Origin of the sequence: Paraburkholderia sp. GAS32 (assembly GCF_050434225.1) — a bacterium.
Lineage (GTDB): Bacteria > Pseudomonadota > Gammaproteobacteria > Burkholderiales > Burkholderiaceae > Paraburkholderia > Paraburkholderia madseniana.
Map to the genome: position 1 here is coordinate 1 of NZ_JBNPVS010000022.1, position 52,197 is coordinate 52,197.

The 52,197-nt window shown below is 58.0% G+C and carries 74 protein-coding genes (1 of these 74 only partly in view); 44 read left to right on the forward strand and 30 right to left on the reverse strand.

Annotated elements, in window-relative coordinates; genetic code table 11:
• Window positions 1-214: 214 nt before the first annotated feature.
• The 22 genes from P3T25_RS24545 to P3T25_RS24650 all read right to left on the reverse strand — a co-directional run bounded on the left by P3T25_RS24545 (window position 215) and on the right by P3T25_RS24650 (window position 22,494).
• Window positions 215-1,435: a hypothetical protein gene (locus P3T25_RS24545; RefSeq protein WP_429359143.1), complete on the reverse strand. Its 1,221-nt coding sequence runs from the start codon at window positions 1,433-1,435 to the stop codon at window positions 215-217.
• 108 nt (window positions 1,436-1,543) lie between these two features.
• The gene (locus tag P3T25_RS24550; RefSeq protein ID WP_429359144.1) at window positions 1,544-2,191 is read right to left on the reverse strand and encodes a type 4 pilus major pilin; all 648 of its coding nucleotides are present in this window, start codon (window positions 2,189-2,191) and stop codon (window positions 1,544-1,546) included.
• Window positions 2,192-2,325: 134 nt separating this feature from the next.
• Complete coding sequence (locus P3T25_RS24555; protein WP_429359145.1) at window positions 2,326-3,402, reverse strand: type II secretion system protein; 1,077 nt, start codon at window positions 3,400-3,402, stop codon at window positions 2,326-2,328.
• Between the two features lie 54 nt (window positions 3,403-3,456).
• A complete protein-coding gene (locus P3T25_RS24560; RefSeq protein WP_429359146.1) occupies window positions 3,457-5,268 on the reverse strand; it encodes an ATPase, T2SS/T4P/T4SS family in 1,812 nt (603 codons plus the stop codon).
• Complete coding sequence (locus P3T25_RS24565; protein WP_429359147.1) at window positions 5,238-5,978, reverse strand: hypothetical protein; 741 nt, start codon at window positions 5,976-5,978, stop codon at window positions 5,238-5,240. The genes P3T25_RS24560 and P3T25_RS24565 overlap by 31 nt, the downstream gene beginning before the upstream one ends.
• Window positions 5,965-6,957, reverse strand: a complete 993-nt coding sequence (locus P3T25_RS24570; RefSeq protein ID WP_429359148.1) for a hypothetical protein — start codon at window positions 6,955-6,957, stop codon at window positions 5,965-5,967. The genes P3T25_RS24565 and P3T25_RS24570 overlap by 14 nt, the downstream gene beginning before the upstream one ends.
• Before the next feature lie 322 nt (window positions 6,958-7,279).
• The gene (locus P3T25_RS24575; protein WP_429359149.1) at window positions 7,280-8,872 is read right to left on the reverse strand and encodes a type II secretory pathway protein; all 1,593 of its coding nucleotides are present in this window, start codon (window positions 8,870-8,872) and stop codon (window positions 7,280-7,282) included.
• A 4-nt stretch (window positions 8,873-8,876) separates the two neighbouring features.
• The gene (locus P3T25_RS24580; RefSeq protein ID WP_429359150.1) at window positions 8,877-9,329 is read right to left on the reverse strand and encodes a TcpQ domain-containing protein; all 453 of its coding nucleotides are present in this window, start codon (window positions 9,327-9,329) and stop codon (window positions 8,877-8,879) included.
• A 141-nt stretch (window positions 9,330-9,470) separates the two neighbouring features.
• Window positions 9,471-10,130: a prepilin peptidase gene (locus P3T25_RS24585; protein ID WP_429359151.1), complete on the reverse strand. Its 660-nt coding sequence runs from the start codon at window positions 10,128-10,130 to the stop codon at window positions 9,471-9,473.
• Window positions 10,131-10,241: 111 nt separating this feature from the next.
• Window positions 10,242-11,318 carry an ATPase, T2SS/T4P/T4SS family gene (locus tag P3T25_RS24590; RefSeq protein ID WP_429359152.1) on the reverse strand — a complete coding sequence of 359 codons (1,077 nt, stop codon included), beginning with the start codon at window positions 11,316-11,318 and terminating at the stop codon, window positions 10,242-10,244.
• Window positions 11,319-11,320: 2 nt separating this feature from the next.
• On the reverse strand, window positions 11,321-12,139 hold the full coding sequence (locus tag P3T25_RS24595; RefSeq protein ID WP_429359153.1) for a topoisomerase C-terminal repeat-containing protein: 819 nt from the start codon (window positions 12,137-12,139) through the stop codon (window positions 11,321-11,323).
• A gap of 65 nt (window positions 12,140-12,204) precedes the next feature.
• Window positions 12,205-13,461, reverse strand: a complete 1,257-nt coding sequence (virB10, locus tag P3T25_RS24600; protein WP_429359154.1) for a type IV secretion system protein VirB10 — start codon at window positions 13,459-13,461, stop codon at window positions 12,205-12,207.
• Window positions 13,458-14,366 carry a TrbG/VirB9 family P-type conjugative transfer protein gene (locus P3T25_RS24605; RefSeq protein WP_429359155.1) on the reverse strand — a complete coding sequence of 303 codons (909 nt, stop codon included), beginning with the start codon at window positions 14,364-14,366 and terminating at the stop codon, window positions 13,458-13,460. Before P3T25_RS24605 ends, virB10 begins: the two co-directional genes overlap by 4 nt.
• A 6-nt stretch (window positions 14,367-14,372) precedes the next feature.
• Window positions 14,373-15,083: a virB8 family protein gene (locus P3T25_RS24610; protein WP_429359156.1), complete on the reverse strand. Its 711-nt coding sequence runs from the start codon at window positions 15,081-15,083 to the stop codon at window positions 14,373-14,375.
• The gene (locus P3T25_RS24615; protein ID WP_429359157.1) at window positions 15,083-16,105 is read right to left on the reverse strand and encodes a hypothetical protein; all 1,023 of its coding nucleotides are present in this window, start codon (window positions 16,103-16,105) and stop codon (window positions 15,083-15,085) included. Before P3T25_RS24615 ends, P3T25_RS24610 begins: the two co-directional genes overlap by 1 nt.
• Before the next feature lie 179 nt (window positions 16,106-16,284).
• Entirely contained in the window at window positions 16,285-17,262 is a 978-nt protein-coding gene (locus tag P3T25_RS24620) for a type IV secretion system protein (protein ID WP_429359158.1), read from the reverse strand.
• 12 nt (window positions 17,263-17,274) lie between these two features.
• Window positions 17,275-17,997 (reverse strand): type IV secretion system protein, encoded by a 723-nt coding sequence (locus tag P3T25_RS24625; protein WP_429359159.1) that lies wholly within the window; start codon window positions 17,995-17,997, stop codon window positions 17,275-17,277.
• A 59-nt stretch (window positions 17,998-18,056) separates the two neighbouring features.
• Entirely contained in the window at window positions 18,057-20,699 is a 2,643-nt protein-coding gene (locus P3T25_RS24630) for a VirB4 family type IV secretion/conjugal transfer ATPase (protein WP_429359160.1), read from the reverse strand.
• Window positions 20,683-21,024: a type IV secretion system protein VirB3 gene (locus tag P3T25_RS24635; RefSeq protein ID WP_429359161.1), complete on the reverse strand. Its 342-nt coding sequence runs from the start codon at window positions 21,022-21,024 to the stop codon at window positions 20,683-20,685. The genes P3T25_RS24630 and P3T25_RS24635 overlap by 17 nt, the downstream gene beginning before the upstream one ends.
• 107 nt (window positions 21,025-21,131) lie before the next feature.
• On the reverse strand, window positions 21,132-21,431 hold the full coding sequence (locus P3T25_RS24640; RefSeq protein WP_429359162.1) for a TrbC/VirB2 family protein: 300 nt from the start codon (window positions 21,429-21,431) through the stop codon (window positions 21,132-21,134).
• Window positions 21,431-21,718 carry a hypothetical protein gene (locus P3T25_RS24645; RefSeq protein WP_429359163.1) on the reverse strand — a complete coding sequence of 96 codons (288 nt, stop codon included), beginning with the start codon at window positions 21,716-21,718 and terminating at the stop codon, window positions 21,431-21,433. The genes P3T25_RS24640 and P3T25_RS24645 overlap by 1 nt, the downstream gene beginning before the upstream one ends.
• Window positions 21,718-22,494 carry a lytic transglycosylase domain-containing protein gene (locus tag P3T25_RS24650; protein WP_429359164.1) on the reverse strand — a complete coding sequence of 259 codons (777 nt, stop codon included), beginning with the start codon at window positions 22,492-22,494 and terminating at the stop codon, window positions 21,718-21,720. Before P3T25_RS24650 ends, P3T25_RS24645 begins: the two co-directional genes overlap by 1 nt.
• A gap of 148 nt (window positions 22,495-22,642) precedes the next feature.
• Between P3T25_RS24650 and P3T25_RS24655 the strand changes: the two genes are divergently transcribed.
• Together P3T25_RS24655 and P3T25_RS24660 are read left to right on the forward strand one after the other, a co-directional pair.
• Window positions 22,643-22,834, forward strand: a complete 192-nt coding sequence (locus P3T25_RS24655; protein ID WP_429359393.1) for an H-NS family nucleoid-associated regulatory protein — start codon at window positions 22,643-22,645, stop codon at window positions 22,832-22,834.
• Between the two features lie 33 nt (window positions 22,835-22,867).
• Window positions 22,868-23,212 carry a TrbM/KikA/MpfK family conjugal transfer protein gene (locus tag P3T25_RS24660; protein WP_429359165.1) on the forward strand — a complete coding sequence of 115 codons (345 nt, stop codon included), beginning with the start codon at window positions 22,868-22,870 and terminating at the stop codon, window positions 23,210-23,212.
• 315 nt (window positions 23,213-23,527) lie between these two features.
• Here the strand turns inward: P3T25_RS24660 and P3T25_RS24665 are convergent, their stop codons facing one another.
• From P3T25_RS24665 to P3T25_RS24695, 7 genes are all read right to left on the reverse strand, one after another.
• Complete coding sequence (locus P3T25_RS24665; RefSeq protein ID WP_429359166.1) at window positions 23,528-23,761, reverse strand: hypothetical protein; 234 nt, start codon at window positions 23,759-23,761, stop codon at window positions 23,528-23,530.
• A complete protein-coding gene (locus P3T25_RS24670) occupies window positions 23,758-24,030 on the reverse strand; it encodes a hypothetical protein (protein ID WP_429359167.1) in 273 nt (90 codons plus the stop codon). The genes P3T25_RS24665 and P3T25_RS24670 overlap by 4 nt, the downstream gene beginning before the upstream one ends.
• Window positions 24,031-24,058: 28 nt before the next feature.
• Complete coding sequence (locus tag P3T25_RS24675; RefSeq protein WP_429359168.1) at window positions 24,059-24,280, reverse strand: hypothetical protein; 222 nt, start codon at window positions 24,278-24,280, stop codon at window positions 24,059-24,061.
• A 15-nt stretch (window positions 24,281-24,295) separates the two neighbouring features.
• On the reverse strand, window positions 24,296-24,451 hold the full coding sequence (locus P3T25_RS24680) for a hypothetical protein (protein ID WP_429359169.1): 156 nt from the start codon (window positions 24,449-24,451) through the stop codon (window positions 24,296-24,298).
• Between the two features lie 202 nt (window positions 24,452-24,653).
• Entirely contained in the window at window positions 24,654-25,025 is a 372-nt protein-coding gene (locus P3T25_RS24685) for a type II toxin-antitoxin system VapC family toxin (protein ID WP_429359170.1), read from the reverse strand.
• Entirely contained in the window at window positions 25,025-25,258 is a 234-nt protein-coding gene (locus P3T25_RS24690; RefSeq protein WP_429359171.1) for a type II toxin-antitoxin system Phd/YefM family antitoxin, read from the reverse strand. Before P3T25_RS24690 ends, P3T25_RS24685 begins: the two co-directional genes overlap by 1 nt.
• A gap of 131 nt (window positions 25,259-25,389) precedes the next feature.
• Window positions 25,390-26,640: a replication initiation protein gene (locus P3T25_RS24695; RefSeq protein WP_429359172.1), complete on the reverse strand. Its 1,251-nt coding sequence runs from the start codon at window positions 26,638-26,640 to the stop codon at window positions 25,390-25,392.
• Between the two features lie 1,455 nt (window positions 26,641-28,095).
• On the opposite strand from P3T25_RS24695, the gene P3T25_RS24700 reads away from it, so the two are divergent.
• The 33 genes from P3T25_RS24700 (at window position 28,096) to P3T25_RS24860 (ending at window position 46,773) form a co-directional block, all read left to right on the forward strand.
• Entirely contained in the window at window positions 28,096-28,698 is a 603-nt protein-coding gene (locus P3T25_RS24700; protein WP_429359173.1) for a hypothetical protein, read from the forward strand.
• A gap of 259 nt (window positions 28,699-28,957) precedes the next feature.
• Entirely contained in the window at window positions 28,958-29,242 is a 285-nt protein-coding gene (locus P3T25_RS24705) for a hypothetical protein (RefSeq protein WP_429359174.1), read from the forward strand.
• A gap of 9 nt (window positions 29,243-29,251) precedes the next feature.
• Window positions 29,252-29,377, forward strand: a complete 126-nt coding sequence (locus P3T25_RS24710) for a hypothetical protein (RefSeq protein ID WP_429359175.1) — start codon at window positions 29,252-29,254, stop codon at window positions 29,375-29,377.
• Between the two features lie 149 nt (window positions 29,378-29,526).
• A complete protein-coding gene (locus P3T25_RS24715; protein WP_429359176.1) occupies window positions 29,527-29,973 on the forward strand; it encodes a hypothetical protein in 447 nt (148 codons plus the stop codon).
• 71 nt (window positions 29,974-30,044) lie between these two features.
• Window positions 30,045-30,344 carry a hypothetical protein gene (locus P3T25_RS24720; RefSeq protein WP_429359177.1) on the forward strand — a complete coding sequence of 100 codons (300 nt, stop codon included), beginning with the start codon at window positions 30,045-30,047 and terminating at the stop codon, window positions 30,342-30,344.
• A 377-nt stretch (window positions 30,345-30,721) separates the two neighbouring features.
• Window positions 30,722-30,913 carry a hypothetical protein gene (locus tag P3T25_RS24725; protein WP_429359178.1) on the forward strand — a complete coding sequence of 64 codons (192 nt, stop codon included), beginning with the start codon at window positions 30,722-30,724 and terminating at the stop codon, window positions 30,911-30,913.
• Between the two features lie 89 nt (window positions 30,914-31,002).
• A complete protein-coding gene (locus tag P3T25_RS24730) occupies window positions 31,003-32,223 on the forward strand; it encodes a hypothetical protein (RefSeq protein WP_429359179.1) in 1,221 nt (406 codons plus the stop codon).
• Between the two features lie 63 nt (window positions 32,224-32,286).
• Complete coding sequence (locus P3T25_RS24735; RefSeq protein ID WP_429359180.1) at window positions 32,287-32,520, forward strand: hypothetical protein; 234 nt, start codon at window positions 32,287-32,289, stop codon at window positions 32,518-32,520.
• A gap of 127 nt (window positions 32,521-32,647) precedes the next feature.
• Window positions 32,648-32,878, forward strand: coding sequence for a hypothetical protein (locus P3T25_RS24740; protein ID WP_429359181.1), 231 nt, complete (start codon window positions 32,648-32,650; stop codon window positions 32,876-32,878).
• A 143-nt stretch (window positions 32,879-33,021) separates the two neighbouring features.
• Window positions 33,022-33,837: a 5'-3' exonuclease gene (locus tag P3T25_RS24745; protein ID WP_429359182.1), complete on the forward strand. Its 816-nt coding sequence runs from the start codon at window positions 33,022-33,024 to the stop codon at window positions 33,835-33,837.
• Window positions 33,838-33,955: 118 nt separating this feature from the next.
• A complete protein-coding gene (locus P3T25_RS24750) occupies window positions 33,956-34,198 on the forward strand; it encodes a hypothetical protein (protein ID WP_429359183.1) in 243 nt (80 codons plus the stop codon).
• A complete protein-coding gene (locus P3T25_RS24755; protein ID WP_429359184.1) occupies window positions 34,195-34,467 on the forward strand; it encodes a hypothetical protein in 273 nt (90 codons plus the stop codon). The genes P3T25_RS24750 and P3T25_RS24755 overlap by 4 nt, the downstream gene beginning before the upstream one ends.
• Window positions 34,468-34,471: 4 nt before the next feature.
• A complete protein-coding gene (locus P3T25_RS24760; protein ID WP_429359185.1) occupies window positions 34,472-34,717 on the forward strand; it encodes a hypothetical protein in 246 nt (81 codons plus the stop codon).
• A gap of 6 nt (window positions 34,718-34,723) precedes the next feature.
• Window positions 34,724-34,933 carry a hypothetical protein gene (locus tag P3T25_RS24765; protein ID WP_429359186.1) on the forward strand — a complete coding sequence of 70 codons (210 nt, stop codon included), beginning with the start codon at window positions 34,724-34,726 and terminating at the stop codon, window positions 34,931-34,933.
• Window positions 34,930-35,250, forward strand: a complete 321-nt coding sequence (locus P3T25_RS24770) for a hypothetical protein (protein ID WP_429359187.1) — start codon at window positions 34,930-34,932, stop codon at window positions 35,248-35,250. The genes P3T25_RS24765 and P3T25_RS24770 overlap by 4 nt, the downstream gene beginning before the upstream one ends.
• 301 nt (window positions 35,251-35,551) lie before the next feature.
• Complete coding sequence (locus tag P3T25_RS24775; RefSeq protein WP_429359188.1) at window positions 35,552-36,379, forward strand: hypothetical protein; 828 nt, start codon at window positions 35,552-35,554, stop codon at window positions 36,377-36,379.
• A gap of 76 nt (window positions 36,380-36,455) precedes the next feature.
• On the forward strand, window positions 36,456-37,073 hold the full coding sequence (locus P3T25_RS24780; RefSeq protein WP_429359189.1) for a hypothetical protein: 618 nt from the start codon (window positions 36,456-36,458) through the stop codon (window positions 37,071-37,073).
• 68 nt (window positions 37,074-37,141) lie between these two features.
• Window positions 37,142-37,465 carry an H-NS family nucleoid-associated regulatory protein gene (locus tag P3T25_RS24785; protein WP_429359190.1) on the forward strand — a complete coding sequence of 108 codons (324 nt, stop codon included), beginning with the start codon at window positions 37,142-37,144 and terminating at the stop codon, window positions 37,463-37,465.
• A 66-nt stretch (window positions 37,466-37,531) separates the two neighbouring features.
• On the forward strand, window positions 37,532-37,927 hold the full coding sequence (locus tag P3T25_RS24790) for a hypothetical protein (protein WP_429359191.1): 396 nt from the start codon (window positions 37,532-37,534) through the stop codon (window positions 37,925-37,927).
• Between the two features lie 507 nt (window positions 37,928-38,434).
• A complete protein-coding gene (locus tag P3T25_RS24795) occupies window positions 38,435-39,163 on the forward strand; it encodes a hypothetical protein (RefSeq protein ID WP_429359192.1) in 729 nt (242 codons plus the stop codon).
• 128 nt (window positions 39,164-39,291) lie between these two features.
• On the forward strand, window positions 39,292-39,564 hold the full coding sequence (locus P3T25_RS24800) for a hypothetical protein (RefSeq protein WP_429359193.1): 273 nt from the start codon (window positions 39,292-39,294) through the stop codon (window positions 39,562-39,564).
• A 177-nt stretch (window positions 39,565-39,741) separates the two neighbouring features.
• Window positions 39,742-41,166 (forward strand): SPFH domain-containing protein, encoded by a 1,425-nt coding sequence (locus P3T25_RS24805; RefSeq protein WP_429359194.1) that lies wholly within the window; start codon window positions 39,742-39,744, stop codon window positions 41,164-41,166.
• 466 nt (window positions 41,167-41,632) lie between these two features.
• Window positions 41,633-41,965 (forward strand): TrfB-related DNA-binding protein, encoded by a 333-nt coding sequence (locus P3T25_RS24810; protein ID WP_429359195.1) that lies wholly within the window; start codon window positions 41,633-41,635, stop codon window positions 41,963-41,965.
• Between the two features lie 10 nt (window positions 41,966-41,975).
• Window positions 41,976-42,323 carry a TrfB-related DNA-binding protein gene (locus P3T25_RS24815; RefSeq protein WP_429359196.1) on the forward strand — a complete coding sequence of 116 codons (348 nt, stop codon included), beginning with the start codon at window positions 41,976-41,978 and terminating at the stop codon, window positions 42,321-42,323.
• Between the two features lie 139 nt (window positions 42,324-42,462).
• Window positions 42,463-42,864, forward strand: a complete 402-nt coding sequence (locus P3T25_RS24820) for a hypothetical protein (protein ID WP_429359197.1) — start codon at window positions 42,463-42,465, stop codon at window positions 42,862-42,864.
• Between the two features lie 14 nt (window positions 42,865-42,878).
• Window positions 42,879-43,046, forward strand: coding sequence for a hypothetical protein (locus P3T25_RS24825; protein WP_429359198.1), 168 nt, complete (start codon window positions 42,879-42,881; stop codon window positions 43,044-43,046).
• Window positions 43,043-43,258 (forward strand): hypothetical protein, encoded by a 216-nt coding sequence (locus P3T25_RS24830; RefSeq protein WP_429359199.1) that lies wholly within the window; start codon window positions 43,043-43,045, stop codon window positions 43,256-43,258. Before P3T25_RS24825 ends, P3T25_RS24830 begins: the two co-directional genes overlap by 4 nt.
• Before the next feature lie 145 nt (window positions 43,259-43,403).
• A complete protein-coding gene (locus P3T25_RS24835) occupies window positions 43,404-44,153 on the forward strand; it encodes a hypothetical protein (protein ID WP_429359200.1) in 750 nt (249 codons plus the stop codon).
• Window positions 44,154-44,181: 28 nt separating this feature from the next.
• On the forward strand, window positions 44,182-44,556 hold the full coding sequence (locus P3T25_RS24840) for a hypothetical protein (protein ID WP_429359201.1): 375 nt from the start codon (window positions 44,182-44,184) through the stop codon (window positions 44,554-44,556).
• A gap of 17 nt (window positions 44,557-44,573) precedes the next feature.
• On the forward strand, window positions 44,574-44,888 hold the full coding sequence (locus P3T25_RS24845) for a hypothetical protein (RefSeq protein ID WP_429359202.1): 315 nt from the start codon (window positions 44,574-44,576) through the stop codon (window positions 44,886-44,888).
• Window positions 44,889-44,896: 8 nt separating this feature from the next.
• Complete coding sequence (locus tag P3T25_RS24850; RefSeq protein ID WP_429359203.1) at window positions 44,897-45,265, forward strand: hypothetical protein; 369 nt, start codon at window positions 44,897-44,899, stop codon at window positions 45,263-45,265.
• A gap of 450 nt (window positions 45,266-45,715) precedes the next feature.
• On the forward strand, window positions 45,716-46,408 hold the full coding sequence (locus tag P3T25_RS24855; protein ID WP_429359204.1) for an AAA family ATPase: 693 nt from the start codon (window positions 45,716-45,718) through the stop codon (window positions 46,406-46,408).
• Window positions 46,405-46,773, forward strand: a complete 369-nt coding sequence (locus P3T25_RS24860) for a hypothetical protein (protein WP_429359205.1) — start codon at window positions 46,405-46,407, stop codon at window positions 46,771-46,773. The genes P3T25_RS24855 and P3T25_RS24860 overlap by 4 nt, the downstream gene beginning before the upstream one ends.
• A 50-nt stretch (window positions 46,774-46,823) precedes the next feature.
• Here the strand turns inward: P3T25_RS24860 and P3T25_RS24865 are convergent, their stop codons facing one another.
• Window positions 46,824-47,108: a hypothetical protein gene (locus P3T25_RS24865; RefSeq protein WP_429359206.1), complete on the reverse strand. Its 285-nt coding sequence runs from the start codon at window positions 47,106-47,108 to the stop codon at window positions 46,824-46,826.
• A gap of 142 nt (window positions 47,109-47,250) precedes the next feature.
• Here P3T25_RS24865 and P3T25_RS24870 point away from each other — a divergent pair, with 142 nt between their 5' ends.
• From P3T25_RS24870 to P3T25_RS24910, 9 genes are all read left to right on the forward strand, one after another.
• Entirely contained in the window at window positions 47,251-47,673 is a 423-nt protein-coding gene (locus P3T25_RS24870; protein ID WP_429359207.1) for a hypothetical protein, read from the forward strand.
• Window positions 47,670-48,116, forward strand: coding sequence for a DUF6884 domain-containing protein (locus P3T25_RS24875; RefSeq protein ID WP_429359208.1), 447 nt, complete (start codon window positions 47,670-47,672; stop codon window positions 48,114-48,116). Before P3T25_RS24870 ends, P3T25_RS24875 begins: the two co-directional genes overlap by 4 nt.
• Before the next feature lie 21 nt (window positions 48,117-48,137).
• Window positions 48,138-48,821 carry an adenylosuccinate synthase gene (locus P3T25_RS24880; protein ID WP_429359209.1) on the forward strand — a complete coding sequence of 228 codons (684 nt, stop codon included), beginning with the start codon at window positions 48,138-48,140 and terminating at the stop codon, window positions 48,819-48,821.
• A gap of 76 nt (window positions 48,822-48,897) precedes the next feature.
• On the forward strand, window positions 48,898-50,076 hold the full coding sequence (locus tag P3T25_RS24885; protein ID WP_429359210.1) for a hypothetical protein: 1,179 nt from the start codon (window positions 48,898-48,900) through the stop codon (window positions 50,074-50,076).
• 25 nt (window positions 50,077-50,101) lie between these two features.
• Window positions 50,102-50,800, forward strand: a complete 699-nt coding sequence (locus tag P3T25_RS24890) for a hypothetical protein (RefSeq protein ID WP_429359211.1) — start codon at window positions 50,102-50,104, stop codon at window positions 50,798-50,800.
• Between the two features lie 148 nt (window positions 50,801-50,948).
• A complete protein-coding gene (locus P3T25_RS24895) occupies window positions 50,949-51,278 on the forward strand; it encodes a hypothetical protein (RefSeq protein ID WP_429359212.1) in 330 nt (109 codons plus the stop codon).
• A gap of 176 nt (window positions 51,279-51,454) precedes the next feature.
• Entirely contained in the window at window positions 51,455-51,673 is a 219-nt protein-coding gene (locus tag P3T25_RS24900; protein ID WP_429359213.1) for a hypothetical protein, read from the forward strand.
• A 1-nt stretch (window position 51,674) separates the two neighbouring features.
• Window positions 51,675-51,938 (forward strand): hypothetical protein, encoded by a 264-nt coding sequence (locus tag P3T25_RS24905; protein ID WP_429359214.1) that lies wholly within the window; start codon window positions 51,675-51,677, stop codon window positions 51,936-51,938.
• 15 nt (window positions 51,939-51,953) lie between these two features.
• Window positions 51,954-52,197: the start of a hypothetical protein gene (locus P3T25_RS24910; protein ID WP_429359215.1), read on the forward strand. It continues 419 nt past the right edge of the window; the window shows 244 of its 663 coding nt (coding positions 1-244); its start codon is at window positions 51,954-51,956; the stop codon falls past the right edge of the window.

The following is a 52,197-nucleotide window of genomic DNA, read 5'->3' on the forward strand; positions in this document are numbered from 1 at the left end:
TTGTGCAGCCGCGCCAGTCGTCCAACCAGGCGCAGTAGAACACGCTGGAGGCGACTGAGCAGCAGTCCTGATAACGGACCCACAAGACGAATCCTCAAAGTTATACGAGCAGTGTGTACGCTGTGCCTGTTCCTGTGCGCATGCGTGAGTCCCGAGGACGAGACCCACGCACAGAATTAAAAACTTCAAAAGTTCTTTCATCGTTGTACCCGTATTAGTAGGAGCAGTAGGTCTCAACTTCCCCTGTACCGATAGCCCCACCGTCCACATTTGATGTACCTGAACCTGAACCATTCGTGATTGAAATCGTCCACGGTCCCGCACCAGGGCCAGAGAAGTTCACCACCGCAGTCGTATCGACCCGGAACGTCTGCGGCACCAATCTCATTTGCGGCGATCCCCCGGCGAAGCATGACGGCGCAGGCACCACCGAACCATTTGCAACCTGATAGAAGTTGTAGGCTTGCGTGGGACCGCCAACAGGCATCCATATCGCGCCCTCGCCGTCATTCAGGTTCTGGCAAGAAAGCTGTTGCCCTCGCCCGTCGCTGTTCGAAGCCTGGGCACCCAACGGACTACAAGCCGCCCGAGGCGCACCGATGGCACCGGCTTGAATCGTGCGAGCGACCGTGAGAGTTCCGCCGACCGTGGTATTGCCCGTGGTGTTAAGCGTTGTCGCGGTTGCCGTGCCGAGACTCGATGTTCCCGAAACAGTCAAGGCCCCTGTGCTGATCGTGCCCGTTGCGTCGATGCTATTGACGTTATGCAGCGATACGCCGTTCACGTTCTGATCGCCGGTCCACGTCAGCGAGCCATCACGGCGGATATACAGCATTCCCGTATCACCTGAACCGCCGTTGTTCGTCGCCATGATCGTTCCGCCTTGCGAACCCAACGGGTTTGCAACCGACCACGCCCCGCCGATCCCGGTAATGTAGGCCGGTCCCGATTGCAGCCCGTTCGAAAGCGTTTTCGTCGCCGTATTCGAGTATCCGAATTGCGAATCGTGCGAGTTCGCTGCGGAAACGATTTGGGCAACGTCCGAAATGTTGGCTACGCCGTTCTTTGTGTAAACGGTTGAGGGATAAAACTGATATGCGATATGGCAATTGCCAGCCGAAGCCGTACAGGTCGCAGGAGTCACGGTCAGTGCAATCGTGTACGTGCCACCCCAAAACGGACTCGCCGCGTAGTTGTTCTTGAGGTTCAGCGCCGTCAGCGCCGGGGCCGGTACGGTAGCGCCGCCGTTCAAGCCCGCGAGCAGTGTGCCCTGTTGCTCCGTCAGATACGTTTGCAGGGCATTCACGATAGCCGCTTCGTTGTAGCCCTCTGCGGTAAGCATTTGAATATGCCGCTTCGCCACGTCCTCCCGAATCCCAATCAAGGTCAGGATTGCGGACACGGCGAGGACAACAATCATTTCAATGATTGACACGTTCTATTCCTCTTGATCGCGACTTGATGCCGCTTAGATAACGGAAAGGCCAACCCCTGCGACGAGGTTGGCCTTCCATGAACCCCGATCTAAACGGGCGACCAGGCGTTAGCTACGCGTGGTGTACAGCTTGACTGCCACAGTGGCGGTAGCGCCCGCAGCACAGGCCGCACCCGATGCGCTCGACTTGTACGGCACGGTCGGACTGAAAACCGTGGTCGCGCCAATATCGACTTGCTGGAACACCGAGGCCAGCTTGCCAGCGCCCATTGCGCACACTGCGACCGGAACCGTGTAGGTCAGGACAAACGCATCGTTCGCGTTCGTGACCTTGCCGACTGCGCCCGTTATCGTGCCGCCGAACATACCCGTGACCGCCGAAAAGTCAGAGGCCACGCGTGAACCCGCTGCATCGAACGCGTGATTCTGCGCGAGCGTGGTCAGCGTTTCGCCCGTGAAATCCGCGTCGGTTTCCGTTGCGGACTGGATGCCGGTGTGGAAGTGCGAAACTTCGGACGTGAAGCTCAACGACTGCACGAAGTTGCGGACATACGGAACAGCGACGTACACGGCCAGCGCCAGCAGAGCCGCGACGCCAAGGACCGCGCCCGCTTCGATTAGCGAGAGTTCGCCCTTTTGCTTTCGATTGCGGGAAGCAGCGAGCTTCGAACGGATCGAGGCGAACACCGGCTTCTTTGCCATCGCGGTATCGACGGCAGCTTCGAACGAATACGCTGCGTTTTTATCCTCTTTCATTACCAATTCCTCAAAAGATTCTTGTTGTGCGCCCTAGCGCGCGCCCGAAAAATCGGGAGGCCAAGAAATCATATCCAGCCGCCCGCAGCAATGCAAAAAACAGCTTAAAACTCTAATTTCGCAGATTATTGAACTCAGAACGAGCCGGAACCGATCATGTTTTGCAGTCCTACGAGACCAGTCATGAGGTACGAGCCGAGACCAACGACAACAAATATTATTGCGGCCAAAGCGAGCAGTACCAGATGCGTGCGCCGAGCATTGCGCCTGACTGCTTCGACCACGCTTTCCAGCGAATCCCGGCCCAACAACTTGATTGCCTGCACAAAATTATCCCGGCGTTCCGCGTCCGCGATCTTGTCCACAATGAGCGTCGAAAAGATGCCCGTTTCGAGGGCACGCATCGGTGCTTCGGGCCGTTGCTTCAAGTGACGCAACATGCGTGAAATGTGCCATTTGAGCCACGGGTCGGCGTTGACCTTGATCTTTTCCAGAGACGCCTGAATGGTCAGCCCCGAATCGAATAGACCGGACAGGGAAACAATCAACAGTGCCGCCCGCAGATCGCGTCGGTTACGCCACATAAGCGGCGCGTTGTCGAACTTGTTGCGCAGATCGCCGGTCCAGCGCTTCAATCCGTAGAAGTAACCGAGGACCATGAGAATGACCATCGCGGTATTGAACCACCAGTAATCGGCGCAATACGTGTCCAGCGCGTAAAGCCATTGCCCCGGCGTGCTCCACTCTTTCAGCGGGCGAATTTCCAGAACTTGCGGGTAGATCATGGCACCGAACATGAATGCCAGGCCGTACATATAGACTAGCAAGATAATCGGATATGCCAACTGCACCGCGGTTGTGACGGCCAAAACACGTTGAGCGCCCGCCGACATGGCGCACAGTTCGAAACCGCGCCTTGCCGCGTCCTCCTTGGTAGACGATTCAGCCAGTTCCAGCAGTGCGTATTCTTCGACCGGAATAAACGGCTTCATAGACACGGCCAGTCCGTCACCCTTGGTCAAGCGGTCACGAATCTCGCCGTACACCAGATGGACGATCTTGTACCTACCCTTGTTGCGTTTTTCCAGAACGGTCAGACGTTCGTTGAGCGTTTCTTTGTTGCGCAACCCTTTCGTCGCCACAATGTCTTTCATGGATTCGACATAGAAGGTCTCGCGCTCCTTTCTGAACCGCCATTTCGCGACTTTCAACCGCTCCTGATACGGGAGCAGCGAAATCAGTTTGTGAATCAGTTTGCCAAACATTTACGCCCCCGCAATCGGTTGCACGCGATACACGTCGAACCCCTTCATCGCATGGTGGATGAAAAGCGGGTCGATGATCCCCTGACTGGCCTTGTACAGCGCGTGTTCGTAGATGGTTTTGCCCGTCATATCGGGATTGTCGAAACCCGTTGTGCGCCCTGCGCGCCATACGCGTTCGGCACCACGCCAATCCTTGAGCAGAATACGATCAAGAAATTCCGGCTCAGGCCGGTAGATTTCCATAGCCAAAGTCTGCCCCTTCGTGCCGCCAGAAACCTTCCCCAAGCGCGTGAAAAGGCCCTTTTTACGGCATGTCGGGCAACCGTCTTCATCACGGCAATACATTGTTGACACGTCAAGACCGAACTTACTTTCCAGAATTTCCTGAATTTCGGGGTCCATTACCTCGCGCGCTACAATCTTGCAATCGGGGCACAGCAGCGGAATGAGCTTTTGATTTGCGACTGCCGCAATCACCTGGTCGGAACCAACTTCATCAATAGCCATTCTCAGGCGATCCCCGACCAGACGCATGTACACGCCCATCATCCCATTCGCGTGAGTCGTGGTCCGCACCGGATGCCCGGTCAGCGCCAGTTCAACGACAAGACCGGCGACCGCCGAATCAAGAATTTCCCCGATGGTCAGATCGTCCGTATCCGAACGCATTTTCACGCGGATCATTTCCGCGACCTTGCGCTTGAATTCATCTTCCGTTTCGTCGGCCTGGCGGGGGACCGACTGTTCGGAAAGCCACGGCATAGGAAACTCAGTCGGCATACTGATAGCGTGCTGCTTCATCATTTCGCGCCCCACCACCATGTAGGCCAATGCGCGCAGCAACGTGGACTTTGCCGAACCGGTTTCGCCCGAGAGAATCACTACACCGCCCGAGATATTCCCCAGGCTGTTGATGATTTTCAGTTGCGATTTTTCAAGCCCCATCGTTTCCGGCATTCGGAGCTTGGCTTTGTAATTCAGCACGTCACCATCGGCAATCCGCAGCACCAAATCGTAGCCGTCAACTTGCGGATCGGACTGCCAACGCAGATTGAGAGTTGCCCGCGCCAAGGTCAACTGGATATTGGCCGACTGCGCAACCGTGGTCTGGAAGGCGTTCGCGCTGTTGGTGTTCTTCAGCACGAGGTCTTGATACACCGCCGACAGCGACCGCGTAATAACTTCGCGCGGAACCCATTTATACGTGTACAGATCGCCGTCAACGCGGAAACGAATTTCCGCCTCCGCGCGCCAGTCGCGAACTTCGAAATGCACGTCAGACGCGCCGTAGTCGGTTGCCGCTTCGATCACGTCTCGAAAAAAACCGATAGCCTTCGAACTCTCGCTAACGCTACCCGAACGCTTGCGCTGCGCCCGTTCGTAGATACCGGCGATTGCTTCTTCGCCTGCGTCAGCGAACTCACGAATTCGGATGTGCTGGCGTTCCAGATCGCGGATATACGTTTGATAGAGCGGAGAGTTGTTGCGAAAGGCTTTCGTGGACACCACGATTGCCGTACCTGAGTGCATATCGACGGCGACAAACTCTTTCTTCGCTACACCGGAAATCTGCACCGTAGCGTCTTCGTCTGAATCGCTAAGAATCCGCTTGAAATCGGCCAGTGATTCAGCCGAGTCCAGGTGCGGAATCTGCACGTCAGACGTGTATTCGTCGTCGCCGCCCTGCACTTCGGTATGACCGTTCATCGCACGAATGATCGCGTTCTGCTTCGGGCTTTGATCGTTGCCTGCACCGTTGAACATTAGATTCCGCCCCTTGTTTAGTTTTGTGCGGAAACCGGCACGGTCCACGTGCGCTTGCCGTCCGTCAACGTCACATCGAGACCGTGAACGCTTTTGGCGGTAGCCCCGTTGAGCATCTTTTGCCCGAGTGCCGCCGAATAGACGCCGCCGTTATAGCTGTACATCACGCGAGTTTCCTGGCTCCCGCTATCAACCATCGTGGCGACAATCGCCACGTCACCGGCCATCGGGCGCGAAGAAGGCAGCGGGCGCATGGTTTCGGGGTTTGCACGCGGAGGCGCAATCGTCGCCGGAATCATCGTCGCCGGAATCTGATTCAGGATCGGAGCCGGGACCTGGGGGCCACTCCCGCCGCCGAGGGCCATATCTGCGCCGCCCGAGGAAGCCCGAATCGCGCTCAAAACCTTTTTGCGGGCAGCTTCGTTGATTTGCCCGAGAAGCAAATGCGATTGTTCAGCGGACAGTGGAACCGCAACGTTGCCCTGGACGCCGGAACCCGCCAGATCGGGCGCGGAGACCACCGCACCGGGACCGATGACCGTACCCGAGGACAACGGCGACGAAGCCGCCACAGGGGCCACTACAGGCATTTGCACGGCCCCTTTCGTGGCCGACAGATCGACGGCGGGGGCAACACCCACTTTTGCCGGGTGCGCCGACGACATGGGTTGATTCACGACAGGGGCCACAACGGCATGAGCCGACGACACCACGGCCAACATCGCAGTAGCGAACACAATTTTCTTATCGAACGACATAGTATTTTCCTTGTGCAACGAACTTGATTCCCACGGAACCAGCTTCGAGAGGGGCCATTTGATCCAGACTCACCGTGACCGATTCAAGCGTCATGTTCGACGGCAGATCGTCCAGCAATTCGGATTGCCAGCGGTAGCCGTCAATTTCCCACGTGCCCTGACGAATCACCGAAACGTGCGGTTGACCGGCAGGTTGAGGCGTGCTGAAAATCGGCGTGGATTTCCCGAGTTGAACCGCATAGCCGTACCCGGCCAGATCGGTTTCCTTCGTCGCCATCCGTTGAACCGGAGACATGAGCTTGTCGATGAACTGCTGTTCGGTCGGCCACTTCTCTTGTTCCTTCTGGTCAACGTCATCGACTTTCGGAGCCACCGGCCCCTGCGCCGTCAACGACTGACCATCGAGGGCGAGCGCAATCGGCTTCATCGAGGCCGGGGCCGCTTTAAGGAATTCATCGTAGGAGCCACCCATGCGCGTAAGCGCCAGCGTGCAGGAACCCGGAACCCGGCAATTCGTGTGATTGAATTGCCAGCCCGACATAACCGATTCCTGACTGTCGAACATGGTGAGAATTCGCGGAGCGGCCAGGCGAGCTTGCGGCATATTGCCCGCAAACGTCGTTTGAACCGCCGTCGCATATTGCTCTTGCCACGAAAGCGCCTGATGATCGTCGGCCACAACTTGCGTCGAAAACGCGCCGAATCCGATTTTCACGGCAAGACCGATAATCCCCAGCAAAGCCACGTACACCACGGCATTAGGAATGCCCTTGGGGACGCGTTTGAGCTTGCCGACCTTTGGCAACGCCGTCAGTTGAGCAGGATCGAATTCCTGGTCATCACCGCTCGCGTAGCCCTTTGACACCAGCACAGCAGGAACAAGCCCTTGCTTCGCCGCTTGCTCCATAATGTCTTGCTTACGCCGGAATACCTGTTCCGGCTGCAAAACTTCATCGACGTGAACCGCGCCGTTGACCACATAGATGAGATACACACGGTCCTGATCGGGTATCAACACCAGAGCCGCAGGACGCCGCTTAACGTCATCGAGAGACGCAACACGGGCCGCACCGGAGTACAACACAACGTCTTTCGTTTCGTCCGATTCCAGCGTGACAAAGCCAGCGTTCGTGTTATCACCGGCTTCCATTTCGACGTAGTGCGACGCCGAGAAGGATTCGGCGTAGCGCCCACGCCCATCCTTTTTCCCCTTGGTCGAGTACGCGCGCCAATCAAGCCCGAAGATCAGGCGTGCGCGCTTCTCGCCGGGGATTTCGTCAGTAATGTGCATGGACGCCCCTTTACATCGACGGCACGACAGTAGCGGTCAGCATCACCACCTTGAACGTGCGCGACTTGTTCCACGTACCGGTAATACCTGCGATGCCGCCGCTAGTGGTCGAATCCGCCGTATTTTCTTCCTGGCCGTACAGCACGATCGTTTGGCCGTCCGACAGGGCCACCGTTTCATCGTCGCGACTGTTGATCGTGTGCGTCAACTGAATCGACTGCGCGCTTGCGCCCGAACCCGCGCCCGCAGTGGTGAACGGCCCGTTGAGTTTCGAATTGTCGCGCCAGTACGACAAAATGATTTGGTTGTGATCGTTGACGGCGGGCAGGATATGCAGGAAATCGCCCGTGGTCAGCGTACCAGGCGTGAGGCCGATAGTTGAACCTCCCGAGAGCGCACCCGCCGAAGGCGAAGTGGAACGCAGGTAGTCATCCGACTGGAAATTCGCGACCGAGACCGGCAGGCCGTTCAACGTGATCTTCGTGACCGTAGTATCACTGATCGTCTTGCCGTACTGATTCAGCGCGTTAATAGCGGCGTTCGTACCCGAGAACGGCGCGTTGGCCGCGAGAACCGAGAGGCCAACGGAACCACCACCCGTGGCAAGCGAAGTCGGGGACGTGAAGCTAACTGCGTATTGCGCCAGCCCGTTTTGAATCTTGTTGAACACAACGTCCGCATTAACGCCCGCTTGCGAACCATTCTTCAACGCGATTTCAACGGTGCGAACACGCATCGCGACTTGACGGGTTGCAATACCGTTTTCGCGCTGGAGAACCGCCGCCATCCGGTCAGCCGCTTCGCGCGTATCGTAGATCATGACGAGGCGCGATTGCGGGTTCACCGTCACGTGGCCAATCGGGGACGTCAACTGATTTAGCGTTGCAGTGATCGACTTGATTTGATCGAAGTCGCCCTTGCGACCGCTTGTAGTCGTGGCCGAAAAATTGCCGTTCGTCGTGGTCGTACCGCCCGACGACCCCGCCGACTCATTACCGGTTGTCGTGGACGTGCCCTTGGTCGAGGTCGATTCAATCGAGACCGTGCCGGGGATTGCCGCGATTTGATACATGCGGGTCACGACGCGCGAAACCGTGATCTTGGCTCCGTCAAACTCCCACGAAAGGCCGAGGCTGTCCGTCATGTTGCGCAGGTAGTCCGCGCCGTTGCACGAAACGCAGCTTTGATCGTAGACAGGGATTTCGTAGGTCTTCGTACTCATACCCTTGCTGCCGCCGACTTGCGGCACCAGCGATTCACGCGGGATGAACACGTCCGGGGTCAACTGCACGGGATAGCCCAATTGCTGCGAAAGAACCGAAGCCATGAGCTTCAAATCAATATTCGCGGGCATCGAAATTTTCTTCGTGCGAAACACGGGCGGCAACGACGCATCATAGGCGAGCGCTATTTTCGAATCACCGAGGTACGCCGTGCGGACGTGTTCCACCAGCGGGATACCCCGGCCCGAAGTTGCCATCGCCGCTTTCCCGTCTGCGTCTGCGCCGTTATACGCGGCATTGATATCGCCTTGCGAGACCACGCAGCCCGACAACACACACAGGGCAGCAGCGCCCGCGATTGCAGAAAGTTGAAATTTCATGGGGTTAGTCCAGGCAGTTACCGCCGCGTGGGATCACGCGGATAACATTGTTGATATGCTCGCAAACGCGCGAGGGCGTGGACATGTGATTCGTGGCCGCCATGACTTGCGCCAGAATCTTATCCACCGAGCCGCGAAACGTCGCATTGAAACTCGCAGGCAGATCGTCACCCACGCTCCACGCGAGTTGATAGCCGTGTTTGGTCAGGAAGTCTTCGAGAGCCGAACGCAGATTGCCCGATTGCGGCGTGATAGCGAGCGTGAACACAGCCGGGGCCGCAGCAACCGGAGCCACAGCAGCAGCCGGGGGGGCGACAACGGCTTCACCGGGACCAAGGCCCGCCACTTGCGCGACCGGAATCGGACCGCCGACCACGGGGATTTGCGCGAATGCCGACGCGGTGACCCCGCACGCGGCGAACGCCAAAGCCGCCCGTTTGAGGAAGCATTTTTTCATCTTATTCCTTGCCCTTCTGGTGGAATGGTTCGAACAGCAAAACAATCTGGCAGGGACCGAAAAACCCTACCTCACCACACTACTGATTTCGTCTCAGCATTTTGTCCTCTGCTTTTCGGAATTGCAATTTTGAGGCGTTTTTCAAAAAATGAGCGGATTGGAAAACAGCATCACCAATGCGCCCAAGGTCAAGCCGGGACCATAAGCAAGGTTTTCGTGACCCTTGCCACCACGTTTAAGCCACAGGCCGTGCGCAACAGCGACGACCGATGAAATCAGCACGACCGGCAAAAGCACTTGCCAGCCGAGCCACGCACCGATAGCAGCCAACAGCTTGAAATCGCCACCACCAATGCCATCACGGCCCGTTGCAACCGCCGCCCCTATCGAGACAGTGCGCAGGCCGACATAGCCCGCCACAGCACCTAGAATCGCGTCTACCGGGGATGCGAATGCGTGACCCACGCTCACCAATAAACCGATCCACAGAAGCGTGAGCGTTACCACGTCAGGTAGCAGGTTGTGCCAGTGGTCAACTAATGCGGATACCAGCAAAACCCCGCAGAACAGGAACGCAACGGCAGCAACCCACGTGAGGCCGAATGCCATGAGACATAAGCCATTCGAGAGAGCAGCACACGCGGCCATTGTCAAATAATGCCGCGCCTCAACGTGGACAGACCGCAACGCCTCACCGGGTTCAAGCATCACGTTTTGGGCGATTATTTGGCCCGCACGGGGCATGAACAGGCCAACCGCAGCAGCGAAGAAAACGGATATTGCGACGAGACTGTTTTTCATGGACTTGCCATCATTGACGAGCTTTCAACGTGAAAGACCCCCACCACTCGCGCGATAGGGGTCTCTTTGTGACTGCTATTGACGTGATGCGAATACAGCGACCCTTTTCTGTCAGTGTTCGAACATGCTTTTCTTGAAGCGCGGATCGTACAGAATTTCGCGAACGCCCCATTTCTTCATGAAAATGTACACATCGACCGTTTGGTGAATCGCCCGCAGGATCATGTCGTAATCGAGGCCGAGACCCACGGGAGAAGCCTTCACCAAGTCAGCAATACGCCCCGGTGCTTGCCTGGCGGAATCCGCGTGCGTCGTGAAGATCGCCCCCGGATGCCCCGTATTGGCCGCGTTCAGGAAGTTCCACGCCGCATCGTCGCGTAGCTCCGTCAGGAAAATCCGATCCGGCGACAGGCGCATACACGCTTTCAAACAAGCCGCCGCCGAGATACGGCCTTCGCTGGTGCCATAGGTCATGTAGCCGATTTCGTGTAGCCTATCCGAATTGACTTCGTGAATGTCTTCCAGCACTAACACACGTTCCGTCGCCGGAACCAAGTCCAGTAGCGTGCGGTGCAGTACCGTCTTGCCCGAACCCGTGCTACCGCAGATGCAGATGTTTCGGTGCGACAGCACCGCAGCCCGGTAAAACTCCTTGTAGTCCTTGGCCGCTAACAGGTCGAGCATTTTCTGTTCGAACGGCTCAATGTCCATCGCTTCCGTAAGGGTCCGAACTTTAATGTCATCGAACCGCCCTTCGGATTCCAATTCTTCAAGCGTCTTGTTGATTTCCAGGTGCTTACGAATCGAGATAAGCACCGTCCCTTCCAGAACAGCCGGGGGCCAACAGATGACGACTCGCGAACCATCGGGCAGTTTCAAGTCATTAACCGGTTGTTCCGGCAACCGGTTCAACGACAGCAGTGAGGCCGTGAGCTTTTTCAGGTACGCGTAGTCGATTGCCAGATCGTCAACGAGAATCCGGCCCTTCGTGGTCACCTTGACGACCTGACAATACTTGTTGATCCGAAGTTCAAACACGGTCGGATCGTCCAGGTATTGACGGAGCGGGCCGAGCGTGAAATTAACGGTTTCCTGGTCGGAGATTTGACGACGAGCCACGGAACCCAGCAGCCCGGTCCCCGTGTTCGACGCCCCATTAGCCGACTGACGGGCGGCAATATCACTCACGCTCATTCCTCATCGAAACGGCTGCGATCCGAGCCGCCCTTTCCCTTGCCCGACTTCTTCTGTTGCTTCTGCTGGAAGACATAACCCACCTTCCCGCCCTTCAACTCCAACGCGGCTTCGAACTCGTTGCCCGTGCTCTTGGACTTGAAGCCCTTCAACACCTTGGTAACTTTGCCTTCCAGCAGGGCCTTGATCGCGGATTCGGGCAGCTTCTTTTCGCCCATTTCGCCCCACAGCACGAAATCGCACTTGGGCTTGACTGCGTTGCCTTCCGCATCCTTGATATTGTTGTGTTCGCAGAAGTAGTGCTTGCCACGATGCACCACGTTACCGCTGCACTTCGGGCACTTGCCGACCGACTCTTGCGGACGGTCCACAAATTCCAGTTCAAGCGTGCGCTTCGGCGGCTCACCATCGTTGTCCGGGTCCACGACCGCGAGCTTGAGCCGCGCCCAAAACTCGTTGCCGGTCTTCGGGGATTCGAAGTCGGTAATCACACGCGACTTGCCATCGCGCAAAATTTCCTCCATTTCATCCACGGTAATTTCGTGCGTGAACAACGAGCGCCACGCTTTCCAGCCGCACTGGCTTTCGAATGCGCGCTCGCCAACGACAATCGTGCCACCGCAGGCGGGGCACGGGTGTTTCAGCACCGACACCTGATCGGGGTCTGCCGACACTTCGCCTACGTCACCGGGACCGGTTTGCAGCGAGGAACGGCCAGCGTCCGACAAGGCACCCTGGTTATCGTTCAGCTCCGCTTCCAGTTCGTCCATTTCCTCTTGCGACAGTTCGCTGTTGCCGTGATCGAGTTCGCTCATGTGATCCTCAAATATCGAATTTGCGAATGGGAAACGAGAACCCCGAAGGTTCCCGTTTGTGGTGCTTAGTTACCTTCGTCCGAATCAGCGTTTTGGACTGCAAGGCCGTAAACATCGGAGAAATCCAGATCGTTACGAACGTAAATGTTGATGTTCGACGCTTGCGCCGCATACAGCGTCGGCGGAATGTCGATGGTTGCTCGCAACGCTTCTTGCGCCAGCGTGTTCGACGTTTGCGACGTGCTATCGAGGTTGATCGTTTGGCTTCCGCCGCTGTTCACGGAATTCGCCGCAATCTGCAACAAGCCCTTGAAACCATCGGTAAACACAGAAACGAACATCGCGCCACCGAAGCGAGTCCAGAAGTGCGAATCGACCTGACCGGGAATGCCAGCAGCACCCAACTGGCCCGCACCCGGAGACATAAGATTGATTGTCACGTTGTCGGGATTGCGCAGGCGAGTCCACAGCGCGAACACGCGGGCCTGACCTTGCTTGATACCGCCCGAGACTTCACCCGTGACCTTCGCGCCCTTGTCGATGAGACGCACCGTTCCGTCAGCCGAGTACACGTCACGCGTGACCGTACACGACACCTGACCCGGCACCGTGGTATCGAGTTCGGTAGTGGTGCCGCACGGAATCATCGTGCCGCCCGCGACCGTGAAGCGGGGATGCAACAGGCGCGTTGCGTGAACACGCATCACCTGTGCGCCGCCCATACGCTCTTGCAGCGCCGCCGAATCCTTCGATGCAGGCGTAGGGCCTTGTCCCGGCCCCGGTCCAGCAGCGACCGCATCGGACGCCGCCCCGCCCGCGCCCGTATTCGTGTACTTATACGAACCCTGATCGGAGCCGCCCGCGTCACCGCTCGCCGCACCGCTACCCTTTCCGAGACGGCGATTCAGAATGTCCGCTTCGTACTTGGCTTGTCGGGCCGCTTCCGCTGCCCGAGCCGCCACAGCAGGATCGACCGGAGCCGACGCAGGGCCATCCGTCACGGTTGCAGGTGCATCACCCGGCCCCGGCGTGCGTGCCACAGGCGCAGGCGTATCCGCGAACCTCCGGCCTGGGAGCGACGATGCGTGCGCCGCTTTCTGTGCCGCCGTTTCCGTATCCTTCGCAGGCGGCTTGTGCGTCTGGTTCCAGATGAACAGGCCGAACGAGCCTGCCGCCAGAAAACCCATGATGACGACAAACGCTTTCAGACCCGGCACGCTCTTTTTCACGGTCTCCATGTCAGCAAAGCGAGTGCGACCCGTATCGACGCCCGCGCTTTCGTCGTTCATGAGAGCGTCAATGTCTTTGATCTTCGGCTTCATTCGTCGTCCTCCTGTGCGCCCTTCACGACGCGCTGGACGCCCGCTGCCGTGGTCCCGTTCGCGTTGCTACCCTTGTTCGGGTCGAAGTTTTGATTGACGACGCCAATAACCTTGTCGCCCGAGCGGATACGCCATTCCTTCGCCACGTTTTCAGCGACCACAATGTTGTGATCCGGGCCTTCGATGTGGGTGTTAGGCGTCGATTCCTTGCCGTCAGCGTCGATGAAAAAGATTTGCGGGAGAAGCGCGTTAGCCGGGAACTTGAACGACGTAAATCGAAAATCGTCCCACACGTTCACCGGCTTAATCGAGTCCATGCCCGGTTGTTCGGACATGGTGTAGTCAATGTTGTGATCGGCGTCCTTCTCCCCCTTTTGCAACGCTTCTTTCAGGCGTTCTTTCTCGCGTTCCTTTACGAACTTCGCCTTCGCCTTGGCCGCGTCTTCATCGGGGTACGTGTAGTTCAGCGCAACCGTCGCTTGCTTCACCAACCACGGCGTTTTGATGAACTCTTTCGTCATCTTGCCGTCCGCGCCCTTCACCATCTGATCCCCGATGTAGTGAAGCAGAATGTGGTATTCGTGCTTCGTCGTGATGAGCGTTAGATTCGTGTCAGCATCGACAGCGATAGGCCGCAGGAAAACGTAATTCACCTTGTGCGAGAGTTCATAGGAACCCTTGTCGCCAAAGCTGTGCGTCACGTAGTCCTCACCCGGCGAGACGCGAATCGTGATACCCGTACCCACGACCGCATCGAGTTCAACGGTATCGAGTTCGTTGTAGGCCACCGACTTGATACGGTGGTCAAACTGCGAATCGGTTTTCGCGGACATTGCCGACGCCGACAGCGCCACCGATGCCAAGACAACGCCGAGGACAACGGCTTTGATTTTGAGCTTGCTCATGCCTGCTTAACCTCCTGCAACGCTATTGCCCGCTTCGGGACGCTTCGTGTATGACGTGACCTTGAAGCCCAACGGGTTCAGCATTCGTTGGCTCGCCGTCATCGGGTCTTGGACGTACTTGTACGCCGCCGTCGCGATCCAGTATTGCGACGGTTCCGGCATACTCTTTTGCAAGTCACGTTGCGTGGTCTTGAAACGGACGGTCGCGGTCCCGGTCGCTTGATCCAGCAGCACGGAAATAATTTCCGTTTTGATCGTCCGCGAGTTGCCCCACAGCTTGTCCCGCGCATCCTTGCCCTCATAGATCGCCTTGTACGAATCCGAAACAGCGCCCTTCGCCATCAGACCGACCTGGTTGTAGTAGCGCCCAATCGTGCCGTAGTCGTATGACTCGTAGCTGATGGCGAATTGCGACATCCAGTACGCGTCTTCGACTTCGCCGTAGGACTTCTTATCTGCCGTCAGCGAAACCTCCTGAATCGACGCCGGATCGCTCGTGTTGTATGCGAGGATCGACGCCGGGACCGGTTGGCTGTAGCGGTAGACGACAGCGCCCGTCAGCGCGAGACAGCCGAACGCGAACACGAATGCGCCCGTGGTTACGCGCCACGCCAGGCGCTTCGAATTCTGCAATTCGTCCTGCAAGTCGAGTTCGGCATCCGACAGTTCTTTCGCCAGCGTATCGACTTCGCTTTTTTTTATCGGAAGGAAATTCATTACAGATCATCCTCATAAATGTCCGGTTGCGGGACAGCGCCTTGATCGCCCTCCACGACCTTTGCAGGAGCCGCAGCAGGAGCCGCAGCCGGGGTAGGAACAGCAGGAGCAGCAGCGGGCGGCGAAGCGACCGGCGCAGCCGCAGGAGCAACAGCAGGCGTCGATGCAACCGGCGCAGCCGCAGGAGCAACAGCAGGCGTCGATGCAACACGCGCAGGCGCAGGAGCAACAGCAGGCGTCGATGCAACCGGCGCAGCCGCAGGAGCAACAGCAGCCGTCAATGCAACCGGCGCAGCCGCAGGAGCAACAGCAGCCGTCAATGCAACCGGCGCAGGCGCAGGAGCAACAGCAGCCGTCAATGCAACCGGCGCAGTCGCAGGAGCAACAGTAGGCGTCGATGCAACACGCGCAGGCGAGTGAGCCATCGCAGCCGGAGCAGGAGCCGCGACAGGAGCGGGATCGGGAGCCGCAGCAATTGGCGAAACAGCAAGAGCCGCGAGAACGGTCTTCGTGGTAACAGGAGCCGGGGCCGGTACTGGTTCCGGTGCTGGTGCTTCTGCGCCGACAGGGGTAGATTCCAGCGCCGCAATCTGGTCAGCGTCAGTAACCGGCGTAGGGGCCTGTACTTTCTTCCACTTCCATTTCCACGTCCCTTGCACCTTGTACCGCACCTTCACCAAGGTATAAGGGGGCGCAGCGGCCACAGACGCAGACGCCATTACAGGTGCAGCAGCCACGACCGGCGCAGCAGCGTGAATCACAGGAACGGCTTTCGCAACCGGCTCCGAGTCAACCGGCACAGTCGCGTCTTTGTCTTTTTGCGTCTCTGCCGTATAGAGCGGAACGTGTTCACCAACGGACAGCACACGCAGCCCATTGAGTTCGCGCGGTACACGTTTGTTGATGCCGACCTGATGCCCCATGTCCGGTTCGGGCGGCGGCTTCGGCGAACTCGCACACGCCGAAAGTAGCGACACCGCTACCGCAGAGGCGGTGAGTACGGCGGTTGAAAGCGGACGCATGTTGATGCTTCTCCTATGGTGAGTCTGAGCGCCATCTTATTGCATCGTTTTTGCAATTTCAAAAATTCGGCAAGAATGGAGATTCGCAGCGACGTGCAGGCGTTTTATGCGCGTCAGAAAAAGAAAAAGCCGCCCCGAGAGGCGGCTTATTTGGTACTGCGACGAATCAGATTTCTTCGCTACTTCATCGCATTTTTCATCGCCTTTGCGGCCTCTTTACCCATCGCCTTGCCCGCGCCCGCAGCAGCACCGCCCGCGAATCCGGCAGCAGCGCTACCCGCAGCGCCGACAGCACGCGAAACCGCGCCACCCATCGCCTCACCCGCAGCCATGCCACCACCGAGGCTGATAGCGAGCTTCGGAATCTCATTCATGGTGTAGTAGGTCACAACAACCATAATGGCTGCGCTCAAAATCCCGATGAAGATACCCGCGTCAGGATTCGGTTTCGAAATTGTGCCGATGATATTGCTGTAGAAGGCGAGCATCATCCCGAACACAGCCGCCGTAATCACTACGACCAGCCCATACGTCACCACCTGTCCAACCCATTTCTCAAAGAACTGACGGGTTGCTTTGAACAGCAGCAGGAAGATGAACAACGGACCCAGGGACGCGAGAAGCCCGAGCATGAGCTTTGCCGAGAAAATGAACGCCGCACCGATCCCGCACATGATTACCGTACTCAGAAAAACCGCTACGATTGCGATACCAAGTGCAAGGTCTTTACCCCAATCCAACGGACTCAAACTGCTCAAGGCGGTTTTTATCACCTGATACCCACCGTTAATAGCGAGGTCGATGGTCGAACCAATGGCCGAACTCGATGAACTCACAGTCGAGTCAACGACCAGAATAGAGGCGAATTCATCCGGGGCTTTGAGTACCGCATTGACGAAGTTGGTTTGGTACACCCCGCCCGCCGTCGCGACACTGATAATAGCCGTTGACATGGCGAACCGCTTTATGACCGCAATAAGCGGTTCGCCACTCGGCCGCAGGATGAGGAACACCCCTTCCAGCATGTAGGAAAGCGTGAGCGCCGCCTGAATCGCAGGACCGACCGACGATGCAATTTTTGATACATTGGTGGAGACAAACGAATTTACCAGCGTGTCAACGTAGTTGAACAAATCCGTTGTGAGCGTGATAGCCATTTCGGCCCCCTGTTAGTAGCCGCCCGTGATACTCGGGCTAGTCGCTTCTTCGCTATCGTCACCCACAAGCCAGCGCTTTGTCGCTAAATTGGACATGTCCGAGTTCTGACGGTCCTGATTCTTCTGCATCATCTGCATGGCGACCAATTGATTTTGCTCGACGGTCAGCGTGTTCTGCGACGCAGCGATACGCGCACGCAGATCGTCAACCTGCTTTTGCGTGGTCGATTGGTCAATTTGCGCAGTCAACTGCTGAATGTTCTGCAATTCCGTCATCTGACGGTTGAACGATTGCTGGATCATCTGTTGATCCGCACCGGCTTTTTGATTCTCTTGATTCCGCGCGTAAGTCATCGCATCGGTACGCCCCATGCCCTGCATTTGCGACTGCATTTGACCGTAGACGCTATTCGAACTCGGAGCCGACGAACCATTGGAATATGAGGACTGGCCGTTCTGCATCGGGATTTCACCCTGAAAGTCGGTAGTCTGGTTGGACAGGAGACCGCCAACCCCCGTGCTTCCCGTAATGGCCTTGTACTGACTGGTCATCGTTTGATACTGATTTTGCAGGGTCTGCAACTGTTGCACCATGTTGGCAACTTGCAGCGTCATTTGCAAAATTGCAGCCGGGTCGATGACCATGACTTGCGCATTCGCCGTCTGAGCCGTTGCACCAAGCAGCACTGCCGACGCGGCGACAGCGAGCGCCGTCCGCTTCAAAACGTTTTTCATTACCCTAACTCCTTTTTACCGGTAAAAAGAGCGGGGATCATGACTCCCCCGCCCGACCATCAACGCTTGTGCAACACAGCGTCGTAATACTTTTTGAGCCACACGTCAGGATCGCGCGAACCCTCTTTCTCGATGATGCGGGCCAGCCGTTCTGCATTATCCGGCGTCCCCGACAGAATGGAAATTTCTTCGTCCATTCCGGCGAGTTGCATCTGGCACACCGTCGCCTGCCCGCCCTGCTTGACCAGGAATTTGCGCGAGTATTCGGGAATCGCCTTCATCGCCTCAAACTCGGAGGGAGTCAGGTTCATGCCAGTGGGGCCGTAGTCATCAAACGTCGCTTGCGGGTTGCACATACAGATCAACGTGGCGGACATTTGCACGATGGTTCGGCCAATGTCCGTCGCCAGCGCGTCGTTTGCCTCTTGCGTGGCAAACAGACAGATCGCGTCTTTCTTACGATTGACCTTGAGCGACTTTTTCACGTCTTGACGAATCACCGGGTCATTCAGGTATTGCGCGAACTCATCGAACACCTGGAGGAACCGGCGCTTGCCGTCGATTGCCGAGTTGACCCGGAACAGCAGGTACATCAACATCGGTTCGCGAGCTTCCGGCGCTTTCTCGCCTTCGGCAACGATGAACTCCGTCAGGTCGAAACCGTGAATGTCGTGGGTCTCGAAATCCAGCGAGTCGGAATCGTTGTCGAACAGCCAGCCGTGTTCACCACCACGGCACCACGGGCGCAGCATCGCGGCCAGCGTCGGACGGGCCTCATTACCGAGACGGCGCGGGTCAGGCAAGTGCTGAACGATGGAAGTCATCGTTCGCGCGTGCTTCGGAATCAGGGAGTCTTTACCCATCACTGATTCGACGCCGAAGTTCAGGTCTTCAACTTCGTTAAGCACCAGCTTGTCGCCATTGATCGACTTTTCGGCCAGCACACGCAACAGGCGCTTCACGAAACCGATATTCCGGCGCGTCGGCTCCATCTGTGCCGGTTGCCAGCCCGTTTCCACGCCATCACGCAGGACCGTGTAATTCCCTTCCAGCGCGAGGACAAGGGGGAACATACCCAAGTCCTTGTCGAAGAACACCCCACGCGGGCTGAACTTCGTGCAATCCGACAGCAGCTTGTTAAGCATGGTCGTCTTGCCTTCGCCGGTCTTGCCGAGGATCGTAGTGTGACCGGCAGGCCGCTTGTTAAACGAGTTTTCACCGATAGGCGTGTTGTGGAAATTCAGGAACAGTGGCGTACCCGCTTCCGTCTTTACCACGGTAACAGCCGGTCCCCACGGGTTGCCATCGGGCTTGCCGCTCATGTACGAATGAAATGGCGAGAACGACAGGAAATTCCACGAATTGATCGGCGCAGGACGCGGAGCGAACTCTTGCAGACACGGTAACTGCGCGTAGTACGCGGCTTCCGAACCCAAGCCGATAGCCGACGACACCACACCGCACTGATCCCACGCAACGCGGGCTTCGCGAGCCTGTTTCTGCGCCTTTTTTGCCGTGTTCGCCCAGGTCAGCATCGTGCCGTGGTAATGGCCGAGGACGAAACGTTTTGCGTTCGCATCGTCAATAGCCGTGTCGATTTCATCGACCTGTGACGGCGACTTGTCGGCGGTTTCCAGCAGCGCTTTTTGCTGATTGGTCAGGAATTGCGCCGCCGCAATCGGGGACATGCACGCGAATGACTGCGTAAGCACGAATTCGAAGTCCAAATCCATGAGCGGGTTGAACTGACCCGGCTTGGTCTTTTCCGGCCAGTCCATGACTTCGATACCGGCCACGTAACGGTCGCTGGACTCGCCGCGAACCTGAATCACGTCACCGAACAGCGACGAAATGGGCCGGTTGAACGCCAGATATTCGCGGGCACGCGAGCGCGTAACCGGCATTGGGCGCTTTTCACCGTTTACAAGGAAGGCCAACCATTCGAGAAGCGACGAGTAGGCGTACCCTTCTTCGGTATCCGATTCCTGGACGGCGGCGGGAATGTACACCCCTTCCAGTTCTTCGCGTTCTTCTTCTGTTTCCGGCTCGTTGGTTTCGTCTTCCGGCGACGGCGCGGCGATACGATTGCCGTCCTTGTCACGGTAGTAGATTCCGAGCTTTTCGATGCCGTAGGGTTTCATCGACCCCATGACCTGAAACGCAATGTCGTTCAACGACGCGACCGCTTCGGTCTGCATGTCATCCAGTTGTTCACGCGTCGGCTTGTCGAACTTCGCCAGCATCTTTTGCGTCAGATCGCCAACCGGGTTGTAGACGATAGCCAGATAGTAGTCGTTGACCATCATCGGCTTGTCTTTGAACATCGCCCGGTACTTCGCATCGAGTTGACGCGGGAACGTCATCGCGAAATTCGTAAGCGGGTATTCGTTGGTTTCGTGGTGATGCAACCACGACCAGAACGTGACGTGCTGATTCCCGACCGAGCGAACAAGATGGTTCAGGTCATCGCGCCACTGCTTACGGTCATCCCGCGACGAACAATCGAATGCGCGGCCACGCACGCGGAAAATCATGAGGTATTCGTTGCCCGTGGTAGACAGAATGTTGTCTGTCACATGGTACGAATACTTTAGAAAGCGCTGAATCGGAGGTTCTTTCTTGAACTTCAAGATACGCTTTTTTTCTCGCACCACGTCAGGTGCGCCGCCGCCGTCGCGCCCGGAGTTAAATATGGTTCGCATTCGATTGGTCTCGCTTCACGTATCGCTTAGTCGCGTAAGTCGAACCACCCCAAAGCGATTTGAGCGGGGATTCGATAAAGTTGCGGATTTTCGTTCTGAACGCCAATCCGATAATTCGGAACATGCGGTCGTCGTGCTTCGTGATGCAGAACGCTACGAACCACGTAAAGGCGAAACCCGCCAACGCCCACAGGTGAACCATCATGAACAACGCGCCCCAAAACATGAAAATTATGAGCATCGCCGTTCGGGGCACGCCAGCAAACACCGGCAACCGGGTTGCCCCTTTGAACAGGGGCGCTTCGTCATCCTGCAATCGCGCCATCGCGCTACCCTCCCAACAAAAAACCGGCTGCATTGTCGTGTCAACGGATACACGCCATCCCGACACGCCATCGCAACCGGCTAACCGCTATCGACACCGGCCAGCGTTTAGCCGAAGAACCAGCCGACGATGTACGACGCCGATCCAATCACGATCATGCCGACGCACAGACGCACGGCCCAATCGAGGCGCAGCATGTGGAACATCCATGCGAGCGCGGACACGATGAGGCCGATCACGCACGCGGTCGGAATCCACGTCATGAGCCAGCTATTCGCGCGACCGAGCGAGGACGTGGAAGTATCCACGCCATCGGCAAACGCCGGACCAGCAAGCATCGCGAGCGACGCCACCGGGGCCACCTTGCGCAGAACTGCGCTTTTCACCGCCGAAATGAATTTCTTCATTACTTATCCTTTTCCTTCAATTCTCTAAAAATAAGCAGGGCTTCAACAATCCCGCAATCCATACGCAACCACCTCACCAACAATCGTAAGTCAGCCCAATAACGCACCTCCTGTTTTGCCTGGACGCGAACGGCGCACAACAACTCCTTGCCTGCATCCTGCGTTTCGAACACCGCGTACCACTGACGATTTTCCTGACCGTGAATCGTGACCCGCTTGATTTTCTTTTCCACAATCAGCCGAGCAAGCTGGCGTTGCGGAATGAGGAATATCTGTTTTTGCGGCATCAAGGCCCATCCGATGAAGATTCACCGAACGCGCCGGGATCAATCTGCGAAAACGCCCCGTCACTATCTTTCGCGATGCGACGACCATTCTTTCCTACCTGGCCGCCCGCAGTCGTAGCCACGGGCGCAGCCGCAGTCGAACCAGCACCCACCTTCAGAATCGCGGGCGGCATGTCGCCGCCGCCCTGACCCGAAACATCGGGCGCGGGAACCGGATAGGATTTCGCGATTTGCACAAACCGATTCACATATCCGTTTGTGAACCCATTCACTTGCGAACCCGTGTTGTAGCAAGACAAGGCACGTAGCAATGCCGACTGGCCCGGTCCAACGCTTTTCGACGCCTTCCCATAGCAGTCCAGCAACACGGACTGGCTTGCACGCAGGTTCACGCACGGCTCAAGCAAATCCGAACCACTCACACCGAGCGAGCGAAAATTTGCGGAATTGACCTGACCCAAACCAACATCGAAGTTCGCGCCGTGTCGCTCCAACCATGCGATTGTCTGCTCTGCTTCTGCGCGGTCTCGCGGTTGTCGGACCAGCGCGGCTCCGCGATTGATATTGATTGCCAAAGGGTTGTTACTCGACTCCCCGGCAACCAGATAGCCAACCGTCATAGGGTGTACTTGCGGGGCACACTCGCGAGCCAGTTTCATGACCGCAGGCGACGGCGGCGGCAGCTTCGAGACAGCCAACGCGTCACCCGAAAACACCCCGCCGCCAACGCAACAGACCAGGCTAACAGTGAGAGCAAGATACCGTTGCACTCGCATTTGAAATTGTCCTCAAAATTGCAGTAACAGAATGTGGGGGCTATTATTCAAGCGCGAAATGGGGAAGTCAAAAAATCGTTCAGTTTCGAATCGAAGACCAAAATAAAGAGGCGAAATGTTGCCACCAAGCGTGCCCGCGCCCGCAGGAATGGAATGGGCGAAATCTAACAACGAGCGCACTCCGAGAGGGGAAGCACGTTATCGTGACCCGGCCAACAACTTCAATACGTGGAGTGGTCGCGGTCGCAGGCCAGCATGGTTGCTGGCGTACATTAACCAAGGTCGATCCCTTGAGGACTTCAAAATTCCACGACCGCGCAAGGCACGTAGCCAAGGTTAGGGAGTTTGACCGTTGCACCAACCAGGAGGACTGATGAAACGCAACACCGATGCAGCTACGCCGAAGCCACGAAAGCGACGGGGCCTTGCCCTTGCCGTGGCCGTGGTATTCACCGCTACCGCCACGGCGACCCCCGCCGCTTTCGCCAAAGACGCGTGCGCAACGTTTATCTGTATGTTGGGTAAGTTGCAGGGGAACAACACGGGCGATACGTGCGTCGATCCGATCAACGACTACTTTTCGATCATCGACTATCACCACGGGCACGTGGACTTTTCGGCCACCCCGCGCGACCGGCTCAACTTTCTGAAAAGTTGCCCTGGCGGCGACCCGAGCAAGATGGATTCGATCAACAACGCGTTTGGCTCCGTGACCTAAGCAACGCCCGCAGCCCCCCCCCGCCCCCCGTGCGGGGTTTTCTAACGCACCGCAACCACACAGATATCGGATATGAAAAAGTACAAATTCACCGGTAAGCAGCACGCGGGCATCGCCACGACCGCCGCCCTTGGCTTGCTCTCGATTACGCGACTGGATGAGCGAGGCAACCGCCAGGGCTTCTACTTCTGACGTCTACGTGCAGCCGCAGCACCAAAAGAAAAAGCCCCGTCCAGTTCGGGGCTTTTTTCATGGGATCGTTCTCCAGCGTCTCGCCGGTCGGTTCCAAACGATTCGTCATGTCAGTGTTCCAGTCTACTGATACGCTTCTATGAGGTAGTCGCCAGGACGAGCGAACGAGCCAAGCCCGCTACCGACACGAATGCCCGTTGCTGGCCTCATGTATCCGTCACCGTGCCAATCGTCGCACGCAGCGAGTACCGCTTTCTGCGTGGTGTTGAAGTGCTTCGCGGCCTCACGAACGGTCGGGTAGGACCGGTGCGGGTGTTTGAAGCCGCTCGCGTAGTCGAACAGTTCTTGAGGCGTCATTTGCGGAGCGGAATCAGATTGATGAGCGTCACGCTATTCGACTTACTCATGTCGGCCACCTGGGAAATCAGTTTCCGCACTCCCGCCTCTGTGTCCACGTCGCCGGAACACACGAACTTGTTCACGTAATACGTTCCCACAAGGTAGTACGTCAGGACCGCCAATTCCTTGTTCTGACCGTCAGGGCATACGCGCGTTTCCGGGGACGATCCAGCGTTCGCGTGCGCGGCGAGACCGGCGAGCAACAGTGTCAGCAATATTTTCTTCATGGTTATTCCGTCCACCTTTTCCCTGTCCTCACTCGGCAAACAGCATGTCGAGAAGTGCGGCTTCCATCTTTGCCCGCCACTTTCGTTGATGGTCGGGCCGCATCCGATCCCATGACGGCCAGTGCGCCTTGCACGCCCGTTCGACGGCCTGCGCGTTGACGGTCACAAGCACAGGGCGCGGATTGCGCTTATACGCCGCGACCTGTTGTTCCTGCATCCTCACCTGTTCGGACGGCACGAGCTTCATCATTGTGATTTTCCTCTCCTAGTTTCCCGCATTCTCGCGGTCTTCCGCCTGGCATTCTTCGCACCACATCGTAGGATCGCCAAGATGATCGCGGGCGAGCTTGAGCGTGGAGTGATTGCAGATGGTCGAATGCTTCTCGCAGACCGTGGCCCACGCTCCGCTTTCCGCGTCCATGCCCGCTTGCTCCGCGTTGTACAGGCCGACCCAATGGCCCGTTGACTTTTGCGCTGGACAACACAGCCCAAAAACCCATTGAATTCATACTCGGTACGGGTGCGGGACATTTCGGATTTCTGAGCCGTTAATTTGCGGCGTTGCGCTTGTCGGTCACGCGGTACGTGACCCGCTGCACATGGTTTTTCCGGTTAGTCAAAAGTCAGATCGTGATTACAAGGTCGGAGTACCGCCCAACGGTGTCATCGTCGGTCAGCAACCGCAACGGCTCGGTCACAGCCTGGGCAACCAGCAGCCGGTCGAACGGATCGCGGTGAATTTCCGGCAGGTCACGCACCGCCGCAGCGTGCGCCGCCGTAACCGGCAATTCACGAAAGCCCGCCTCGCTCATACGCGCGGCCAACTCGTTCACGTCTGCATCGAGTTTCCCGAGACCGGACTTGATTGCGATTTCCCATATGCTCGCGGCACTGACAAAAACGGTTTCCGCGTCTAACAGGATGGTCTCAGCCTTCTTCGTGAGTTGCCCGTTCATGGCCCACAGGAAAATGTGTGTGTCGATCAACAGGCGCATCACTGACCCTCAAACGTTGCCAGCACGTCAGCAGGCAAAGGCGCGTTGAAGTCCTTCGCGATCCTAATCTTCCCCTTCATCAAACCGAAGCGCAGTTTAGGCTTGCCTTCGACCGGAACGAGCCGCACGACCGGCGTTCCGGCCTTCGCGATAACAACATCTTCGCCGTTCACAACCGCCTCAATGAGCCGGGAAAGCTGCGACTTGGCTTCGTGAATGTTTACGGTTTGCATAGTACCCCCTCAATTTAGGCTTAGTTTAGCTTAGCTAAGGCGGAAATGCAACCGGGAAGCCCGACAGGCATCAAAAGAAAAAGCCCCGCCGATGCGGGCCTTTTTTCTTCACGCGTTCTATAGCTCAGTATTCATCGAGCGGCGATGACTTGGGGCGCACGCTCAATCGTGTACGCCTTGAACGCCGCCAAATGTCTAGCCCCGAATCGTCCGGTTGATTGGCTAATACGTGCCCCCGGAGTTTTGGCGATGAATTCTTCCGCCAACTGTGCCCGTTCTGCATCGGTAAGCATCGCATCGGCACTGTTCGCGGCCCCCGCCTTATCATCCGATCCCGCCTTGTCTTCGTTAGCCGTCTGACGTTTTGACTTACGCGGAGTCGGGGTCGTGCCTGTTCGAGCAAACCATTTGGCAAGGGCGGCGGGCGTCTTGACGCCGTGGGCGCGGCATTCTTCCGACACGGACAAGGCCCACTCATGGCCGTGCGAAAGCAGGACTTGTTTGATGAACGTGGGACGGCACCCAATCGACTCTAACGCCTTCCATGCTTCCGACTGGCGTAGCACAGCCTCATCGTCACTAAGCCCCTCAAACATATCGTGTTGCGTTTTCTGCTTGAGCAAAAATCGGATTCGTTTTACTTCGCGGCCCCGCTTCTCGTAGTCCGCTTCGACTTCAAAATTCGGCGTGTGCGTGTTGACATCCTCAACCGCAACTTTGATAACGCGAGCGTTGAACACCTTGAATGCGTCATACGCGGAAGGCAGTTCCTTTCCCGCTTGATCGAACTTCTTGACCAAGCCAAGAATCCCTTTCCATTCATCGACCGTATGCCAGCCCGTCGATCCCACGTCCTTGTAACGCACGGTGTTTTCGTACAGCGCGAGGCCGTAGCTACTCTGAAACTCACGCTGGAGTTTCATGTTGATAAGCGCGTACACATCGGGGTTTTTCAGCTTCGCGCGCAGCCGTGGACCGTAAGAGTAGATGCAAACCCCATTGGTAAACGTGACTTCGCCAAGCGGATTTGTCAGTAGCCACTCGGGGTTTCGGTTTTGCCTGTCAGTGAACGCGTCGAATTCCAACTCGACACGCTTGATCGAACGGATTGCCTCTTTCAGTTCTTCGTAGTTTTTCCAGCCAATCAGGCGACTGAGCAGCCCGAGGGGGATCGCATGTTCCTCCCGCGTCAGAAGATCATCGTATGCGTAGAGCAGAAGCACGTTGATGATTTTTCGCTCAATCAGACTGAGCGCGCCTGCGACGTGAACGTACTCGACAGCCTTTTTCAGTTCTTGCCCACTGACGGCCTGCGAACTACCTTCGCCCGTCACCATCCCGTCCGACATGATGCCTCCTAAGAATGAGGCGATCATACCCATAAGGTAACTTCACAGCAAGTGCATTTGTTCACCAATACACTTTTCGGCGGTGCGGCCCGAGAGTCACCACCCCGAATTTGTTCACCTATCAGGAGCGAGTTCTCACCCCGCGCCGCTCTGATGACGCACCCCGAATACGTTCACCTATCCGTATCAGAGGGTAATCATTCCCGTTTTGAATCAGGCGCTTAAATTGCTCGGCCCCGAAAACGTTCACCTATTTTTCTGTGGATAAGACACATTTCCTATTTGAAATCAAATAAGTGCGAGAAATTTTGTGTCAATAGGTACACAAATTCGGGAGGCGCTGGCCCCCGAAAACATGTACCTATTGGGGTCGGCTGACCCCGAAAACGTTCACCGGACGCCCGAAAACGTTCACCTATCTCCCCGCAAACCCCCGCCAGGAGGGCGATCCAGAATCCTAAAGTTTTTAAACGGGTGTTTCTTTAAAGGTTAACACCGTGCACCGAACGCCTTCGCCAGTTCCCGCCCGCCGTGGACAACCGGCCCGTACCCACCACAAGGGCGGGCACGGTCGCCTGACGGCGATACGCCGGTTGCCGCACCGCTCCCCGGCGTGGAGCCTACGGCGTGACGGCTTCGCCGCCCAATTGAGACTGAAAACCTTGGAAACCGGCCACTGACGATCCTTGCCGGGCGCAAACTTCGCTCCTTTCGTCCGACGAAAGGAGCGGGGCGCGTTTACAGGGCTTTGGGGAGGTTTTCGTGATTGCTCTGGTACGCAGGAGAGGGGCGGAACCGGGGAGCGGCGCAGAAGGGCTGTAAACGGCGGAAGGGGATGCGCGGGAATCTGGAAGCAAAAAGCCCCCGCGACTCAGCAAAGTCCGGGGGCCGGTTCCAGTGATAGGCGGGAAGTGCGCGCTAAAACCGAAGACGGAACGGATTCTAACCGGCAAAGCCTTTGCCTGTCGAGGGATTGCGCCGCCCGACCAACCCGCCGTCATCGACCGTCGCAGCGACCGCGACTGACGGACAACCATTGAGGACGCAGCCTTCTACGCGGCCCGTGCGAGCATCCTCAACACCACGACTGCCAACCAGCCGAAACCACAGCAGCAGCCCGAGGCAGAAGCAGCGCGTATTGAACGCTACGGTTTCCGTAATACCGAAACCTAAAATTCTGTATCAAACGCTACGCTCCCCCTCCGCCCTACGCTCTCGCGGCACCAGTCATAGTGTTTTCCGCCTTGATCGCCAAACAGGTGATCGAAATGCCGTGAAACAATGGTTTCGGAATCACCTAAACCTCTTTACTGGCGTGCGTTGCAGCGAGGTCGAAAACTTTTACCCATTGTTTCACGGCGCGGATTCGCATGGCACTGGCCCGGTTAGTGTGACAACTATTGACGCGTTAGTTTTGACGTGGGATACTGAATCACGTTGAAACTGACCATCTACACTAACGACCTTTAACCACCACACGCTATAGGAATGACCGTGCCGAATAAGAAAAAAGTTATCGCTGTTGTTGCTGCATTCGCCGCCGCCGGCGCGTTGGGAACCGCCATTGCAGACCTTCGCACGCCCCCGGCCCTGCATGACAGTCCGCAACTCAACGCGCAACTGACTGCGCAAAACGTGACCCTCGCGTCAACCATCGACCGGGTTGAGTGCTCGCCCGCTGCCGTTTCCTCCGCGAAGGGCAAAGCGGTAGACGATGACCCGGCGAACGCGGTGCGCGGCTTCAAATGCGACGTTCACCTTGCTGGTCAGAACAACCCTGTCCGTTGGGAAAACTACGCTACGGACAACATGGACGGCAGCTTTATGGCGCTCACCGATGCGTCCCTCGCAGGTGTGGCGTTCTCCGCGAGCAAGGATGCAAACAACGCGACCAAAGTTGCAGTGAACGTGGAGTTCCCCGAGATTGCAAACACTCAGGAGACCGCCAAGGCAATCAAAGCCCTGGTCGATCAGATTGGCGCGGCTCCCGTCGCCAATTCCGAGGCGGCGCAACACGCCGCACAGGAGTCCGCGCGCCAAAAGGCGTGGGACGCCACCTTGAAAAAGAACAAGGCAAGCTGGAGTGAATAGTAAGTGACCGGCGCAACGTAAAAGCGGCTTCTCATCGTCTGCGCCAGCAAAAAGAGCCGGAAGCCCCCGTCAGGAGGCTCCCGGCGAATGCGCGCGGGGGGCTTCAAAATTCCGCGCAACGGGGACGCGGATTGTAGCGAAGTAGCACGCTGTTTTACAACCAGAACTTGCAGCACCAATACCGTGCTATTTAGATAACTTTTCTTATCTTAACGGCGACGTTCCCGAACGAAACTCAGCCAACTCAAAAAGAGGCACCATGAAAAAACGTTTTGGCTTCGCCGCCCTGACCCTGATCGCCGCTTCCGCCGCCGTGGCAGCACCGGCACCGATCTACAACACACCGGTAACGCAGGAGCAGCATCGCCAAATGCCGGTCGGTTCCGTCATCGTGGCTGTAGCCAACTTTGACGCAGGCCCCGCACATGCTGACCTCATGGCGTGGAAGCGACCGGACGGCCATGAGTGCCGCCAATACGCAAGCGCCGTGAACAAGGATACCGTGCGCGTTGGCGTTCTCTGCGACGACGACCGCAAGCTGTAAGGAACGGCCATGATTCGAACGCTCGTTGTTTCTGTGATCGCCAGTATCTCGTTGCTTTCCGGTTGCATCGTGTACACGCCTGGCGGATACACGGGCGTCTACTACCCGGTCCCCCACGGGAGCTACCGCCGCTAACCAGCCCCGCTGACAAAGCCCCACATGGGGCTATTTTTTTTGACAATCGGTGCGTGACAAATGTTGACGTGATTCGAGAACCGCATTAGAATCGGACGCATCTAATCAACAACGGCGAGAAACGCCAACTCGTAAGAGAGACCTGAAAAGTGAAGACCCTGAACGTTAAGCGTGCAGTTACCCTCATCGCCACGGCAGCAGCCGTCACCGCCGCGAGCGCGGCACAGGCAGGCCCGCTCGACACGTGCAAGGACTGGAACGCCAACGCGTCGGAAACGCCCTATCAGTTTCTCCACATGGGCTACATCAAGGGTATTACCGACACGCTGCAACATCGCGGCGTTCACTTCCGCAAACTGACCATCGGCCAATTTCGCGAGGTCATGGACAAGGCGTGTCAGAAGACCCCGGACGCTGCAATCAAGGACGTTGCGATGAAAACGGCGACAGGCTTCGTGGAGTTTGATGAACTCGACAAGGCGAAGGGCGGCAAGGCCGTGTTGAGCCAGCACCCCGAATCGTTGTCGCCCGCTCCCGCTTCCGAAGTCGCCGCCACTCTCCAAAAACTCGGCGCAACCCACGCGACTAACCAGTAATCCACCGCCCTAGCGGCACCCGGACCCCGCCCCCCGTGCGGGGTTTTTTACTTCTCAGGAACACCAGCACCATGATTCACAAAGACGCCATCATGACGACGCTGTATTTCGACAGCCGCGAATCGCACAAGCAGTCGTGTGAGGTCCGCATCGACGGCAACGAAATCGTCATCGACTACCGCTATGCGGGCGACCCGAAGACGTACACCTATCGCGGCGTCGCACAGGCCCCCGGTCATTGGGTGTTGGATAACGCGGGCGTGCAGAACGGCTCGGCCACGCTGCACCGACTGGCCCCCGATGCGGTCTACCTCAACGGCTACTGGAAGGAAGGCCGCGATCAAGGTATGTGGCGCATCGAACTCCGCTGATCGACGCCCCGGCCCAAAAAGAAACCCCTGCCTCTCTCACGATTGGCGGGGGTTTTTCATTCTCAATCGCAAAATGTTTGTGTGATGCGTAATCCTAGCCCGGTAGTGCGACAAACTGAATTAAACCGGCAAAGACGCATGAGTTAATTTGTGAAAATGTGACAACATGACAGATATGGAGTTTTTCGCTTGGCGCGGACAAGTGTTGACGTTGGTTGTAGAGAGTGTGATAATCGAATCACTCAAACACAACTTCAAAGCACGATAGAGGCGACCAAATGAATGAAAATCTGACTCCCACACCAGCGCAAACCAACGCGAGTAAGAGCCGTGACCACGACCATGCAAAGGCCCGCGTGGACGGAGCCGTGCAAGCTATGGCGACGCTCGATTACGCTTCTGGCAGGACGATGCAGAAGGCGGTTCAGCGCTTCGCCGCGCAGGCGACGCTCGCAGAACTGGAATCCATGATTCACACTATGAACGGGATTGCGCGTTCGCTAAAATACGCCCGTTCCGAAATTCTCGCCAGCGGCACCACCCCGGCCACGCAACCGAGCGACGCCTGACAATATGAAATTGGCCCTAACTTCGTTTTGGATTGCGTGATGGCGAAAATTAGCTGTGACAAGTATTGACGCCGTGATTCGGAAAGGGTATGATGCAGTTATTCGACAACGGCTGCATCGGGGACCACATGAACACGCAGAAAACCATTCGATTCGCAAGTGCCGTTATGGCATTCGCCGCTTCGTCTGTGGCGCTTGGAATCTCGTATGTCGCGGGCACTGAACGCGGCGGGCTTCCGGCTGAACGCGCTATCTGGATCGGCGTCGGTCTCGTTCTCGCGTTGTCGGCCCACCTGATCCCCGCCCTGCTTGGTCGTCAACCCGTCGCACGCAGGATCATCGGCTACGGTCTGTGGCTCGCGTGCATGGTTACGACGATTGGCGGTCACGCTCAATTCTTTTTGCAAGCGCAGGCCCACGCAGGCGCAGTCCGAGCAGCCGCAATCGAAAAGCCGGTTGCGCAAGGCCGTGACCTGATCGCCGTCCTTGACGACCGCGCCAACACCGAAAAGCAGATCGCGCAGAAGCAAGTCCTTTTGGCTTCGCGCTACTGCCACGCCGGTTGCGCTTCTATCAGCGCCGCAATCGCCGGTCTCAAAGGCCACTTGGCCGTGATCGACGCCGAGGAAAGGCAGGCGCACAAGAATGAATCGAATCAGGACAGGTACGAAGCGAAGGCCGAACAGGCGTCGATGGACCCTGTAGCCGTCGCACTCTCGCAGTTCGGCGTCGCACCGGAGAAGGTTCAGACCGTCATGAGCATGGTTGCGGCCCTCACGCTTGAGCTTGTAGCTTGCCTGTTCTGGTCGATTTCGCTTTCGCCGCTCGCAGCACTGGAAACGAAGGCAGCAGCAGCGCCGGAAGCGGCTCCTGTGGTTGAGGCCCCGGCCCCGGCACCGGCAGCAGTCGAAGCGCCCGCAGCAGCCGTTGAATACCCGATGCCGTTCGCGCCGCAGGCACCCATTGCTTCCCCGGCGTGGGATCATGCCGTGCAAATCCCGATGCCGAGCGTAGCCGCAGACGTGGAAGCAGTGACCGAAGAACGGGCAGAGGTACACCCGGCCACCGAGGCAAACGCGGTCGTGAGCGCCGAAACCCTTGCGGCAATGCCGGTCGAGGAACGCATTACCGCCATTCTCCGCATTGCCCGCGCCGAGGTCGCGGCAGGCATTTTGAAGCGCAGCGAACGAACAATACGCGCCCGTTTCGGCGGCGCACGTGAAGTGGCACGCGCGGTGAATCGCACGCTGATGGCTGAATTGCAGGCCGCGACAGCGCCCGCAATACGACAATTCGCGGACATGTGTTGACGTGATTCGGAAAGGTGTGTAAATTCCTTTCATCGACAACGCAATACCTGACGGGGAACCAGAATGGCACAAGCAACGAAGCTCGCGAAACGAAAACTCTACACCGTGCGTGTTTTCCCTACGTCCACGGCGTATAGCAAGCATGTCGGTCACAAGGGCCGCTTGCTCCCCCGTAGGGTCGCACAACGGGTTTTGAAGCGGCTTGAAAAGGGCGGCAAGGTCGAAGGCTACCTTTCCCCTCTGATCGTCAATTGCACCCCCGAGCAGGCCGCGTATCTGGATCGTCGCTATCACTGACTCAGACAAGTGGGCCTCACAGACATTGGCACCGGCCTGTATGGCGCGGTAGCGCTTTGTCTGATGGCCCTGTTTTTCACCTATTTGGGGAACGTGAACCGATTCCTGACAGCAACAAGGATGCGCAATGACCGCAGTAGAAGCAGCAACGAACGCCGTTCACGAAGCAACCGCCGCACTGAACGCCGCAATGACCGCCCGCGCGACCATCGGGGCTGAGTTGCACCCGCAGGCAACCGCGTATGTGGTCGAGCGCTACGAGGCGGCTTTGGAGGTCGAGGCGAAAGCCCGTTTCACGCTTCGTGATGCGATTAACTGGCAGCGCGACGAGCAGATGCGAAACGCCGGTCTCCGCTGATCCACCGCTCTACCGTGCCACGGCACACTGACAAGCCCGCCTGTGCGGGCTTTTTCACGCTCGCGGGTTGCAGTGTGACAAGTGTTGACGAACCTAAATACTCACCGTAAAATGTGATTCATAAAATAAAGCCGGGGTACGAAATGAACGCGCAGACGCAGGGTAAGGAAAGGTTGTTGTTGATCGACGGGACCGCAATTGTCCGTCGCGTCTATGAGAAGAACGCCCGAGACAATCCGAATCAGCCGCTGGAACAAACCGCCGAACAGTCAATCCGCTTCGCGCTCGGCTCGTTCCGCAAGGCGCTTGAGGAAGTGCCCCACACGCACGCACTGGCCGCATTCGACTACGGCGGAAAGAACTGGCGTCATCGCCTGTTCCCGGCCTATAAGGACGGTCGTGAGCCGATGGCGCAAGAACTGCGTGACCGCCTCCCCGATTTCTATTGCGAGCTTCGTTCGCGTCACGGCCTGTATAGCAACGCGGTCCCCGGCGTGGAGGCCGATGACGTGATCGGAACCTGTGCGCGTCGCTGGCTCGAAGCGGAAAAAGGTGAAGTAGTGGTTTCAGCACACGACAAGGATATGTTGTGGCTGATTGCCCACGGCGTATTGATCTATCACTACTTCGACCACTGCTACCGTGATCGCGCCTACGTCAACGAACGTTTCTACGGCCTTGAGCCGAGTCAAATTCTCGATTTTCTGGCGCTTATGGGCGACAGCACGGACGGCGTGCCTGGCATCGACCGTTGTGGTGCGAAGACGGCGGCAGCATGGCTTAACGAATTCGGCACCTTGGCAGGCGTAATCGAAAACGCAGAGGCATTGCCGGGTATCGCTGGAAAGAGCCTTCGGGCCAACATCGAACAGGTGCGACTTAACCGGCAGCTTGTCAGCCTGGCGAGCAACGTCCAGCTTGGCCTGACGTGGAAGGAACTGCGCCGGGTGCAAAACTAGCACCGGCAACCCGTGGCGCGTGTCTTCGACTGATTGTCATGTGACATGTGTTGACAAGGGATGATGAATCACGGATAATCGACTTTATCGCTTCATCACTCGACAGAAACGGGCCATCATGAATTCGAAAATCACTCGTATCATTGCGGAAGATGCGCAGGGCTATTTCACCGCCGAGCTTGATAACGGCGGGGTTCGCATCGGCCTCCGTGGGGGCGATTGCTTTTCGTTCATCAACACCCACCCGCTGTACAACCGCATCATCGCCTTGTACGCGAACCAGATCGAAGCCGTTCACGATGAGTGCATGGGCCGGTACGCCTCCGACCTCAACTGGACGAACATTGAGGCCGCAGCATGATCGCCACTACGAAAGCGCAGTACGCGGCACGCGGCTTCGAATTGAGTGACCGTAAGCGCGAAGGTCACTGGACGGTCCAGTACCTTCGCGGGCACCGGCAATGGGTCAAGATCATTCGAGAAACCGATAAGCGCCGTTGGTATGTGGCACGGGGTTACGAAGGCGTCACCACGGCCCACGATACGGCCTACCACTCATTCGACCTGTGGCGCTGGACGTGGAGTGACGCCCTTGAACACGCAGCCCAACAGATCGAGACATGGAAATAAAGCCGTGAGCGCATTTTCGACCGAGCGCGAGCGCCATATCCATTTGGCGCGGGTTTATCTCGGACAGGCCCGCGAGTTTCGGCAGCATCCCGCATTTCACGCGATGTTGCTGGACTGGACGGCACGCAACCGTAGAGCAGCCGCAGCCGTACCCCGGACCCTGATCGAACAACCGCCGCCGCCTCCGAAATTGAAACCACCGCCGAAGCGCAAGCCGACGCCACCCGAAACCCAACTCGCCCTGTTTTGACGCCCTATGCTTTTCAAACTGATCCTGACTTTCGTGTTTGCAGGCCCGAACAACAATCCCGCCGTGCAGCACTACGAGGAACCGTATCCGACTGCGCAATCGTGCGTCGCCGCGATCACCGTCGCGAAATCTCAGGTCGCGCAGTATTACGGCACCCCTCACCCGGAAGTGTTCGGGAACTGCATCGACCTCAAAACGGGCAAGGTCATCAAGTGAGCGCAGACCAATTCGATATGTTCGGGGGCGCAGACGAGCCGCCCGCGCTCCCGACGCTGGCAGACACCGACATTCAACCGGCAGAGGCACCCGCGCCCGCCAGGCGCGTCACTGGCCGCAAGATCGCAGCGCCCCCGGAACCGGAATTCACGGACACCCCCGAGGGAAAGGCCGCGCCGGAATGGCTTCGGAAGACCGGACGCCGCAGCCTGGGATTCCGGCTCGCGGAATGGGAGCGTGGCGAGTACCGCACATCGTCATCGCTCGCGATTCCCCGCATGTTGCAGAGCTTGGGCGGCATAGCCGGGGCATGGTGATGAAGACAACGGGCAAACTTCCGGCGAAGTGTTGCGGTACGTGCCAGCACGGACAGTTCGAACTCACGCCCACCGGTAAGATTAAACGCACTCAGCCAGGGCGATGCACGGCTCCCCTTCCAGACCTCACGCCAATCCTACCCGCGTGTGTGCCCGTTCCCCGGTTAGGCAAGTGCGCGGCATGGCCCGACGACGGCACGAATTGCCCGGTCTACGCGTTGATGGTGTGACAGGTGTTGACGTTCTGATTTGTGTGATGCGATAATGCCGTTATCGACAACGGCTAACGCAGGCAGTGAGCATGACGATTCTCAACGCAGAACCCCGGCCCCCTCTCGTAGTCTCCTACGGAGTGGGGATCGACAGCACCGCAATGCTTGTCGCCATGTATCTGCGTGGCATCCGTCCTGACCTGATCCTTTTCGCGGACGCCGCAGCCGAAAAGCCCGAGACCTACGCGTATCTGCCGATCATAAGCAAGTGGCTGAAAAAGGTCGGCTTTCCCCCTATCACCACGGTTCGCTATGAGCCGACCCGCGCCCCCTACTCCACGCTTGAGGGAAAGTGCTTCGCAAACGAAACGCTCCCGAGTCTCGCATTCGGCAAGCACTCATGCTCCATCGTTTTCAAAGCGCAGCCGCAGGACCGCTACGTGCAATCGTGGCAACCGGCGCTAGACGCGTGGGCCGCAGGTCGCAAGGTCATTCGCGCAATCGGATATGACAACGGCGAGCAGGATTGCCGCCGCCGTGCCAAGGCCGACCGTGCAGTAGAGAAGAAAGCGCAAGCCGGTCACAAGGACGCGACGCGTTACGACTATTGGTATCCGTTGCAGGAATGGGGCATTGACCGTTTTCGGTGTCTGTTGCTGATTTCACATGTGGGTCTCCCGCTCCCTACGAAAAGCGCCTGTTGGTTCTGTCCCGCGTCGAAGAAAAGCGAGGTTATCCAGTTGCGCGACAAGCACCCCGCCCTGTTCTGGCGTGGCATCGCAATGGAGGATCGCGCCCGAGAGGGCAAGCACGGTTTGAGGTCAACGCAGGGATTGGGCCGCACGTGGTCGTGGCGCGAGCTTATCAGTGTCAACGCGCTCGCCGTTGTCGATGAGGTAGAAACATTGCGACCGTGACATGTGTTGGCGAACGTTTATTGTGGAGCGATAATGGTTTCCGCCGACAACCAACCGCGATAAAGCAAATAACACGATGGCACTCAAACCCCGCTCGCTCGCAAACGGCAACGTCACCTACGAGTCATATGCGTCGGTCGCCGTTGGCACGTCGCTGGAACTCCCGACCGCAGGTAACGGGTACACCCGCGAGCCGTACACCGTTATCAGTTGCGAGCATGACGGCATTCGAATGTACGTCATCATCGCGCAGCCACCGGGAGCAAAGCCGGGGGCGCTCGCCGTCGCCGGTCGGAAATTCCGCTACATGGGCGCAAGCTACACCATTTCCGTTTGCGACTGTTGCGGCAAGCGCGATTTGAAAGTCACGCATGCCATTGCAATGCACGATACCGGCGAGATATTTCACTACGGGTCAACCTGTGTCACGAAAAACACCGGCATGAGCATTCCAGAGCTTGAGCGGTCAGTGACCGAAGAATTGCGAAAGCGGGCGACAGCAGCCGTCTACGAGTGGCGAGGCACCCCGGAATACCGGGCATTGAAAGCGCAACTTGCAGCGGACCACGGCTATGATGCGCTGGCCCCCGAAGACGCAGCAATAACGCGCGAGAGGGCCGATAGCGTTCGCCGTGAATTGGCAGAGAAACACGGTATTCAAATAGAGACGTTGCGATACCCGGATAGGGCTTAATACAGTTTGTTATCCGGCGAGCTTATGTGATAATTCTCGTCACCCATCAACCTGAATTGGAAAAGTAAATGACGACCGAAAACGCAGCCGCGCAGTTGTCCTATCGCGAACTGCTTGCGCAGCGTGAAAAACTGGAAAAGGAAATCACGGCTGTGCGTGATTCCGCCCGCGCCGAAATTCTGGAACAGATTCGCGGGCTTGTTTCCGATTACGAGCTTCACGATTGCGTGAAGATCATTGCCCCGAACGGCAAGGCCAGTCGCCCGAGCGTGAAAGCGGCCCCGAAGTATCGCAACGCGGAAACGGGCGATACGTGGAGCGGTCGCGGCAAACCCCCGCTCTGGATCGCCGGAAAGGATCGTGAAACGTTCCTGATTAAGACCGATGCCTAAGCCTTGTCGCTCTACCCCGAGAAGCCCGCCGAGCGCGGGCTTTTTTGCGCCCCTTTCGTGTGACATGTGTTGACGCGAGTTAGTGAATCACGGATAATTACCATATCGAATTCACTACCGGCCACCATGACCAAACGACGCGCCAAACTGATTACCAGCGATGAGGCCGTGCAGGCGAAGTGCCAGCATAAAACGGCTTGTTCCGATTGCCCGTGGAAGCGTGATTCGCTTCGTGGTTGGCTTGGGGGCGCTACCCCGCAACAGTGGGTTGCGACCGCCCACAGCGACGCAGTAGTTGACTGTCACACGCTGAAAGGCGCACAGTGCGCGGGCATTGCGATCTATCGCCGGAACGTGGCGAAACTGGCCCCGCCGCCGAATATCCAGTTGGAGGCCGACCGCGAAAACGTTTTCGGTATGCCGACGCAGTTTGTCGAGTACCACGACATTTTCAAGAAGTGAATCCCATGTTCGTCATTGTTGACGTGATCGACTACCACGACAGCCGGAACATGGATGACCTGATCGACCGGGTAATTGTGCCCGCACTGCATCCGAAGGAGCCGGAATGAAAGTCCCGAGCGGGCAAATTCGCGTCAAGTTACCGCAAGTGCCCTGTCACTGCCGGGTAGAAAGCTGCGTCTACAACAAAGACGGCGTATGCGACGAACCGAGGATCAACAGGGCCAATAGCGACTCTGCTTGCCACCGGATAACCCCACGTCAGGTGATCGCGGACTATCTGATTTCCACCGTGGAAGCCCAATCCCTGAATTAACCGAGCGCGAGCGGCGCCCACCGAAGCCCCCGCATTGGGGCTTTTTTCAATTTGTGATGCAAATAATGCTTGACCGTACTTCGTGAATCACAGATAATTGAATCATTCGACAACGCGACGGGGAAGCGATGGAACAGCAACCGGTAAAGGTGGTTCAGACGTACTACGTCAGCACTGGCGCGAAGAACGCGATGTACACGCTCCGCTTTCGCCGTGACTACATGGGCCAGCCGGGTTACGCGAGCGACTTCATGCCCGACCATTACGTGTGCAATCTCGCCGCTGATGAACTGTTGGCAATCGAGAAGGGCCGCGCTTACGTTGACGCGTTCCGCGCACGCGTGGGCGAAACAGATACGTTCAGCATCGTGTTTGACGGCGAGGCAGACCGCGAGATTTACAAGCGCAGGGGCAAACTCAGCGTCAACGAGACCCGCAAACTCGAATTGGCTGAGTCGGGCGTTTTCCCGTTCGGCAAGCACAAGGACAAATCCGTTGGCGAAGTGGATCGCACTTACGTCCTGTATTGGGCCGACCAAGCAGGCAAAGGCGACCTTGATCCTGTGCTTCTCGCGATTGTCGGCATGTGTCAGGGCTACGCAGTGGAAAACGGCTTATTCGAGGCCCGGCAGGTTCAGCGAGAGGCCCGCCGCGTCGTTGATATGAAGTCGGTACACATCGGGACCGTGGGCGAGCGCCGTGACTTTGTAGGTGTGCTGGAATACGTGAGTCAGCCCCTCATGGGCGACCGCAGCGAATACCACGTCAACCGAATCCGTTGCGGCGATGACCTTGTTGTGTACTTCGGAAAGGCGTTGGGCGAGAAGGGATCGACCATCAAATTCCGCGCCACGGTCAAAAGTCACCCAATGAATGACGGCGTGAAGGAAACGCAGATCAACCGCCCCACCGAGAGCTAAACGAGACCCCGGCAGCAGACGAAGCCCCTCACCGAAGGGGCTTTCGCATTTGTGATGCAAATAATGCTTGACGTCAGTTGTTGAATCACGAATAATGGTTTCATTCGACAACGACCAACGGTGACAGAATGAAGACGACCAAGAAACTGATTGCAGCGCTTGTGGGAATGCCGAGCATCAAGAAAATCGAGTGGGCGGGCGCAATCATCGGCCTGCTTGGTTCGGCCCTGTTGTCCATGAACATTGCAACGTCAGGTTACGGATTCGTCCTGTTTCTGGTCTCCAACGCGTTCTGGATCGGCTACGGCATCAAGAACCACGCATGGGGCATGGTGACAATGCAAGCCGGTTACACCATGACGAGCCTCAACGGAATTATCCACTGGCTCCATGTCGTCTAATAGCCGCCTTACCCCGCCAAACCCGGCCTAGTGCCGGTTTTTTTGTTTGTGTGCCCCACCTATTTGTCACAGGGACGCGGACAAGTATTGACGAGCGTGATTCGAAAAGGTAGGATTCCGTTGCGCTTTCAACCCTGACCGCAACACAATTTCAACGCAGAAGAAAAGAGGAAAGAAATGGATTTGACCATCATTGCATCGGCAGTTGGCGCGGCGTTCGTCGCCCTTTCGGGTATTACCGCCGTGCGGCTCCGTCGCGTGGTCCCGACGAATATGGTTCACATCGTCCAGACGACCAAAAGCAGCAAGCCGTATGGTCGCGGCAAGCCCGCAGGCAACACGTACTACGCGTTTCCCACGTGGGTTCCGGTACTCGGTATCACCGTGACCGCGTTTCCCGAAAGCATCTTTCAGGTGCGGCTGGAAAGCTATCTGGCCTACGACTCGGCAACCGTGCCGTTCAAAATTACCGCCGTCGCATTCTTCCAGATTCAGGACGCGGAAACGGCGGCGCAACGTGTGGCGACGTTCCAAGCCCTGACCGACGACCTGGCATCCGTCATGCAAGGCTCGGTGCGCCGCGTGCTGGCGACGAACTCGCTGGAACACATCATGCGTGCCCGTGGCGAACTGTCCGAGGCGTTCACCAAGGAAGTGAAGGAACAAGTCGGCCAGTGGGGCGTTACCACGGTCAAGTCTATCGAGTTCATGGACGTTCACGACGCGGACGGCTATACCGTGATCGAAAACATGAAGGCCAAGGAAGTTTCGCGGATCGACATGGACTCGCGAAAGACCGTGGCGCAGAACAAGCAGGAAGCGCAATCGGCTGAAATCGCCGCCGCACAGGCCGTGGCCCTCAAGCAGCAGGAATCGGAACAACAGATCGGCAAGAGCAAGGCGGAAACGGCGAAACAGATCGGCTTGGCCGAGCAGACGGCGCAACAGGAAATCGGCGCGGCGAAGAAGACGACCGCCGAGCGCGAAATGGAAGTCCAGCGTGTGAACGAGGTTCAGGGCGCTCAGATTCGTGCGGAAGTCGCGACGGTCGAGGCGAATAAGGAAAAGGCCATCGCGATCATTCAGGCCGAGCAGAACAAGGAAACGGCGAGCGTCAACGCCGACGCGAAGAAAACCGCGCAAATCACGGAAGCGGAAGGTGCATTGTCCGCAGCCGAGAAGGAAGCACAGGGCACCCGCGCGAAGGGCGAAGCCGCAGCAGCAGCCCAAGAGGCAATGCTGATGGCTCCGGTCAACGCGCAAATCACGCTGGCCGAGAAGATCGGTCAAGACGAGGGCTACCAGCGCTACCTGATCGGCGTCAAGCAGATCGAAGCCGGTCAGGCCGTGGGTCTCGAAATGGCCCGCGCCATGCAAAAGGCCGAGTTGAAGGTGATCGCGAACGCTGGCGACGTGCAATCGGGTATCGCACACCTGGGCGATGCTTTCAGCAGTAAGGGCGGCATGAACCTCACGGGTATGCTCGCCACCCTGGGCGCTACGGACGTGGGCAAGGCGTTCCTGAATCGCCTCACCGGCACGCCGAACACCCCGGCAGTAGTCGCCGCAGCCGCAGAACCGGCAGAAGCAACCGTCGAGTAACAAGGCTCCCGCAGCACTCCCCGGCCCCGCCGTGCGAAAGCACCGAGCGGGGCTTTTTATATGCAGGGGCTTTTTCCTTTTTATGGACCCGGTTCCATGAAAAGTGACAGGTGTTGACGCGTGATTCAATGTGCGGGACAATTTGACCGGATAGGAACAGCGGAGCATCGCAAATGTACGTAATCGAAACTCAGGTCAGTGATGGACGGCTTGAGTGTTCGGGTGCGCATGGGGCGCTTGTCCGAGACGTACCCGTATCGAGAAAACCGATACCACGTCAGCCTAGACAGCCATGCGTCAGCAGCTATGAATTTCGTTCGCGATCAAGGATTGACGGTAGACTATCCGGTCTGGCACGCGGAGCGAACTGACACAGGATATGTGTTCGTTGCTCTCGCAAGCGCCAAGCTCAACGAGTACAAGCCGCAGTTTGACGTGGAACAATAATTTTTATAAGGCACAGCAAATGAGCATAACCACCGCAAAGGGCAGCACGGCTCGCGGAACCGGCCAGATGACGGCCAAGCAGTTCGATAAGGTCAAGGCCAAGGTCGGCCCGCAGTCGGAAGCCCGACTTGAAGCCGCTCGGCTTGTTCTGGTGGAGGGCGTCGCTGGAGCGGACGCAGGCAAGGAAGCGGGCATCCCCCGGCAGCGCGTCAATGACGTAGTGAATTTGTTTCTGCGTACTCGCGACGGCGTGCCCGACGATTGGGAACACGTCAGCGTGTGGCTCCCGCCCACCGAAGCCGCAAAGATGCGTGCCGACTACGACAAGGCGAAAGCCGCAATCGCCGCGTAAGGAGCGACCCATGACGAAGACAATCGCCAAGGTTGCCCCGCTCCACGTCGCGGCAGACAGCCAATTTCCCCGGATGACGGCCAAGGAGTTCAGCGCGATCAAGACCCGTTTGAAGCGCATGACGCCAGAAACCATCGAGGTTGCCCGCCGCATTTTCGTGAACGGCGAGCATTACGCAATCGTCGCGGACGCTACCGGCCTGAAACGCCAGCGTGTTCACTACATCGCAACCCGCGTGCTGGAAATCAAGGCCGAAATCCCCGCCGATTGGGAACAGGTTGAATGTTGGTTGCCCGCAGCCCTGGCCGCGAAGTGGCGAGAGGCAGAAACGAAGGCCAAAGCCAAGATCAAACGCTGATCGCCCCGCCCGGTCGAAACGAAAACCCGTCCCCGTGACGGGTTTTTCTTTTTCAATCACAGAAAATGCTTGACCCTGACTTGTCGTGATGCAATAATAAAAACTCGACAACGCAGGACTACAGCACACGGGGAGCGCCATGAACACCAAGCAGATCAAGTGCCGCCGCTGCGCAGGTTCGGGCAATGTGGGCGGTCCCGTGGTTTGCGCCGGTATCCCTGGCGGTTGCTTCAACTGCCTGGCAACGGGCAAGGTGTACGTCGATAAGTTCGCCGCCCAATTCGCCCGCGAGGCGGGTACGTTTTGGGGTATCACCAGCGACCAGCGTTGCGGCTCCCTGGTCCAGACCGTGAAGGCGATTACCCGTCAGCCGGAATCGGACCTGTTGCTGGATCGTCGCACGACCGCCAAGGCTATTACGGAAGAACAGGCCGAAACGTTTTTCCGCAAGTACGGCACCCGTACCATCGTGGCAACCCGCCCTTTTGTGGCCCGCGAGTTTCACGCCGATGACTTCAAAGCCGCTCGCGCAGCCGCCTAGCCCGAGGAACAGAAATGAGCATGGTTCAGCGACGCAATGACCGTGAATACTCCGCAAGCGCGGGCCGTGGCTCCCGTGGCGGTATCCAGACCGTGACCGTCAAGGCGAACACTCCGCAGGCCGCGTACACGAAGCTGCAACGCGTGGGCTACACGCGAATCAGCGGAATCACCGCGCTATGAGTGACCGCGCCTCTATGAGAGTTACGAAGCGCCCTACCCGGCTCGACCTGTTGAAAGTCGTGACAGAGCTTCAACACCTGATCGGTGAGGCCCACGGCCAGCACGCGAACGACCGCGACCGAAACAGTTTCGAGAAGGGGCAAAAGGTGCTTGAGCAGGCGCACGCCCTGTGCATCGAAGCCCGGTCTTTCGACCCGCCGACCGACTGTTAGCGGACGCTAAAACGCAGGCTATCCCGGCCCATCCGAAAGCCCATCCTTCACCGTTCTACCCCTTTCGTTAATGTGACAAGTATTGACGCCGTGATTCATGAATGATACAGTTCCTCCTTCAATACCCAACAACGAACGGGAAGCGATGACGCAGAAAGCCACCGAGACCACGGACAAGCCTCCGACCGGCGCGACCATTGAATTTTCGCGTTACTGTGGCGAGCAATCGAATCGTCTGAAAGCCACGAATCCGCGTCTGACGCATGCCGAGGTTTTCGCCGTGATTGCATCGGACCTGTGGCATGTCGTGAATGCGGATATGCGATTCCGCAGCACCGTCGCCGGGATGCTTGACCTCATCGACAGCGGCCAGTGGCCCGAAAACGTTGCCGCGACAAAGGCACCGGGCGACGAACTGGCGGTGCGACTGGAAGCCACCTTCGGCAGACTCATTATCGAAGCCGGGGCCGCTTGTGTCGCCCGTGGTGAGGGCTTGACGCCTGTGCGTGGTGTGGATGCAGCAAAGATGGCCGAGCGTTTTGCCGCAATGCTGAAACTCCGGGTCCGGGGATCGACCGATGCCGAGTTCATCGCGTCCCTTGTTGAAGAATTTCAAGACCTGATCGACGCAGCCGCCGACAACGCGCAACAGGCGGCGACCGTGACGCAATTCGAAGGCGCACCGTTGAGCCTGATTCCCGAATTGGTGAAGGCGAACGAAACTGCCGTCAACGCCGCAGTATTGGATATGTCCGACCGTGCAGCGACGTGGCGAGCCGGGGCCGAGACTCACGCGCCGGTCACGGGTCGCGAATACGCATCGTTCTGTGACGGCTTCGAAGCCGGTATCGCAGCCCTACTCGGTGCCTTGCAAGGCCAGTACGTGGGCCAGTAAGCCCTAACCCTCCCCTTTGGAGACCATCATGAAGAAAACCCTTGTCGCTTTCGCCGCCCTTGTTGCTTTCGCTTCGGGCGTGGCCCACGCAGGAACGCCCGCCCCCGCGAGTGCGAGCGCTCCGCAGCAGTTTTCGCCGCCGTGGTCCGTGGTGAACGAGAAATGCGACCAAGGCCCCGGCCCCGAGTCGGTCTACGGCTATGACGTGAAAGACCACCTGATGCAGTGCGACCGGCACGGCAAGTGGGCGTATGTTCCCATGAGCGCGAATGACCGGCTCGACACGCTGATCGAGACGAACCGTGCGATTTTGGCGACGCTCACGCAGATGCAGACGCAGCAGACGGCGCAGGCCGAAGACTGGCATATGTGGGTTCAGGACCACGCAACCGCAGCGAAGTAACCAAGCAGGAGGCCCGCATGAAAGACTATTTTGCGGACAGTCCAGGCGGCAGGGTCGCGCTGGCGAAGATCAAGCCTGCATCCCCGAATTTCCGCCTGTACGCGGCTGGCTGGATCGAGAAAGGCCCGCCCGCGAACTGGAATACGATGAAGTTCGCAGGGGCCGAGTTCCGCGCCGCGAAGACTGGCCCCAACAAGGGTAAGTTGACCGTCGAAATCCCCGGTACGCGCTGTTCCGTCTGCGTGACGAAGGACGAAATGCGGAAGGCCGAGAAGAAGCGTAACAAACAGGACTTGGCCGAGGCAGAAGCCCGAGTCTCCCGACACGTATAGGCACGAACATGATCCCCTCAAACGTCAAAGCGTTTTTCAAGCTGCACCGGCCTTGCAAGAATTGTCCGTTCCGCAAGGCCGGGGCGATTGAGCTTGAGTCGGGGCGCGTGGAGGGGATCATCGACGGTTTGGTACGTGACGACCATAGTACGTTTCACTGTCACAAGACGGTCCACAATCCCCGCACAGGCGGCGAATGGGACGATGAAGGCAACTACACGGCGAGCGGACGCGAGAGCATGTGCGCCGGGGCGATGATCTACCTTGAGAAGATTGGACGCCCCACGGTAGGAATGCGGATCGGTCGATTGGTCGAAGCCTACGACCCTGACCGATTGGCCCCATCCTTCGGCGTCGTGATCGACCCACCGGTTTGATCCCGACTCAATCACCCTACCCTTTGAGAAAACGAATATGAGCGACACTGAAAACGCAACCAACAGTCAGTCCCCGCAGCCGCCCGCAGACGGAGCGCCCGCCTTTGTCAATGTCCGTGTGGAAGTCCAGGCATTCCATCTTTTCTGTTTTTGCCTGACGGTTTTTGTTGGCGGTGGCGTTGTCGGTATGCAGCTTGTAGGCCGCGCGCCCGTTGAATGGGGGGCGACCGTGCCTGTCGCCGTTTGTGCCGTGGTGAGCGCGCTTCTCCTGTGGAGAACAGCCCGCCTAAGCCGATAGGCCCCCTATCAGACCCGCACTAGCCGCCCGCCGAGGCGGTTTTTTCGTTCTGTCCCCGGTTGACGCGTCAGCGTCGCGCTCCTATGATGCGCCTAGCCTCCCCCGTGGAAGCTACCAAGGCTACCCAGGCTACCAACCGGAGACTAGAGCCGATGCCAATCATTGTCCTCGTTTCGCCCAAAGGCGGCGTAGGAAAAACCACGTCCGCACTCGTTCTAGGCACCAGCCTAGCCCACCAAGGCGCGTCAGTGACGATGATCGACGCCGACCCTAACCGTCCCCTCAAAGCGTGGTCCGAAGGCCAGCCGAAGCCGGGAATATCCGTTATTTCAGACGTTGACGAGGATTCGATTCAGGATCGCATTGACGAGGCCGCGACACAGACGGCATTCGTCATCGTTGACCTGGAAGGCACGGCGGGCAAAATCGCCCTGTTGGCCGTCGCATGTGCCGACCTTGTGCTGATCCCCATGCAGGCGTCGCAACTGGACGCCGCACAGGCCAGCAAGGCGCTCAAAGTGGTCCGTCAGCAGGAACGCATGAGCGGGCGTCATGTGCCTCACGCTATCTTGTGGACGCGTACCAGCGCCGCAATCAGATCGCGGACCCGTGCTGCACTGGCCGACGACTTGCGCGGGATTGGCGTCCCGATGCTTTCGGTTGAGCTATGCGAGCGCGAGGCATTCCGCGCCATGTTCTCGTTTCGCTTGACGGTCTACGAAATGGACGGTGAAGTGTCGAACGTGGCACGCGCACGCGATAACGCATTGGCACTCACGGATGAAGTGTTGAGCATGATTCGGGAGCAGCAGCAACCGGCGCAGGCGCGGGGGCAACGGGCATGAGCAAGAACACTAACGCGAGCAATGTCGCACGTGTGAGCCCCTTCGATGAGGTTGAGGATGAGGCGCGGCCCCCGGCACCTGTAGCCGACCGATCCCGCTCACTGGCCGAAGAATTCCAGCCCGAGACCCGGAGCCGCAGACCGGCAATCACACCCGAGCAGACAAACCGATTGGCCGAGGCCAACGGGTTCCGGTCCAGCCGCCCCGTGTATCGTGATCGGCAAATCAACATCAAAGCGGCCTCGCATGAAATCGACCGGATGCGTGATCTTGCCTACATTCACCGGATCACCTTGGGTCAGTTGCTTGCAGAAGCACTCGACGCATGGGAGGAAAGACTAAAGCGGGATCAAGTCCGCAAGTGACACAAAAAAGCCCCGAGTGACGGGGCTTTTTCTTTGGCGGCGGGGGCGAATCAGCAGCCGTCGCAGTGAAACGGCTTAATCGCCATCATGGCCTTTTCGATCAACGCATCCAGTGCGCGAACCTCGATCATGTCCTGACCGGCATCCGTGGCCGTGTTGACCGCAAATTCGATTGCTTCGTCCGTGGCGCTCCAGGCGAAGAACCGGAGTAGGTAATCGCCGTTCGACCCCATCGGTCGGCCCTTTTCATCGTACAGGGCGCGGTGATACCAGACAGCGAATCCTGAGACCTCACGAACGCACGTCACCTTTGCGGTGGACTTGTGCGCGAACATGTCTGCGAATGTCGTGTCATCAACCGATTCATATTTGTGATAGTGGACGGTTTGTTATCCTGTCTTAACGAGTGACAAGTATTGACGTGATTCGAAAACGTCCGTAGAATCCTGCTCATCTACTCAACGACGCGGCGACGAAATGGAAATGCTGAATGAACTGCACGTGTTGAGCGCCAACGAAGAAGCGATGGAAGAAGCGATCCAGCAATTCGAAGGCAGCAGCACGGGGGAAGCGTTGAAGTGTGTCCTGCACGCACAGAGGCAGGTCCGCAGCTATTTTGTGGCTCACGCGAAGGCACCGCCCCCCGCTCCCGTGCCGTCGAAATGGAATTGTGAATCGCCGACCGAGCAAGGGCTTTACTGGCACTGGACGGGAGACCTTGACGCGAAACCGCTCCCGCTTGAAGTCCTGTACTCGGGTATGACGAGAACCTGTTTCGTTGCCGCAGGCCAGTACGGAATCCGGCTCGCGACCGACTGTGACAAGTACGGCGGCTACTGGCAAAAGGTGATCGTCCCGGCGCTTGATGAGGGAATCGGTTTTCACGGGAGCGTCGCATGACCAATGCCCTACTCGTTATCGCGTGTTCGGGCCGGAAAGGCGATGCACCGGCCCACGCGCTCGACCTGTACAGGGGTGTCATGTATCAGTCCTACCGGGCGAACGTGGGTCAGGCAAAGCCGCACGTCATCATCTTGAGCGCCCTACACGGGTTTATTCGGGGCGATGCTGTGATCGTCCCCTACGAACAGATGATGAGCGAGACACGCGCCGCAGAAATCACGGCCCGTTTGCAAGTCTTCGACCCGCAGGCGTGGCCGCGAGCGGATAACGTCATGTTCGCCGGTTCCGGTTTGTATCGCCGCGTAATGCTCGCGGCACTGCACCGGCAGCGCTTGGGCGGATTCAGGTTTGACCTTTCGGCGCTGCACCAGACCACGGGCGGCATTGGAATGCAAAGGCAGCAGTTAGGCCAGTGGTTACGCCGTCTCGACAACGAATAACGATTTTGCAGCAAGACCAATATGGCCTGGACACACCCTGAACTCTGCGACTTTGCCGTGAAATGGCTGATGCGACCGGCAAGCCAGAGCGGCCCCGGATGCTCGACCGCTTTTAGCGAGACCAAAGGCGACTGGAACGGCGAGAACCCGGATGCAATCGGATTCAGGGCCGGTGTCTACGCGGAATGCTCAATCCTGATGGAGTGCAAGACGAGCCGGGCGGACTACTTGGCCGACTTCAAAAAGCCGCACCGGATCAACCCGGCAACTGGTATGGGCCAGTACCGCTACTACATGGCACCCGAAGGGCTTTTGCAGCCCGAGGAATTGCCGACCGGTTGGGGCTTGATCGAAGTGACGAGCCGGGGGCACATAAAGCCGCGTACAGGGCATGTATTCCTTCGCAGGGACGATCCCGACCCGTGGAAGTGGGAGCGCAACCACGGAGCGGAATGGACGCTTTTGGCGCGAATGCTGGCCCGTGTTGGCGACGTGGAAGCGTTACAGAAGCGATTGAAAACCGCGTTGAACGACAAACACCGGTTTGCAAAAGCGAATGACACACTACGGCGTCAGAACGAGGACTTAGGCCGCGAACTTTACTTGGCCCGATTCCCTGAAGAAACTACGGCACCCGGCCCACGGGCACGGGTACGCCGCGTGACAGCAGCCGCAACACCGATAGACGAACAGGAACCGATATGAACGTCACGTTGCCGAAGGGCACGATCATTGAATGCGAGGCTACCGAAGCCGCGCCCGAGAAGAAGTGAGAGACCAGATGACGAACGAACAACAGGCGCAACTCGTTAAAGACGTGAACGCGCTAAAAAAGAATGTCCCCGGCGATTTCCTGGGCGACCCGAAGCGCAATCCCACCATGGCGCTCAAAATCGGCTACAACGAGGCGATTGAGGACGTGGGCCGTCTGTTGCTGGCCCTGACGAGCGCCGACCAAAGCGCCGCCGTGGCAGACGACTTGGCCGCAGGCTTGGGCCTGAATCAGCACGCGGACGCCGCCGCTTCGCAGCCCCTACCCGGCTCGCTTTGCCTGTTGGTTGACGCCCCGAAGCACACGCAACTCATTGACTACCAGCTTGCCCCGGAGAATGGCGCACCCTACGTCCTCACCGGGGTTCCCGTGGGCGCGGTGCGGATTCAGCCGGAAGGCAAAAAGTCGCACCCGCTTATCACCGACCACTCTACCGCGTGGAAATTCATGCAAGCGGCCCGGAAAATCGGATTCGCGAGCAACGATGACATTGGCCTTGACCGTCTGGAAGTCGGGGCAGAAGTCGGTAACGACCCCACGGAGATTCCCAATGTCTTCGTGTTCCTGAACCAGACCGATTGCATCCACTTCACGCCGATTCTCGAAACGTTGCGCGATTGGCCGAGCGAAGACCACGAATGCGCGTACGAGAACGGCGACGGCAATTGCCGCGAGTGCAGCGCCCTTGCCGCGCAGGCGAAGGTCTCACCCGCACCCGTGCCCGCGCACCTGATCGGCTTGCGCTCGCTTTTCCACATGCTGCACGCGGAAGCCGCAGAGACCGGCGCGCAGCCGAAGGAACTGATGCCCGAAGTCCACAGCTACGACGAACGCATATCGTTTTCGTCCGCCGCCTATAACGCAGGCTTCGCTATTACCCTGTACATCGACGGCGGGCAGCGCTCGACGGAAGCGCTCGACTCGCTTAACCGCGTGCTGGATCGCCCGTTCGGCACCATTTCGCTTGCCGTTCGCGCTCTTGTGTTCGCCCTGTACCAAGGGGGCTACCCGATCCAGTGGCGGCACCATGACGGCGCACAATGGTACGAGACGCCCGCGTGTTTCACCTGGCGTGGCGACGTGTGCTACCGCGTGACCCCGGCCCCGAGCTTGCCCCCGGCAGAGCCGAAGCCTGACGGCGACGGGGGAGCAGTCCTAAGCCGCGCCCGCCGATCCTGTACCCTTTAGGCCCCCACCATAACGAGAAAATGCAATGCCGTTTCTTGCGATTAGCTGTTTCTTGATGTACGCCAACCTCATTGCCGCCTTTCGCTATACGGTGCGTGAGGGCGAGCAATCTAGGCTGTTAGGTGCGGGGCACATGCTCGCCTGTGCGGTTTCCGCATTCGCGTTTCTGTTCGGGGTCGAACTATTGATTTTCGACCGCGACGGGGGAATCTCAGGAAACGCCTACAACTGGACGCCGCTCGCTTACCTTGTGTTCGGCGTGTTGAGCCTCATCCTGTTCGCGATCAAGCTGTACAGGAAGGCACGCGACCCCGGTAAGGGCGGCATAGGCATTGTGTTCGGCATGACGTTGTGGGCCGTTATGGCAAGCCTGTATATCAGCGCAACCACGGTCGATCATTTTCTGTTTTTCCGAGACCGCGAGCATACCGGCCTGATCGCCGCCGACTTTTCGGGGGAGAACTTGACTTGTTCGGGCGGGATGGTCCTTGTCCGGTTTGAAGGCGAGACCGCGATTTACCGATGCCCGCAGTCGGTTAGCTTTGGCCGCGACTATGGCGAACCGTTTGTGCCGTGGCCGAGCTACATCGAGGGATCAAGCGCCACGATGAAAGGCCGGATCGACGCCCTGCTGTCTCAGGCGCAGAAACCCGGCATCGTTTCGGTTCCGTCTGGAGACCTCAAAGTGATGCCGCACGCGAGAGACGGGAAAACCGGCGACTGACGGCCACATATCGCGCAGCACCCGACGAACCCGCCCACTGTGGCGGGTTTTCTTTTTCTAGTTACATGTATTGACGAATCACGAAAACATGGGGCACAATAGCGGTACGCAATAACGAACAAGAACGCCCGACTACGGGGACACGGGAATGAGCCTGGACGGAATCGAATCACAAATCGTTAATCGCCTGCTTGACGCGATTTTCTACAACGAGAAGCCGCGCTATCAAGTCACGATCCATGACGGCGAAAACGAAACGGCATTGCTGCACGCCCGAACGGCCGTGCGCCGGGAAATGGCGGCGACCGAGCGCGATACCGTTCACCTTTGGACGCGAGACGACAAGGGTGAAATGCAACGCGCGGGTCATGTTGTGCTGATCTACGGCAACGGACGCGACCTGATTAGCGACTACTCGCTGATTCTGGAAGACCTGTTGAAGCCGGTCACGGATTGGGCTTTAAGCGAACTGGCATGAACCCGTGACCTGTACTCAGTGCAAACGAGTATTCGAGTGGTGCAACACCCACCGGGCATTGTCCACTCCCCCCGAGAACCCGCCGACGAGCGGGTCTTTTTTTCGTGATTCTAATTGTGTTGCTGAATCACAGTAAGTGCGATAGAATGCCCTCATTCGACAACGGGGGAAGCAGCATGGAAGCACTGTTCATTTTCTACGCGGCAGACGAAGGCCACACGCATCTGTTCGTGGACCTGACGCCGGTAACGTGCGACGGCGCGAGCGAAGAAGAAGCGCTTGAATGGGCCTACGAGAAGCACGGACAGGGCCGCACGATCCACAATGTAGACACGGGAACCCGCGAATACCTGACCGAACGCCTGAACACCGCTTTCCATTACGCGAAGGACTGAAATGAAAGAGATTCTGAAAGTCGTTACCCCGGTTGGTACGTTCACCCGAGAAACCGCCACGCCGTACAAATTCGCGAAGGTATGGGCCGCTCCCCGCTTCCGGCACGCATTTGAGTCCGGGGCAACGGTCGGAAAGCCTGGGCACTGGACTAAAAACAAGGGTTACGAAGTGACGTTCCACCAGACCCGCGAGGCAGCAGAAGCCGCAAAATGCAAGTGGGTGAGTGACGCGACCTTGATCGGCGTGTTTCCCGTCAGCGAATAACCGGAGGCCCGCCCCGTGTTCAAACTGAAATGGCCGCAGTTCCCTAGCCCGTATTGGTTCAACGGGCGCTACTCGGAACACCGTGGCATCGTGGCCGAGGATGGCACCGTGCCCGTGTACGGCAGCGCTTTGGAATTGCTGGACGGCGTTATGCCGCCCGCAGGAACCGAAGTCATCATTACGCCGCAGCGTTTTCACCTGGACGCCGAGACGGCGGAAGAAGTGACCGCCCGCAAGGCCCGTGAAGCAGCCGAGCGCG

What these genes read in the sequence shown, in the direction of transcription:
- P3T25_RS24655 (WP_429359393.1), top strand. Translation starts at nt 22,643, where the DNA reads ATGGAATGGGCGAAATCTAACAACGAGCGCACTCCGAGAGGGGAAGCA.
- P3T25_RS24745 (WP_429359182.1), top strand. Translation starts at nt 33,022, where the DNA reads ATGAACGCGCAGACGCAGGGTAAGGAAAGGTTGTTGTTGATCGACGGG.
- P3T25_RS24650 (WP_429359164.1), bottom strand. Translation starts at nt 22,494, where the DNA reads ATGCGAGTGCAACGGTATCTTGCTCTCACTGTTAGCCTGGTCTGTTGC.
- P3T25_RS24670 (WP_429359167.1), bottom strand. Translation starts at nt 24,030, where the DNA reads ATGAAGAAAATATTGCTGACACTGTTGCTCGCCGGTCTCGCCGCGCAC.
- P3T25_RS24880 (WP_429359209.1), top strand. Translation starts at nt 48,138, where the DNA reads ATGGCCTGGACACACCCTGAACTCTGCGACTTTGCCGTGAAATGGCTG.
- P3T25_RS24610 (WP_429359156.1), bottom strand. Translation starts at nt 15,083, where the DNA reads ATGAATTTCCTTCCGATAAAAAAAAGCGAAGTCGATACGCTGGCGAAA.
- P3T25_RS24900 (WP_429359213.1), top strand. Translation starts at nt 51,455, where the DNA reads ATGGAAGCACTGTTCATTTTCTACGCGGCAGACGAAGGCCACACGCAT.
- P3T25_RS24830 (WP_429359199.1), top strand. Translation starts at nt 43,043, where the DNA reads ATGAGTGACCGCGCCTCTATGAGAGTTACGAAGCGCCCTACCCGGCTC.
- P3T25_RS24815 (WP_429359196.1), top strand. Translation starts at nt 41,976, where the DNA reads ATGACGAAGACAATCGCCAAGGTTGCCCCGCTCCACGTCGCGGCAGAC.
- P3T25_RS24630 (WP_429359160.1), bottom strand. Translation starts at nt 20,699, where the DNA reads ATGCGAACCATATTTAACTCCGGGCGCGACGGCGGCGGCGCACCTGAC.
- P3T25_RS24625 (WP_429359159.1), bottom strand. Translation starts at nt 17,997, where the DNA reads ATGAAAAACGTTTTGAAGCGGACGGCGCTCGCTGTCGCCGCGTCGGCA.
- P3T25_RS24550 (WP_429359144.1), bottom strand. Translation starts at nt 2,191, where the DNA reads ATGAAAGAGGATAAAAACGCAGCGTATTCGTTCGAAGCTGCCGTCGAT.
- P3T25_RS24890 (WP_429359211.1), top strand. Translation starts at nt 50,102, where the DNA reads ATGCCGTTTCTTGCGATTAGCTGTTTCTTGATGTACGCCAACCTCATT.
- P3T25_RS24775 (WP_429359188.1), top strand. Translation starts at nt 35,552, where the DNA reads ATGACGATTCTCAACGCAGAACCCCGGCCCCCTCTCGTAGTCTCCTAC.
- P3T25_RS24865 (WP_429359206.1), bottom strand. Translation starts at nt 47,108, where the DNA reads ATGTTCGCGCACAAGTCCACCGCAAAGGTGACGTGCGTTCGTGAGGTC.
- P3T25_RS24905 (WP_429359214.1), top strand. Translation starts at nt 51,675, where the DNA reads ATGAAAGAGATTCTGAAAGTCGTTACCCCGGTTGGTACGTTCACCCGA.
- P3T25_RS24800 (WP_429359193.1), top strand. Translation starts at nt 39,292, where the DNA reads ATGAAGACGACCAAGAAACTGATTGCAGCGCTTGTGGGAATGCCGAGC.
- P3T25_RS24870 (WP_429359207.1), top strand. Translation starts at nt 47,251, where the DNA reads ATGGAAATGCTGAATGAACTGCACGTGTTGAGCGCCAACGAAGAAGCG.
- P3T25_RS24845 (WP_429359202.1), top strand. Translation starts at nt 44,574, where the DNA reads ATGAAAGACTATTTTGCGGACAGTCCAGGCGGCAGGGTCGCGCTGGCG.
- P3T25_RS24620 (WP_429359158.1), bottom strand. Translation starts at nt 17,262, where the DNA reads ATGGCTATCACGCTCACAACGGATTTGTTCAACTACGTTGACACGCTG.
- P3T25_RS24885 (WP_429359210.1), top strand. Translation starts at nt 48,898, where the DNA reads ATGACGAACGAACAACAGGCGCAACTCGTTAAAGACGTGAACGCGCTA.
- P3T25_RS24675 (WP_429359168.1), bottom strand. Translation starts at nt 24,280, where the DNA reads ATGATGAAGCTCGTGCCGTCCGAACAGGTGAGGATGCAGGAACAACAG.
- P3T25_RS24840 (WP_429359201.1), top strand. Translation starts at nt 44,182, where the DNA reads ATGAAGAAAACCCTTGTCGCTTTCGCCGCCCTTGTTGCTTTCGCTTCG.
- P3T25_RS24750 (WP_429359183.1), top strand. Translation starts at nt 33,956, where the DNA reads ATGAATTCGAAAATCACTCGTATCATTGCGGAAGATGCGCAGGGCTAT.
- P3T25_RS24665 (WP_429359166.1), bottom strand. Translation starts at nt 23,761, where the DNA reads ATGACGCCTCAAGAACTGTTCGACTACGCGAGCGGCTTCAAACACCCG.
- P3T25_RS24640 (WP_429359162.1), bottom strand. Translation starts at nt 21,431, where the DNA reads ATGAAGAAATTCATTTCGGCGGTGAAAAGCGCAGTTCTGCGCAAGGTG.
- P3T25_RS24755 (WP_429359184.1), top strand. Translation starts at nt 34,195, where the DNA reads ATGATCGCCACTACGAAAGCGCAGTACGCGGCACGCGGCTTCGAATTG.
- P3T25_RS24875 (WP_429359208.1), top strand. Translation starts at nt 47,670, where the DNA reads ATGACCAATGCCCTACTCGTTATCGCGTGTTCGGGCCGGAAAGGCGAT.
- P3T25_RS24595 (WP_429359153.1), bottom strand. Translation starts at nt 12,139, where the DNA reads ATGAGCGAACTCGATCACGGCAACAGCGAACTGTCGCAAGAGGAAATG.
- P3T25_RS24660 (WP_429359165.1), top strand. Translation starts at nt 22,868, where the DNA reads ATGAAACGCAACACCGATGCAGCTACGCCGAAGCCACGAAAGCGACGG.
- P3T25_RS24605 (WP_429359155.1), bottom strand. Translation starts at nt 14,366, where the DNA reads ATGAGCAAGCTCAAAATCAAAGCCGTTGTCCTCGGCGTTGTCTTGGCA.
- P3T25_RS24810 (WP_429359195.1), top strand. Translation starts at nt 41,633, where the DNA reads ATGAGCATAACCACCGCAAAGGGCAGCACGGCTCGCGGAACCGGCCAG.
- P3T25_RS24710 (WP_429359175.1), top strand. Translation starts at nt 29,252, where the DNA reads ATGATTCGAACGCTCGTTGTTTCTGTGATCGCCAGTATCTCGTTGCTT.
- P3T25_RS24805 (WP_429359194.1), top strand. Translation starts at nt 39,742, where the DNA reads ATGGATTTGACCATCATTGCATCGGCAGTTGGCGCGGCGTTCGTCGCC.
- P3T25_RS24565 (WP_429359147.1), bottom strand. Translation starts at nt 5,978, where the DNA reads ATGTCGTTCGATAAGAAAATTGTGTTCGCTACTGCGATGTTGGCCGTG.
- P3T25_RS24765 (WP_429359186.1), top strand. Translation starts at nt 34,724, where the DNA reads ATGCTTTTCAAACTGATCCTGACTTTCGTGTTTGCAGGCCCGAACAAC.
- P3T25_RS24855 (WP_429359204.1), top strand. Translation starts at nt 45,716, where the DNA reads ATGCCAATCATTGTCCTCGTTTCGCCCAAAGGCGGCGTAGGAAAAACC.
- P3T25_RS24720 (WP_429359177.1), top strand. Translation starts at nt 30,045, where the DNA reads ATGATTCACAAAGACGCCATCATGACGACGCTGTATTTCGACAGCCGC.
- P3T25_RS24820 (WP_429359197.1), top strand. Translation starts at nt 42,463, where the DNA reads ATGAACACCAAGCAGATCAAGTGCCGCCGCTGCGCAGGTTCGGGCAAT.
- P3T25_RS24615 (WP_429359157.1), bottom strand. Translation starts at nt 16,105, where the DNA reads ATGCGTCCGCTTTCAACCGCCGTACTCACCGCCTCTGCGGTAGCGGTG.
- P3T25_RS24850 (WP_429359203.1), top strand. Translation starts at nt 44,897, where the DNA reads ATGATCCCCTCAAACGTCAAAGCGTTTTTCAAGCTGCACCGGCCTTGC.
- P3T25_RS24835 (WP_429359200.1), top strand. Translation starts at nt 43,404, where the DNA reads ATGACGCAGAAAGCCACCGAGACCACGGACAAGCCTCCGACCGGCGCG.
- P3T25_RS24645 (WP_429359163.1), bottom strand. Translation starts at nt 21,718, where the DNA reads ATGCCGCAAAAACAGATATTCCTCATTCCGCAACGCCAGCTTGCTCGG.
- P3T25_RS24695 (WP_429359172.1), bottom strand. Translation starts at nt 26,640, where the DNA reads ATGGGTATGATCGCCTCATTCTTAGGAGGCATCATGTCGGACGGGATG.
- P3T25_RS24730 (WP_429359179.1), top strand. Translation starts at nt 31,003, where the DNA reads ATGATGCAGTTATTCGACAACGGCTGCATCGGGGACCACATGAACACG.
- P3T25_RS24580 (WP_429359150.1), bottom strand. Translation starts at nt 9,329, where the DNA reads ATGAAAAAATGCTTCCTCAAACGGGCGGCTTTGGCGTTCGCCGCGTGC.
- P3T25_RS24740 (WP_429359181.1), top strand. Translation starts at nt 32,648, where the DNA reads ATGACCGCAGTAGAAGCAGCAACGAACGCCGTTCACGAAGCAACCGCC.
- P3T25_RS24705 (WP_429359174.1), top strand. Translation starts at nt 28,958, where the DNA reads ATGAAAAAACGTTTTGGCTTCGCCGCCCTGACCCTGATCGCCGCTTCC.
- P3T25_RS24700 (WP_429359173.1), top strand. Translation starts at nt 28,096, where the DNA reads ATGACCGTGCCGAATAAGAAAAAAGTTATCGCTGTTGTTGCTGCATTC.
- P3T25_RS24725 (WP_429359178.1), top strand. Translation starts at nt 30,722, where the DNA reads ATGGCGACGCTCGATTACGCTTCTGGCAGGACGATGCAGAAGGCGGTT.
- P3T25_RS24575 (WP_429359149.1), bottom strand. Translation starts at nt 8,872, where the DNA reads ATGAAATTTCAACTTTCTGCAATCGCGGGCGCTGCTGCCCTGTGTGTG.
- P3T25_RS24680 (WP_429359169.1), bottom strand. Translation starts at nt 24,451, where the DNA reads ATGGACGCGGAAAGCGGAGCGTGGGCCACGGTCTGCGAGAAGCATTCG.
- P3T25_RS24785 (WP_429359190.1), top strand. Translation starts at nt 37,142, where the DNA reads ATGACGACCGAAAACGCAGCCGCGCAGTTGTCCTATCGCGAACTGCTT.
- P3T25_RS24735 (WP_429359180.1), top strand. Translation starts at nt 32,287, where the DNA reads ATGGCACAAGCAACGAAGCTCGCGAAACGAAAACTCTACACCGTGCGT.
- P3T25_RS24895 (WP_429359212.1), top strand. Translation starts at nt 50,949, where the DNA reads ATGAGCCTGGACGGAATCGAATCACAAATCGTTAATCGCCTGCTTGAC.
- P3T25_RS24825 (WP_429359198.1), top strand. Translation starts at nt 42,879, where the DNA reads ATGAGCATGGTTCAGCGACGCAATGACCGTGAATACTCCGCAAGCGCG.
- P3T25_RS24585 (WP_429359151.1), bottom strand. Translation starts at nt 10,130, where the DNA reads ATGAAAAACAGTCTCGTCGCAATATCCGTTTTCTTCGCTGCTGCGGTT.
- P3T25_RS24685 (WP_429359170.1), bottom strand. Translation starts at nt 25,025, where the DNA reads ATGCGCCTGTTGATCGACACACACATTTTCCTGTGGGCCATGAACGGG.
- virB10 (WP_429359154.1), bottom strand. Translation starts at nt 13,461, where the DNA reads ATGAAGCCGAAGATCAAAGACATTGACGCTCTCATGAACGACGAAAGC.
- P3T25_RS24635 (WP_429359161.1), bottom strand. Translation starts at nt 21,024, where the DNA reads ATGGCGCGATTGCAGGATGACGAAGCGCCCCTGTTCAAAGGGGCAACC.
- P3T25_RS24860 (WP_429359205.1), top strand. Translation starts at nt 46,405, where the DNA reads ATGAGCAAGAACACTAACGCGAGCAATGTCGCACGTGTGAGCCCCTTC.
- P3T25_RS24780 (WP_429359189.1), top strand. Translation starts at nt 36,456, where the DNA reads ATGGCACTCAAACCCCGCTCGCTCGCAAACGGCAACGTCACCTACGAG.
- P3T25_RS24690 (WP_429359171.1), bottom strand. Translation starts at nt 25,258, where the DNA reads ATGCAAACCGTAAACATTCACGAAGCCAAGTCGCAGCTTTCCCGGCTC.
- P3T25_RS24795 (WP_429359192.1), top strand. Translation starts at nt 38,435, where the DNA reads ATGTACACGCTCCGCTTTCGCCGTGACTACATGGGCCAGCCGGGTTAC.